This window comes from Micromonospora sp. NPDC023737, assembly GCF_040639715.1.
In the GTDB taxonomy this organism is placed as follows: domain Bacteria; phylum Actinomycetota; class Actinomycetes; order Mycobacteriales; family Micromonosporaceae; genus Micromonospora.
The window spans coordinates 1-54,951 of the sequence record NZ_JBFAAL010000026.1 but is presented as its reverse complement, the minus strand read 5'-3'; the positions used below and the strand labels follow the sequence as shown (position 1 = coordinate 54,951).

The following is a 54,951-nucleotide window of genomic DNA, read 5'->3' as shown; positions in this document are numbered from 1 at the left end:
CGATCGCGGGGGGTGGGGTCCTTGGGGTGTTGTGGGGGGGGCCCGCGGACGTGTTTTGGGGGGGGCCCCCCGCGCGGCCCCCCCCCCGACTTCACGAAGGGCGAGTTGCTTTCGAGGCGTCGTGCTGCGCCCGACCGCGCCGGGTTGGCACCGGAGCACGCCGCGTGTGCGCGGCACTTCCCGAGCGCCGGCGGTCAGGTGAGCCGGACACGCGCGATGCCCGGGCCGATCAAGCTGCCGAGCCAGAGCACGTCGCCGTGCTGGCGTACCCCCGTGATCATCCAGTAGTCACCGCGCGGACCGTGCAGCGTACGGCGGACGGCGCCCTCGCCGTCGACCAGCGCGACCAGGCCGTAGCGTCGTGGTTGGGGCTGCATGGCGTCGGGTAGCAGCGCGGCCAGCTGGCGCAGCCGGGGGTGCGGCAGCAGCCGCTCGGCCACCGCCACCCGGGGGCTGGGCAGCGCGATCCAGTACGTGCCGTCGCCCACGGCCGAGAGATTGTCCGGGTACGCGGGCAGGTCGGTCAGGACGCGGACCGCGCCGCCGGGAAGCTCGACCCGGAGCAGCCGGTGGGTGGTCGTCTCCACCAGCATCAGCGCCGACTCGTCCGGAGTCAGCGCGATGCCGTTCGGGAAGTAGAGACCCTCCACCACCACCTCGGCGCGTCGAGCCCCAGGCCGGTACGCGAGCACCCGGCCGTTCGGCCGGTGCTCCAGCAGGTCCCGCTTCCAGTGCGACACGGGGAACCGATCCGAGCTGTCGGTGAAGTAGATGGTGCCGTCCCGGGCCACGGCGGCGTTGTTGGCCAGGTGTACCGGTGGGGCCGTCCCGGTCAGCTCGTGCACCGACCCGTCCGGGGTGACCCGCAGCAGCCCCCGGTAGGCGTCGCAGACCACCAGCCCGCCGCTGCACGGGTCGAGTTCGATACCGAGCGGCCGGCCACCGGTCTCGGCCAGCAGCCGCGGGCGGGTTCCCGGTGCCGCGTCCGCCGGCCACCACCACAGCCGCCCGTCCTCGTCGCCACTGAGCACCCGGCCGGCCGGGTCCACGACCACGTCCTCGGGGCCGACCGCGCCGTCCGGCAGCGGCAACAGCTCGACCGCGTCGAGCCGCCGGTCGGTTGGGGCCCACGAACCGGTCAGCGCGGGCGGAACGGTGGCCGGCTCACGGACCGGTCGGATCAGCCGGGGCGGCCGGGGGCGCAGGACGAGCATCCATGCATTGTCACCCGCCGATTCCCTGATGTGCCGTCACCAGGCCGGTCGGCGTTGCGGCGCGTCGGCGCAACCCGTACGTTCCGGCTCGCGGGGGATCAGGGTCCGGTCGGGGTACGACCCTGGGCGTACCCCGAATCACTCTTCAGCAGGAACCGGACTGTCGGTGGTCGAGACTAGATTGGACAGCATGGGAGAGCAGCTCAGCGACCGTTTCCACGTGCAGGTGAGCGTGGGCGACGAGAGCGTGGACGTGCGCGCGATCGGCGAGATCGACGTCGCCACCGTGGGGGCGCTCCGCTCGGCGCTCTGGGCCGCGCCGTCGCGGCCGGTGCTGCGCGTGGACCTGGCCGGCGTCCGGCTGCTCTCCGCCGCCGGGGTGCGGGCGCTGGCCGCCGCGCACCTGCGCGTGCGCGCGCAGGGCGGCGAGCTCGTGCTGGTCGACCCGGATCCGGTGGTGGCCCGGGTGCTCCGGGTCACCGGGCTGCACCGGGTCGTCCCGGTCGTCCAGTCGTCCGGGCCGGCCGCGGGCCCGCCCGCGCAGCCCACCTCGCTACCGCGATCCGCGGCGCCGGTCCCACCGACCGCCGCCCCCGCTCCGTCGTCGGCCACACCTGTCGAATCGTCGGTGCCGGCGCCGCGTCCGGCACGGCCCGGGCCGCTGGCGCGGCAGCTGGTGCTGGTGGCCGCCTGAACTCGACGTCGGCCGGGAGCGGACACCGAGCGGCGAGCGGGGCCGCCGACGTCGGTCGACGGCCCCGGCGAGTGGTCAGCGGACGCCGAGCAGGTCCACCACGAAGATCAGGGTCTCGCCCGGTCGGATGACGCCGGCGGCGCCCCGGTCGCCGTAACCCAGGTGCGGCGGGATGACCAGCCGGCGGCGGCCGCCGACGCGCATGCCGACCACGCCCTGGTCCCACCCGGCGATGACCTGTCCGCCGCCCAACGGGAACTCGAACGGCTCGCCCCGGTTCCAGGACGAGTCGAACTCGCGCCCGCTCGCGTGTCCGACGCCGACGTAGTGCACGGTGGCCAACTGCCCCGGCTGGGCCTCCGGGCCGTCGCCGACGGTGAGGTCCTCGACCACGAGGTCGGCGGGGGGCGCGCCCTCGATCGGGGCGACGTCGGGCTTGCCCGAGCGGGCACCTGCTGGCTGGTTCATCCGGAAGTCTCCTGCCGTGTTGGGTCATGTGGCCCGGTCAGCTCCGATCCTGCCGGATAGCGCGGGGCCGATGTGCGGCAGCCCGCCACCGTGTCGCGGCGGACCAGCGCGTACGCGGACCGGACCGGACGGCGCGGACCGATCTCGTCCGAGCTGTCCCGCCGCCCGCGCCGTTGAAATAGGCTCGCGGTAGCCCCCCGCCTCAATCCGTCGTCGCCGCGCCGAGCGGCGGAGACGACCCCGGGGAAGCGGTCGATGCGGAGGGCGCCGGGTGGGCGACGCGACGTTCCCAGCGCCGCCCTGGGCCTGGGCGGCGGTCAGTGTGGTCATCGCGATCATGCTCGCGGTGGATGTGCTCTCGCATCGGGACAACCACGTCATCGAGCTGCGCGAGGCGCTGATCTGGAGCGCCGTCTGGATCGGCGCCGGCCTCCTCTTCGGCCTGGTCATCTGGTTCTGGCGCGGCGGCGAGCCGGCGGTCGCGTACTACTCGGGATACCTGTTGGAGAAGGCGCTGTCGGTGGACAACGTCTTCGTCTTCGCCCTGCTCTTCGGCTACTTCCGGGTCCCCGCCGGCTACCAGCACAAGGTGTTGTTCTGGGGTGTGCTCGGGGCGTTGGTGTTCCGGCTGGGCTTCATTCTCGCCGGCGCCGAGCTGCTGCGGCGGCTGGCCTGGGCCGGCGCGGTGCTCGGCGCTTTCCTGATCTGGACCGGCTGGCGGTTGGCCGTACGCGGCGAACCCGACGTGAACCCGGAACGCAACCGGGTGGTGCGGCTGTTCCGCCGGCTGGTCCCGACCGCACCCAGCTACCACGGTGACCGGTTCACGGTACGCATCGACGGCCGACGCCAGGCGACCCTGCTACTGGTGTCGCTCGTCGCGATCGAAGCCACCGACGTGGTCTTCGCGATCGACTCGGTGGCCGCGATCCTGTCCATCACCACCAACACGTTCCTGGTCTGGACGGCGAACGCCTTCGCCGTGCTGGGGCTGCGCAGCCTCTACTTCTGCCTCGCCGGGCTGCTGCGTCACTTCGGCTACCTGCGGTACGGCCTGGCGGTGCTGCTGGCCTTCGCCGGGCTGAAGCTGATCCTCGCCGAGACGCCCGTGGGAAAGCTGCCGCTCTGGATCACGTTCGCGGTGGTGGTGCTGACCCTGTCGGCGTCGATCGGGTGGAGCGCACTGTCGGTCCGGCGGGGACGGAGCCGGGCCCGCGGCCGTTCGGCGGACCGCCGGGCCGAGGGTGGGGAGCCCTGACGCCGGGATCCGTTGCGCGACGGCAGCGCGCGACCGATCACCACCTGGCCGGCGACCTGCCGTGCCGGCGGCGGCGGTCGAGCGGGTGATCGACCCGGCCAGCTCAGACCGGGGCGGTCACCGGCCGGGCCAGCTGCGCGGCGAGCACCGCGGGCGCCTCGGCCAACGACGGTCCGTACCAGGTCAGATGCCGGCCGGAGAGTAGGGCGCAGGGCTTACCGGGGAAGGCGTCGGGGCCGTCGTCGGCGGTGAAGCGGTACGGCTCGTCGGGGAGCACCACGAGTTCCGCGTCGACGTCGCGTAGCTCGGCGAGCTCCGGGCGGGGGTAACGCTCGGGGTGTCCCTCGTAGAGGTTCACCGTCCCCAACCGGCGCAGCACGTCCCCGGCGAACGTGTCGGATCCGAGGACCACCCAGGGGCGACGCCAGACCGGCACCACCGCCCGGCGGGCCGGCGACAACCGCGGCGGGTCGGCCCAGGCACGGCGGGCGGCGCCGAGCCAGGCCGGCTCCGCCGTCGCGCCGAGGTCGGCGAGCAGTTCGGTCAGCTCGGTGAGGGCCTCCGGCACGGTACGCGGGTAGGTGACCCGCACCGGCACCCCCGCCGCGACCAGCGCGTCGGCGTCCTCCCGGCGGTTCTCCTCGACGTTGAGCAGCACGAGGTCCGGGCGCAGCGCCAGCACCCGAGCCAGGTCGGGGTACTTGCTGCCGCCCACCCGCGGCACGTCCAGCCCCGCCGGGTGGGTGCACCAGTCGGTGGCGCCGACCAGCACGCCGGGCAGGGTGACCGCCACGGCCTCGGTGAGCGACGGTACGAGCGACACGACCCGCACGCTCCACCTCCAGGTCTCGGTGCTCCGGCGACCGAGCGGGAACCGGTGGGTCGATCATGCCTGGCCGGCGTCGACCAGCGCGGTCACGTCGAGGTGGGCGGGGCGGCAATCGGCGGTGTCGACGTAGCGGCGGACCGCGGTGCTCACATGCTCCCGCAGGCCGGCGGTGCGCGTGCCGGCCACGATCTCCACGCGGAGCCACAGGTCGGGCCGGTGCGGATCGCCGGTGAGCACCACCCGTGCCCGACGTATCCGCGGATCGCCGGTCAGGTCGCGTTCCAGCGCCCGGGCGAGCGCCGCGGCGGCCAGCCGGGTCCGCCCGCGCCGGCCCGGGTGGACGAGTGTGCCGCGCCGATCCTCGCCGCTTCCGCGCAGCTCCCGGAGCAGCAGCCACAGCCCGCTCACCGCGGCGAGCAGCCCGGCGACCGCCACGGCCAGTGCGCCCCAGGGCGCGGCGAGCCGCCAGGAGCGGCGTAGCCCCGCGCCGAGCAGCACCGCGCCGGAGTCCCCGCCGGGGATTCGACCGAGGTTCAGCGCCAGCGCGACGCCGCCGAGCGCGACCAGCAGCAATGCCACGACGGTCCAGAGCACCCGGTGCGCGGCGTTGGTCACGCCGCCCGCCGGGGGAGCAACCGCACCTCGATCCGGCTGGGTCGGGCAACGGCCAGCCGGTGCAGTTCCTGACGCACGGCGAACTCGACCTCGCCGCGGGTCGCCGGGTCACCGACGACCGCCACCCGCGGTCGCCACTCGGCGCCGTGCCGGCGTACCCGGACCCGGGCCCGCCGTACACCCGGAACCGAACCGGCGGCCACGGTAAGCCGCCGCTCCAGGCAACGGCGGTGCAGGTGCCAGCCGGCCCCGGCGTCCACCCGCAGGGGTGTCCACCGCCGCAGCTCGGCGGCGAGGAGGCAGAGCCCGAGCAGGAGGACGCCGATCGCCGCCGCGCGTACGGCCGGCTCGTCCCACCGGGTCCCGCCGAGGGCCGCGGCCCAGCCGGCGAGGTCGACGATGAGCGCCGGGCGGCCGGCCGCGGACAGCAGCGCCTCCACGGCCAGTAGTACGCCGCCGACGAGCAGGAGGACGGCGAGCAGCAGCGTGGCCAGCCGGTTGGCGGTACGCATCTCAACCTCCGGCGGTCCGGCCGGTCACGTCGGCACCGGTACGTCCACGCCCGGTACGACGACGTCCTGCACCGTGACGGTGACTTCCCGTACGGCCAGCCCGGTTGACGACTGCACCCGGTCGATCACCGCGTCCCGGATCGCGTCGGCCACGGTCAGCACGCTCTGGCCGTACCAGGTGACGACGTCCACGTCGACGCTCACCGTCCGGTCGTCGAGGCGGACCGCCACGCCGTACGGCCGGGCCGGCACGGTGACCAGCGTGTGCACGCCGGTGGCCCGGCCGGCCGCGTGGGCGCTGATCCGTGCGACGGCGTCCGGGGTGATCCGGGTGGGAGTCCGGTCGATCGGGTAGCTCATCGCTGCCTCCCTGTCGGTCCCCGCCGCCGTGCGGCCCGGTCGCCGAGGCCGGTCGCCGCGACGTCGCCGCCCAGCACCCGGCCGCCGAGCCACCCGACGACACCGGCCAGCAGGGTGATGCCGGCGATCCCCGCGCCGGCCAACACCCAGACGGCCACCAGCAGGAGACCGGCGAGCAAGCCGAATCGTCGCGACATGGCACCTCCCGACCGGCGCGCTACCGGCGTGGATGTGGATACACGCTCGCCGCGAGTCGGAACATGACCGATCTGTGATTCAGCTCACACCTATTGAGTTTCGCTGGTCGTGGCTCCGGCCGGGGCCGCACCGGCGACGCGCCCCTCATGATCCACCCCTAGACTCGGCCGGTCGACGAATCGGCGGATGGATCAGGCGGATGACGATCACCGGCAGTGACGAGGGCAGGCTTCTGCGGGCGCTGCCCCTGGCGGGCGGGCGCGCCCCGCTGCTCCACCGCGCCGGTCACCAGGTGTACCCCGCGCACCGGCTCGGCGAGCTCGTACCGGGACGTCCGCCGGGTGTCACCGGCAACCAGTGGAGTACGGCCAGCCGCGAGGGATACGACCTCGTCATCTGTTCCGGCGACACCGGTCGGATCCTCGCCGCGGTCGAGATCGGTCCCGCCGTGCCGGGAGGCTCGCCGGCGCAGCGGGCCGAGCGGATGAAGGCCACGGTCGCCGCGGCGGCCGGGCTGCCGGTGCTGCGAATCGAGTCGTCGACACTGCGACCCGCCGACCACGGTCGTCGCCTGGTGGAGTACGTCCTCGACGCGCGCGACTACGCCGCGGCGACCCCGCCCGACCCGGAGGGGCCCGCGCCGACCGGGTTCCGCGAGATCCTCGGCAGGCTCCCCGACGGGCGTACGGGGCACGTGAACGATCTGGGCGCGCTGGCCCGGGCGGCCGCCGTGGAGGCGTACGTCTCCCGCCGGCTGGTCGACCCCATCGTGCGCGGCCTGCACGTGCGGTGGTCCGGTGGACCGGCAGAGGGGTGGAGCTGGGTGGAGGTCCGCCCCGGACGCTGCCTGGTCGAGCGGGTGACGGTCCGGGGGCACGGCTTCTCCTGCGGCATCGACTCCGCGCAGCTGGCCGAGGACCTCGCCGCGGTCGCGATCGGCGAGCGGCTGCGTGACCTGGACGACGTGGAGCCGGAGCTCGTCGACAGGGACGCACTGCGGGCCGACATCCTCGCCCTACAGTCCCGGCGGGACGAACTGGTCGGCGGTTTCGCCTTCGACCATCTCTGCGCCGACTGAGTTCGTCGGCTCCGTCGGTGCCGCCCCTACGACCTGACCAGCGGCTATCAGTACCCGTCCGGGGCGGTCGGTGACCGCCCGGACAATTTTTCCGGTGACTCGTTGAACCCCTGACCGCGGACGTTCCGTACCTCAGCGGGAATGGACGGGATCTCTCCCGTCCGTGGCGCCGGAGGCGGGAGAAGGTACGGAAATGGCATCCTTGGCCATCGACGTGTGACGGTACGCCAGCGTTGTGGACTCGGCGTGCGCGCAATTCCGACGGCCGGCGCGGCACGGACCCCCCGGATCGCGAGGAGAGCAATTCGATGCGCAGGTCCACGGACGCACCAGTCGCCCGGTAACGCACGGAGCAGGCGCCTGCCGGCCGTGATCGGCACCCTCGCGGTCTTCGGCGGGATCGTCGCCGTGACCCGGATATCCGCGGCCGGGGAACGCGGTCCGGTAATCCTCGGCCGGTGGCGGGAACCTGTGCGCAACCGAGTCCCGGCGGGACGGCGCCGGATGGCCGCGACTCCACCAGCCGCACCTGGCAGGACGCTCGGTGGGTACGCAACCACTGGGGCGACGGAGAGCAGTGCCAACCGGGGACGGGCGGTGGCGGCGGCTCGGGAAGCTCCGCGATCGCCTGTTCGGATGTGGCCGGTCAGCTCCCCGAGGTGCCCCGTCGCGTCCGGGCCGAGGGCTGGCCCGGATCACCACCGCCGTCGACCGGTTCGGGCCGCGCCCGCAGAACCTCGCCCGTGTCGCCGAGTGCCAGGTCGCGCCGGTGGGCGGCGGTGGGACTGACGACGGCGGTGGCACCGGCGGGCCGGGCGCCGGCCTGGAGGTGCTCGCGAACAACTGCGACGACAGCCGGCTGAAGGCAACACGATGGCTTCCAGAACGGCGACCGCTGTGTCAGCACCGCCTTCGGCGAGGTCGGCGCCGCCGCCGGTTGCCGATGATGGAGCGGGCCAACCAGCCCCCGCCTTCGACGCGGTGCGCATCCAGGTCGGCTGAGCGCCGGATCGGGCACGGCCGGGCCGCCCGGGCCGATCCCGGGCGGCCCGGCTCTGCACCTGGGCCTGCCCGGCATCACGAATACGTCCGGCCGGCCCCTGCGGGCCGGCCGGGTGGATGCCCTGCTGGCGACGCTCCCCGCCGCGACGAAACGTCGCGCGCCGACGCGAGCAGGATCAGCGGTTCTTGTACGCCTCGGCGACCTCGACCGGGATCCGACCCCGTTCGGAGATCCGGTAACCGTTCTTGGCGGCCCATTCGCGGATGGCGCGGTTCTGCTCCCGATCCATTCCCGCGCCACCGATCCGGACCGCCCGCCGTCCACCGCGGGCGCTCTCCACATTGCCGCGCCCGATGCGCCGACCGGCGGTGATGTAAGGGTCGAGCGCCTTGCGCAGCACGCCGGCGTTCTCGTCCGAGACGTCGATGGTGTAGCCGACGCCGTCGAGGCTGAACTCGACGGTCCGGTCGGCCTTTCCACCATCGAGGTCGTCGGTCAGCACCGTGATTACTTTTCTGGCCATCGCCGATTACTCCCTGTCTGGGGCGGGGTGTGTTCCAAAGTTTGACGTACGATCCCGGTAAACCGCAAGAATACGGTCGATTCATTTCGGCGGGTCGTGTTTTCGCGCCACCAATAGTGTGCCTGACCGGGTAATCGGTCCCGCCACCAGATCGGTGGGCCGTGGAATCGGCCCGACCGTTCATTCGCCGAGCAGACCCACCTGGCCGGCGAGAGCGGCGGCCTCGGCCCGGCTGGAGACCCGCAGTTTCCGCAGCAGAGCGGCGATCATCCGCTTCACGGTCCGTTCCGACACGTGCAGGTCTTCGGCGATCTCGACGGTGCTGCGGCCGGTGGCTACGGCCCGCAGCAGACGACGCTCCTCGACGTCCAGGTCGATCGCGGCGGACCGGGTCGGTCGTAGCAGTGCACGCAGCAGTTCCGACGGGAGCACCGCCCAGCCGTCGAGGATCGCCAGCAGCGGCGGCAGCAACTCCTCGGGTTGGCTGCTCTTCGGCAGGTACCCCTCGGCGCCGGCTCGCAGCGCCTCCAGCGCCGGGGCCGGGTCGTCGCCGCCCGACATGGCCACGACACGTACCCGGGGCGTGGTCCGCCGGATGGCGGCCACGGCGCGCACGCCGCCCGGCGGCGGCATGTGCAGGTCGACCAGGGCCAGGTCCGGATGGCAGCGGCTCACCAGCGAGGCGGCCGCCGAGGCGTCACCGGTCGAGCCCACGACCTCCACCCGCTTGTCGGTCGTGGCGGGCAGCAGAAGTTCGAGCCCGCGTACGAAGAGCGGGTGGTCGTCGACGACGACGAGCCGAATGGTGGGCGCGTCGGGCATGTCTGGTCCCTTCCCGAGCGGGTACCGATCATGCGGGTACGCACCGGTACGGAGGGAGCGGGTCGGATGCGCGGACGGTACGGGTTGGCGGCGGTGCTGCGAGGTTTCCGGCGGGTCGAGCCGGCCGGTGAAGAAGTGGACCAGCTGACCCCTAGCGACCCGGAACTGCTGCTGCGCGTGCTCTGTCACGAGTTCCGTACCCCGGTCAGCTCGCTGACGTCGCTGACCGGGGCTCTCGCCGACGAGCGCCGGGAGCTGACCGCCGCCGACCGCCGGGCGATCATCCGACTCGCGCGGGACCAGGCAGCCCACCTGCAGGCGCTGCTCCGTGACGCGACCGCCGGCACCGGCGCGCTGACCCCGGCGGAGCCGGAGACGCTCGTGCCGCTCGGCGAGCTCCTGCGGGAGGCCGCCGCCCTGGTGCCCGTGCACCGGCGACGGGTCCGGGCCACCCGGCGGGCGGGAGGGTGCCCGGTGCCGGCAGGACGCCTTCGGCAGGTGCTGGTCAACCTGGTTGAGAACGCGCTGCGGCACGGGCCTCGCGACGGTCAGGTGGGGATCTACGCCACGCTGCGCCGCTCCGGGCTCAGCCTGCTGGTGACGAACGAGGGACGGGTGGCGGTGAGCCTGCTGGAGGCGCTGCGCCGGCCGCAGCCGGGCGCTGGCATGTCCGGGCTCGGCCTGTGGATCGTCCGCCGGCTCGTCGCGGCCGACGGCGGTTCGGTGCACGTGCACCGGCTCCGCCCACGCGGTGTGGCGATAGAGGTGCTGCTGCCGCAGGTCGCGCCCATCCGCGGTTGACCCGGCTGGGCCGCCGGTTGGCCCGGCCGGGCCAGCGATGCGGGAACCATACCGGTGCCACATCGTCGCGGTACCGAGGAGGATCCTTGTTCACTCACCTGAAGGACCTGCAGTTCGAGGCGAAGCCGGACGGTCCGGACGCCGCGTTCGCCCGTCGGCTACAGGAGATCCTGGGCGGCAAGTGGGGCGAGATGACCGTCGCCAACCAGTACCTCTACCAGGGCTGGAACTGCCGCCTGCCCGGCAAGTACAAGGACCTGTTCCTCGACGTCGGCACCGAGGAGATGGGTCACGTCGAGATGATCGCCACGATGATCACCCGGCTGCTCGAGAACGCGCCCCTGTCCCTGCAGGAAGCGGCCGAGCACAACCCGATGGTGGGGGCGATCTACGGCGGCTCCAACCCGGCGCACTTCATCCACGGCGGCGGCGGAGCGTTGCCGGTGGACAGCGTCGGGGTGCCCTGGAACGGCTCGTACATCACCGCCAGTGGCAACCTGCTGGCCGACTTCTACCTCAACGTCACGGCCGAGGCTCAGGGGCGGCTGCAGGTGGCCCGACTGTTCAACATGACCGACGACCCGGGGGTCAAGCAGATGCTGCGTTTCCTGCTGGCCCGGGACACCATGCACCAGAACATGTGGATGGCCGCGATCGAGCAGCTCAAGGAGGACGGCCTGGAGGAGATGCCGGTGCCGGACGCCTTCCCCGACTCGTCCGAGTTGACCGAGCAGTTCGGCTACACCTACCTGGACTTCTCACCCGGCACCGACGCCTCCCAGGGGCGCTGGGCGTCCGGGCCGGCGCCGGACGGCAAGGGCCAGTTCCAGTACGACAACAGCCCGCGGGCGCACGCGCCGGAACCGGTGCTGCCGCCCGGGGACCCGCGCCTGTACGGCACCAACCCGGGCATGGTCGGCAAGGTCGCCACCAAGGTCAAGAGCAAGCTCACCTGATGTCGCCGCGCCGGGCCGCCCACCTGGCGGGCGGCCCGGCGGCATCCGTCCTGGCGGAGGTGTGCCGTGACCGAACTCTTGCTTCGTCCGCTCGCGGACGCGTTCATGCAGGTGGGCGTCTACGTCGCCGTCATGGTGGCGCTCTTCGGCTGGCTGCGTTGGCGCTACGGCGACCGGGCCACCGACGGCCTCACCAAGCATCCCCGGCTCGGGCCGCTGGTCGGGGCGCTGCTCGGCGTGAGTCCCGGCTGCGGTGGGGCGATCATCCTGATGCCGCTGTACGCGCGTGGGAAGGTCTCCTTCGGCACCGTCATCGCCGCTCTCGCCGCGACCATGGGTGACTCCTCCTGGGTCGTGATCGCCTGGAACCCGCTCTTCGCGCTCAAGATCCATCTGCTGCTCTTCGCGGTGGGGCTGGTCACCGGGTACGTCGTGGACGCGCTCGGCATCGACCCGGCGCGCCGCGGTCGGCGCGCCGCAGCGGAGGCGGCCCGTATCGACGCGCCTGCCGCCCCGGCCGGTCTGGTGGCCGCCGGTGGGCCGGATCCCGGCGCGTCCCGGCGGGTGCTCGGCGGGCTGCTGCCCCGGGTGCCGGCCGCCAAGGCGTTCTGGGGACTGACCACGCCCGCCTTCGCGGTTTCGGTACCGGTGGTCTTCCAGATGGTGGATCCGGGCACCCTGACCCGTGCGTTCGGCGGTATCGACCCGTACCTGGCACTCGGGGTGCTCGGCACGTGCACGGCGGTGCTGATCTTCGCGGCCGGCCGGGGGCGGTTCGCCGACGACACCCTCGAGACGGCGCATCCGCAGTCGTTCCGAGCGACGCTGCGACACAGCGCGCACGAGGCGTCCTTCATCACCGTCTGGGTGGCCGTGGCGTACGTCGGCTGGCAGGTGTTCACCACGACCACCGGTTTCGACGGGTCCCAGCTCGCGCTGACCGGATTGCTGGGCGTGCTGGTCGGCGCCGGGATCGGGTTGATTCCCGGCTGTGCGGTGCAGATCGTCTTCACCGGTCTCTACGTCAGCGGCGGGCTGCCGCTGCCCACCCTGGTGGCCAACGCGCTCAGTCAGGACGGTGACGCGCTGATCCCGCTCGCCGCACTGCGCCGGCATTCCGCCCTGCTGGCCACCGTGATCACCACCATTCCGGCCGCGGCCGTCGGCGCCGCGCTGCTGGTCCTGCTCTGACGACCCGGAAAGAGGTGTCGAAGATGCCGTCGCATCCGTTGGTCCCGATCGCCCGCACGCGAGTGAAGCTGGCCGTCTCCGGCATGCTGACCGTCGGCGCCGTGACCGCCGGGCTGCCCGCCTGGACGGTGGCCGCACTCGCTCTGACCAGCATCGCGATCCCGGTCGCGGTGGTGCTCGCCGGGGGCGGCCCGCTGCTGCGGGAACTGCTGCTGCCGGTGCCTGGCAGCCGCACCGGAAGTGGCCTGGCTCACACGCCGGAAGAAAGTGAACGCCTCGTGACTTGAGTCAGACACGCTCAACTCAATGCGATGGCAGGTGTTCGATGGCAACTCTTCCGGTACTTCCTCTGACCGATGCCGTGCTGCTGCCCGGCATGGTCATCCCGGTGACCCTCGACCCGACCACTCAGGCCGCGGTCGACGCGGCCCGCGCCTCCGGCGACCGAACGCTGCTGGCCGTGCCCCGTATCGACGGAGAGTACGGCCCCGTCGGCGTCGTGGCCACCATCGAGAAGGTCGGCCGGCTGCCCAGCGGGGAGCCCGCCGCCGTGATCCGTGGTCTGTCGCGCGCCCGCATCGGCTCCGGCGTACCCGGACCGGGGGCCGCGCTCTGGGTCGAGGCCACCGAGATCTCCGAACCCACCCCCGCCGGCCGGGCCCGCGAACTCGCCCGCGAGTACCGCGCCCTGGTGTCTTCGCTGCTCCAGCAGCGTGGGGCCTGGCAGGTCATCGACGCGATCGAGCGGATGACCGATCTCTCCGAGCTCGCCGACTCCGCCGGCTACGCGCCCTGGCTGAGCCTGGAGCAGAAGAACGAACTGCTCGCCGCCCCGGACGTCACCACCCGGCTGGAGCTGCTTGTCGGCTGGGTGAAGGAGCACCTGGCCGAGCAGGAGGTCACCGAGCAGATCAACAACGACGTGCGGGAGGGGCTGGAGAAGTCGCAGCGGGAGTTCCTGCTGCGTCAGCAGCTCGCCGCGATCCGCAAGGAGCTCGGTGAGGACGAGCCGGACGGCTCGGCCGACTACCGGACCCGTGTCGAGGCCGCCGACCTGCCCGAGAAGGTGCGCGAGGCGGCACTGCGCGAGGTCGGCAAGCTCGAGCGGGCCAGCGACGCCTCCCCGGAGGCGGGTTGGATCCGCACCTGGCTGGACACGGTCCTCGAGATGCCGTGGAACACGCGTACCACCGACAACACGGACCTGGCCGCGGCGCGGGCGGTGCTCGACGCCGACCACTCCGGCCTGCCGGACGTGAAGGACCGCATCCTGGAGTACCTGGCGGTGCGTAACCGGCGTGCCGAGCGCAACCTCGGCGTGGTCGGCGGACGTGGCTCCGGCGCGGTGCTCGCTTTGGCCGGACCTCCCGGTGTCGGCAAGACCAGCCTCGGCGAGTCGGTCGCCCGGGCGCTCGGGCGCAACTTCGTCCGGGTGTCCCTCGGTGGCGTACGAGACGAGGCGGAGATCCGTGGCCACCGGCGCACCTACGTCGGCGCGCTGCCCGGCCGGATCGTCCGTGCCCTGCGCGAGGCGGGCTCGATGAACCCGGTCGTGCTCCTCGACGAGGTGGACAAGCTGGCCGCCGGATACGCCGGTGACCCGGCCGCCGCGCTGCTGGAGGTGCTGGACCCGGCGCAGAACCACACCTTCCGGGACCATTACCTGGAGGTCGACCTCGACCTGTCCGACGTGCTCTTCCTGGCCACCGCGAACGTGGTGGAGACCATCCCCGGCCCGCTGCTGGACCGGATGGAGCTGGTCACCCTGGACGGCTACACGGAGGACGAGAAGGTGGCCATCGCCCGCGACCACCTGCTGCCCCGGCAGCGGGAGCGGGCCGGGCTGACCGCCGACGAGGTGACCGTGGCCGACGAGGCGCTCGCCCAGATCGCGGGGGAGTACACCCGGGAGGCCGGTGTCCGGCAGCTCGAGCGTGCGCTCGCCAAGATCCTGCGCAAGGTGGCGGTGGCCCTGGCCACCGACCCGACGCCGGTCCAGGTGGACACCGGCAACCTGGCCCGCTACCTGGGCCGGCCGAAGTTCACCCCGGAGTCGGCGGAGCGCACCGCGGTACCCGGTGTGGCCACCGGCCTCGCCGTCACCGGTGCCGGTGGGGACGTGCTCTTCATCGAGGCGACCAGCATGGAGGGCGAGCCGGGGCTGACCCTGACCGGCCAGCTCGGCGACGTGATGAAGGAGTCGGCCCACATCGCGCTGTCCTACCTGCGGTCCAACGGGCGACGCCTCGGCATCGACCCGAACGCCCTGGCCGGGCGCCGGATCCACGTGCACTTCCCGGCGGGAGCGGTGCCCAAGGACGGCCCCAGCGCCGGCATCACGATGGTCACCGCACTGGCCTCGCTGGTGACCGGCCGGCCGGTCCGGCCCGAGTTCGGGATGACCGGTGAGGTGACCCTCTCCGGGCGGGTGCTGCCCATCGGCGGGGTGAAGCAGAAGCTGCTCGCCGCGCACCGGGCGGGCCTGACCGAAGTGATCATCCCGAAGCGCAACGAGCCGGACCTGGACGACCTGCCCACCGAGGTCCGTGAGGCGCTGACCATCCACACCCTCTCCGATGTCGCCGACGTGCTCGCCCTGGCGCTGCGCCCGGCCGAGATCGACACGGAGTCGCTGGACGGCCCGGCGCTCGCCGCGGCCTGACGCGTCACCGAAGGGCCCCCTGCCGAATCCCGAACGGGATGGCAGGGGGCCCTTCCTGGCATCAGGGGACCGCAGTGGTGGTCAGGGCCGGTCGTGCCGGTCGCCGTCGCGGTCCCGCCGCTCACGGCGGTCGCCCCCGTACGGCCGCTCCCGGCGGTCAGCGCCGTACGGCCGGTCGCGGCGATCCTCGGCGTACGCCCGCTCCCGGCGGTCCCGGTCGTCGCCGTCACGGTCACGGCGTACCGTCGCCTTGCGCCCCTTGATCGTGCTGGCGCGCAGCCCCGCGATCACCTCGTCGGCGACGGCGTGCGGCACCTCCACCAGCGAGAACCGGTCCGCGATCTCGATCGAGCCGATGTCCCGGCCGCTGATCCCGGTCTCGCCGGTGATCGCGCCGACCAGATCCTGGGGCCGTACCCCGGCACGCCGGCCGAGCCCGACGAAGACCTGCGTGGTGCCGCCCGCACGAGGCCGGCCGCCGGCGCCGCGCCGCTCGCCCCGCGCCCCCTCGCGTGGGCCGCGCAGCGACACCTGCGGAATCTCCTCCTCGTCGTCCGCGCCCGGCGACGTCGCCTCGTGCGCCAGCCGCACCGCGGCGAGGGCGACCTCCATCAGGTCGAACTCGTCGGTGAGCGACTCCACGATCACCCGGAACGGCTCCAGGTCGTCGTCGAGCAGGCTCTCCCGCAGCGCCGCCTGGGTCAGCTCCAGACGCCGGGTACGCAGATCCGCCACCGTCGGGATGGTGTCGATCGAGATCCGTTGGCCGGTGACCCGCTCGATGGTCTTGAGCATCCGGTGCTCCCGGGGCTCGGCCAGGGTGATCGCCACCCCCTCCCGACCGGCCCGCCCAACTCGTCCGATCCGGTGCACGTACGACTCGGGAGCCGACGGCACGTCGTAGTTGACCACGTGGGTGAGCTGCTCGACGTCCAGGCCGCGCGCGGCCACGTCGGTGGCGACCAGCAGATCGGCCGTCCCGGAGCGCAGCCGCCCCATCACCCGGTCGCGCTGCTCCTGGCTCATCCCGCCGTGCAGCGCCTCGGCCCGGTAGCCCCGGCCGTTCATCGTCTCGGTGAGCCGGTCCACCTCCTCCCGGCTGCGACAGAACACGATCGCGGCGGTCGGCGACTCCACGTCCAGCACCCGGCCCAGTGCCGCCGGCTTGTGCGCCCGGGCGACCAGGTACGCGCTCTGCCGCACCCGCGGCGCCTCCCCGGCGACGGGCTGCTCCCGCTGGATCAGGATCCGGACCGGGTCGGTGAGGTGCTGCCGGGCCATGCCGTCGATGCGCGACGGCATCGTGGCCGAGAAGAGCACCGTCTGCCGCTGCTCCGGCGCGTGCTCCAGGATCGCCTCGATGTCCTCGGCGAAGCCCATGTCGAGCATCTCGTCGGCCTCGTCCAGCACCACGGTGGCTATCCCGCCCAGCCGCAGCGTCTCCCGGGCGATGTGGTCCAGCGCGCGACCCGGGGTGGCCACCACCACGTCGACGCCCGCGTCCAGGGCACGCAACTGCCGGCCGATCGGCTGCCCGCCGTAGATCGGCAGCACGCGGGTGCCGAGTTCCCGGCCGTAGCGGTGGAAGGCCTCGGAGACCTGCACCGCCAGTTCCCGGGTCGGTACCAGCACCAGCGCCACCGGGTCGCCGCTGTCCCGGTGCGCCGGCATCCGCTGCAACAGGGGCAGCGCGAAGGCCGCGGTCTTGCCGGTGCCGGTGGCCGCCTGGCCGAGCAGGTCCCGGCCGGCCAGCAGCGGAGGAATCGCCTCCCGCTGGATCGGGGTGGGCTCCTCGTAGCCGAGGGCGGTGAGCGCGCCCAGCAACTCGGGGCGGAGCCCCAGGTCCGCGAAGCCGTTCGCCTCGGCGTCGCCCGGGTCGGTGGGGTGGATCTGTGCCGAACTCATGTGCCAAGCCTTTCATCACCGCCTCGCGCCCGACTCGCCGACCGGCACCTATCCGCCGTAGATGCCTCCGGACCGTCCAGATGATCAAGTAATGCGGGTCCGGAGCGGGCGCCGCCGTCCCCCTGATCAGGCGGCGGCCGGGGGTGGTGACATCGGGGTCAGCCGGTCAGCAGCGCCAGGATGATGGTGACGCCGACGACCGCGTCGAGCACCCCGCACCATTCGGCGTAGCCACGCGGCACGACCTCGTGGCGACGGTGGTGCACGACGTCCCAGACCGCGTGGCCGAGCCAGCCCAGGGCGACCAGCCACGCGGCGCTCCGTCCGCCGGCCAGCGCCGCGAACAGCGCCAGCGCCGACCAGACGGCCAGGCCGGCGAGCTGCCGGGCCAGCACGCCCGGCCCGCGCAGCCGGCGACGGTACGCGCCGATGATCAGATACCCGGCGGGCAGCACGAGCAGCGTCCACGGGCCGAGCACCGCGGGTGAGACCCAGAGGTCGACAGTCATCAGCAGGGCGAGTCCGGTCGGCCAGCGTCGCACCAGCGGGGCGACCAGCCGCGCCCGCCGAGGCGCGGCCGCAGGCCGGTGGTGCCGGTGTCGCAGCGCCACGAGCACCATGGCCGGCAGCATCAGCAGGTGGCCGCCGAGCAGCATCGCGCCGCCGTCTAGCAGGCCCGCCCAGTGGGGCGCCAGCAGCACCAGGAACGGGACGTACATGGCGGCCGCCATCTCGGCGCAGGCCGCCGCGGAGTGCCGCCGGTGCCGCATCCACACGATCATGCCGATGGTCATGTTCGTGGCCATCACCAGTGCGGTGACATCCGGGCGGTCGAGCGCGGTGGTGAGCCCCAGCGGATCGGCGACGAGCGTCCACACCGGGTCGAGCAGCAGCATTCCGGCGATCATCGCGAGAGCCATCTCGCCGAGGTGCCGCAGCAGGCGGGCGACGCCACCCGCCCGGCGCGGGCCCGTCGCGGCGGTCGGCTGGTGGATCAGGGTGTCCGTCATGTCGTCGACCCTGCCCGCGAAGGCGACCGGCCGGGCAGCCCCGGATGTCACGGATTTTCCGTGCGATGTGCACGGTCCAGTCGTGACATCTCACAGGGGCGGATGGTGCGGCGACGGCCCTACGATCGGGTCCGTGACACAGGAGACGGCGGGATCCCGGGCGGACCGGCGGCTGCGTCGCGCACGCACCGCCACACTCGTCTCGCTGGCGACCGGGGTCTGGGTCGGCCTGCTGCTGCCGCTGGTCGGTGTGGCCCGGGAGCCCGACGCCGTACGCGCCGCGCTCGGCGCGGTGGGTGTGCTCGGCTTCGCCGCCGGCCAGGCCGCAGTGCTGTACGCGGCGGTGACCCCCTGGCTGTCGCAGCGGTGGCGCCGTCGGTCCCAGGCAGGACTGGCTGCGGTGGCACTGCTGACCGTCCCGCTGGTCGGTCCGGTCGCCGCCGGCGCGTGGCCGACCTGGGCGTGGGTGGGCGCCTCGCTGCTCGGCATGGCACCTCTGCTCGTACGACCACCGGTCGTGGCCGCCGTGGCCGCGGCGACCCTCGCCGTGTCGGCCGGGGTGGGGCTCTGGAGCGGCGGACAGGTCTCCCGGTTCCTCTTGGTGACCGGCGGAGTCGGTGCGGGCACAGCCGCGGTCAACTGGCTTCAGGTGTGGTTCTGGGATCTGCTCGTCGAGGCGCGGGAAGGGCAGCTGGCGCAGGGCCGGCTGGCCGCCGCCGAGGAGCGGCTCCGTCTCGCCCGTGACGTGCACGACGTGCTGGGGCACAACCTCACGGTGATCGCGTTGAAGGCGGAGCTGGCCGCCCGCCTCGCCGAGGTGGATGCCGAGCGGACCGCCCGGGAGGCCACCGAGGTGCAGCGGCTGGCGACCTCGGCGCTGGCCGAGGTGCGCGCGACCGTGCACGGCTACCGGGCCGTCGACCTGGCCGACCAGCTCTCCGCGGTGGCGGGCGTGCTGCGCTCCTGCGGCGTACGGTGCACGACCGTGCCCCCACCCGCCGACCTGCCGGCGGCGGCGGCGAGCGACCTGGCGGCGGTGCTGCGGGAGGCGGGCACGAACGTGCTGCGGCACAGCGGAGCCAGCTGGTGCCGGATCGACATCGTCCGTGACGGCGACGTCGCCCGCTTGACGGTCGCCAACGACGGCGCCGCGAGTCGCGGGCCGGACGAGCACAGCAACGGCCTGCGCGGGCTGACCGACCGGCTCGCCGAGGCCGGCGGGCGGCTGCGCGTCCGGCGGGAGGAGAACGTGTTCAACCTCGAAGCCACCCTTCCGGTCGGGTCATGATCCGCGTCCTGCTCGCCGACGACGAGGACCTGATCCGGGCGGCGTTGGCCGCCCTGCTCGCGCTGGAGCCCGACGTCGAGGTGGTGGCGGAGGCGGCCGACGGGCCGGCGGCGGTGACGGCGGCGCTGGCGCACCGGCCGGACGTGGCGGTGGTCGACCTGGAGATGCCGGGGCTGACCGGCATCCAGGTCGCCGCCGAGCTGTCCCGGGCGCTGCCCGGGTGCGCGGTGGTCCTGCTCACCGGGCACGGCCGCCCCGCGCATCTGCGCCAGGCGCTGACCGTCGGCGCTCGCGGCTTCCTGGCCAAGGGCGCGCCCGGCGGGGCGCTCGCCGACGTGATCCGCCGGGTGCACGCGGGCGGACGGTACGTCGACCCGGCGTTGGCCGCGGACGCGCTGACCCTGCCCGAGTGTCCACTGACTCCTCGGGAACTGGAGACGCTACGGCTGGCCGAGATGGGCGCCCCGGTCGCGGTGGTCGCCCGGCGGGCGCACCTGTCCGCCGGCACCGTGCGGAACTACCTCGCGGCGGCGGTGCAGAAGCTCGGCGCGGCCGACCGGGCGGAGGCGATCCGGACGGCGCGGGAGAACGGCTGGCTCTGAACGGGTCTCCCGACCGGCTTCGTGGACGACTAGCGTGGGCGGGTGCGTACGGTCGAACTGCTCTGCTCGGCGGAGTTGGACGCCACGGTGCGGGCCGCGTGGCAGCGGCTGGCCGAGACCGGTCTGCCCAGCCTGGCCCGCAACCTCCACCCCACCAACCGTCCCCACCTGACCCTCGCCGCGGTGGACGAGCTCCCGCCCGGAGCCGAGGAACGCCTCGCCGATCTGTTCGACGCGGCACTGCCCGTCCGCGCGCGGGTCGACCGGGTGGCGGTGCTCGACGGCAGCGCCCCGCTGGTGTGGCTGATCCGGCCCACGCCGGAGCTGCTGGCCCTGCACGGGGCGGTCTGGGACGTGCTCGGCGGCGCCCCCGGACCACATCCGTGGCATCTGCCCGGGCGGTGGGTTCCACACCTGAGCCTGGCGCTGCGCTTCCGCGACGCCGACCGCCGCCGGGCCCGGGCGGTGATCGGCGGTGACCGCCCGACCGGGGAGTTCGTCGCGGCACGCAGCTACGACGGCGCCACCCGTACCGCCGGGCCGCTCGGTGCGGGGCGCTGACCGGGGCCGTCACCGGCGGCCCCGGTCAGCGCGCCGTCAGCGGTAGAAGCGCAGGTAGTCGAAGTCGGCGGTGACCGCCGGGGTGGCGCCGCCGTGCGCCACCAGCCCGATCCGGGGGCTGGTGTCGGCCGGGAAGGTCCACACCCCGCCCCACGTCCAGTGCTCGCCGTCGCCGCTGGAGGCGGCCCGGAACTCGTGCTCGCCGGTGGTCGGGTCGACGTGGTGCGCCAGTCGCAGCCAGGTGGTGGTGGCCGGGGTGCCGACGATGGTGCCGCCGTACACCGGCTGGCCGGCGAAGGGCAGCTCGTAGCCGTACTCCACCTGCCGGGTGTTCCAGATCGCCACCTGGGCCAGCCGGGCGAACCGGTCGTCGTCGACGTACGCCACCAGGCCGGCCTGCTGATAGTTGCGGACGCTCTCCTCGCCGAGGTCGAGGGTCACCTTCGTCTCGGCCACGTAGTCGCCGGCGGGCGCGTCGCGCAGGAGCACCCCGGCCGTGTTGGCGGTGCCGCTGAGGTCGGCGGACTGCACCGGCCAGCGCAGCGCTCCATCGGTGACGGTCGCCGTCGGATCCGGGCGCACCCAGCTCCACGCCGGGTCGAGGCCACCGGTGAAGTCGTCGGAGTACGACGGCAGGAGCCGCCCGGCCCGGGGCTCCGCGGCGGCCCGCGCCGGTCGGTACAACCCGACGGCGCTCACGTTGTCGAACTCGGCGGCGCCGCCGCTCGTCCGCAGGCCGACCCGGCCGGGAACCGGGCGGTCCAGCCGCAGCTCGACCACGGCGAGCTGGTCGCCGAGGCGGGCCGGGCTCAGCTCGGCGACGAGCCGGCGGCCGCGTACCTCGACGGACAGGTTGTGCCGATCGGTCGGGGTGAACCCGGCGGGCAGCGGGGCGTCGGCCGTACGGCTGCCGTCGCTGGCCACCAGCCGACCGGCGGTCGCGTCGACGCGTACCTCGACCCGGTCGGCGAGGGTGATCCCGGCGGAGGCCGCGCCGGTCAGCCGCAGGTCGGCCTCCGCGCGCAGGTCGCCGCCGACGGTGGTACGACTCGTCAACGCGCCGCTGCCGGTGAGCCGGCCGTCGTCGACCTGCCAGTCGCCGGCGACGCGCCGCCAGCGCGCCAACCCGGCGGTGTCGAAACGCTCGTCGAGCGGACCGGTCGTCACCGGGGCCGGGCGCTCGCCGTCGGACGGGCCGGCGCCGCCGTTCACGGTCGGCCAGCCGTCGATCCAGTCGAGCCGGTCAATGAGCATCGGCCGCTCGTTGACGCCGAACGGCTCGTCCAGGTAGGGGTCGGCCCGGTCGATGGCGTGGTAGACGATCCAGTCCTGCCCCGACAGGTCGGTGAGGAATCCGTTGTGTCCGGTGCCGATCCAGCGGTTGCCGTTCTGGGTGAGCACCGGAGTGCCACCCGTGCGGGACGCGGTCAGCGCGATGCCGTCCCGGTCCAGGAACGGCCCGCGCGGGCTGCGGGCGCGCCCGACCTGCACCGAGTAGCCGGTGGCCGGGCCGGCGCAGCAGTTCGCGGTGGAGGCGAAGAGGTAGTACCAGCCGTCGTGTCGCAGCACGTAGCTGCCCTCGAACTTGTTGTCGACGGCGACCAGGGTGGGTGAGCCGGTCGCGTGCAGCCCGTCGGGGGTGAGTTCGGTGACCGAGACGCCACCGTAGTAGCTGCCGTAGTAGAGGTAGTTGCTGCCGTCGACGTCGGTGAACTGGCTCGGGTCGATCGTCCACAGCCAGCCACCACCACCGCCGGGACGTGGTGCGACCACCGGCTCGTCGGCGAACGTCCACGGGCCGGTCGGGGTGGGGGCGGTGGCCGCGCCGATGGCGTAGTCGCTGCCCTCCGGCGAGACGGTGGTGTCGGTGACCGTCACGTACATGACGTAACGGTCGCCGATGCGGCGTACGTCCGGGGCCCAGAAGGCCGCGCCGGGCGCCGCGTAGGGCGGGCGCTGATCGGGCCCGAAGGCGTCGCCGGCGTACGTCCAGTCGACCAGGTCGGCGGAGCGGGCGGTGGGCACCCGGTGCGGCTGCTTCTCGCCCTCGCGCAGCGGGTCGGTGGTGCCGTAGGCGTACCAGTAGCCGTCGTCACCGCGGACGACGACCGGGTCGGCGAAGGTGTCGCCCACGCCGACGGAGATCGGGTTGCGGTAGTGGGGGGTCGTGCGGGCTTCGGCGGCGGCCGGCGCGGCGGCGGCGGCCGTCAGCACCAGACCGAGTACGGCGGCGAGTGTGCCACCGCGACGTGGTTGTCCCATCAGACCTGCCTTGCGTGCAGTGGTTTGTCGTGCGAGCCGCGTCCCTTCCTACCGCGCACATACAACGTTGTAAAGACCGGTCGGCGAAGACCGAACCGTCCCCGTGTCAGCATGGGCGGATGCACCCGACCATCTCCTGGGCCCCGGGGCTGGCACAGTTCGCCGCGCTGCTGGCCGACACCACCCGGGCGCGGATCTGCCTGGCGCTGCTCGACGGTCGGGCGTGGACGGCGGGGGAGCTGGCTCGGGCCGCCGGCGTCGCCCCGTCCACCGCGAGCGACCACCTCAGCCGCCTCGTCGAGGGCGGGCTGCTGGCGCAGGAACGGCAGGGACGGCACCGTTACCTGCGGCTCGCCGACGCGAGCGTGGCCCAGCTCGTCGAGGACCTGGCCGGCCGGATCTCCGCGCCGCCGGTCCCGGACCGGTCGCTGCGGGCCGCCCGGGCCGGTGCCGCGCTCGCGTACGCCCGGACCTGCTACGACCATCTCGCCGGGCGCCTCGGCGTGGTGGTGCACGACGCGCTGTTGCACCGGGGACTGCTGGACCGGTCGGCCGGACTGACCCTCACCCCGGCCGGGGAGCGCTGGTGCGCCGAGCTGGGGCTGCCCCTCGCCCCGCTGCGCGCCGCACGCCGGCCGTTGCTGCGCGACTGTCTGGACTGGACCGAGCGGCGGCCGCACCTGTCCGGCGCCCTCGGCGCGGCGCTCTGCGCCCGCCTGCTCGACCTGGGTTGGCTCACCCGGGGCGTCGGCCGGGCCGTCCGCCTCAGCCCGTCCGGCGCCCCGGCACTCGCTGCCACCCTCGGCCTGGAACCGACCGACCTCACCCCGCCGACGGAGGCCGTCACCGGCGGCGGACGCGCCTGACCTGGCGTGCTCAACCCTGGTCGGCAGCGGAGCCGGCCGACTGGGCGCACGCCGGCCGTCCGGCGGCTGATCCACTGGATCTCGGCATGACCAGGGCAGGGTGACACCGCGGCTGCCCCGACCGAGTCGATCATCATCTGGTTCGTGGCGGCGGCCGGGTTCCGGCCCCGGAGCGTGCGCCGACACTTCGGCGTCGGCCGCAACGTCCCGGCCCTAGCGTTCGTCGGGTGACCCCGACCCGCCCCCGCATCGCGCCGATCCCCGGCACCCCACCCTGCGCTCCGCCCACCGTGGATCCCCGGACCGGTTGCACGCTGACCCGGTACGCGGACGTGCGCGCCGCTCTCGCCGCCCCGACCTGTCACGTACCGGCCGCCGGCCCCGGCGCGGCCTACTCGCTCGACTGGCTCCGTGGCCTGGTGAGCCGGTTCAGTGCCCCGGCGGACCATCCCGCCCGGCGGGCCGCCGGTGTCACGGCGCTGGCCCCGCTCGACCCGGACGAGCTACGCGCCGAGGCGGCCCGGCGAACCGCCGACGCCCTGGACCGGGCCGGTTGCCGGCTGGACGTGGCCTCCGCGCTCGCCCGGCGCGTACCGGTGGGGGTGCTCGCCGGGCGACTCGGGCTGGCCGATCCGGCGACCGCCGTCGACGCGGTGGCCACGATCGCCGCCGCCTACCGACCCGGCGCGGACGCGGCCGCCGTCTGGCGGGCCGACGGGGCGGTCACGGTGCTGGTGGCGCTGGCCCCGCCCGCCCCGCCCGAGGTGCTCGCCAACCGGCTCGGCCTGCTGGTCCAGGCCTGCGATGCCACGGCCGGGCTGATCGGCGCCGGTGCCCGCCACCTCCTGCCTCCGGCCGCCGATCTGCCTCCGACCGTCGATCTGCCCCCGGCCGCCGGTGAGGAGACGGGATCCGGTCATCCGGCCGGCGACACCGAAGAGCTGCTCCACGAGGTGCTCCGGCTCGACCCGCCGGTACGCGGCACCCGGCGGACCACCACCGGGACCGTGCACATCGGCGGCGTCGACCTGCCGGCGGGCACCCCGCTGCTGCTGCGCTTCGACTCGGCGAATCGAGATCCGGAGGTCTTCCAAGAGCCCGACTCCTTCACTCCCGGTCGCCTCACGCCCGCGCTGACGTTCGGCGCCGGCCCCCGCGGCTGCCCCGGGCGGCGGCACGCGCTGGCGCTCGCCACCGGGGTGCTGGACGTGCTGCGCGAGCGGTGCCGGCTCGCGCCCGGCACGCCGGCGTACGAGCCCCACCCGCTGCTGCGGGTGCCGTCCCGACTCGAGGTGGTCCCGCGATGACGACACCATCCACCGCCACCGGCCGGTACGCCGACCGCTGCGCCGCCTTCCGCGCGCTGCATCGGCCCGGCCGCCCCCTGCTGCTGCCCAACGCCTGGGACCACGCCTCGGCGGCGATGTTCGTGACCCGGTCCTACCCGGCCGTCGGCACCACCAGCCTCGGCGTCGCCGCCGCGGCCGGCCTGCCGGACGGCGCCGCGGCGACCCGGGCCGAGACGCTGTTGCTGGCCCGGCGGCTGCGCCGGTTGCCGGTGCTGCTCACCGTCGACGTGGAGGCGGGCTTCAGCGACGACCCGGCGGACGTCGCCGCCCTCGCCGTCGAGCTGGCCGGGCTCGGCGTGGTCGGTGTCAACCTGGAGGACGGCCGCCCGGACGGTTCGCTCGCCGCACCGGCGGTGACCGCGAACAAGGTGGCGGCGGTCAAGGCCGCGGTGCCGGAGCTGTTCGTCAACGCCCGCACCGACGCGTGGTGGCTGGGCGCGCCCGATCCGCTGGACAACGCGGTGCAGCGGGTGCGGGCGTACCGGGCGGCGGGGGCCGACGGGATCTTCGCGCCGGGCGCCCCGGACGCGCACACGATCCGCGTACTCGTCGCCGAGGTCGACGCCCCGCTGAACGTGCTGTACCGCCCCGGTCTCCTGGAGGTCGACGAGCTGGCGAGGCTCGGGGTCGCCCGGGTGAGCACCGGCTCGCTGCCGTTCCGGGCCGCGCTCGGAGCCGCGTTGGCCAGCGTCGACGCCCTCACACCGGTGCGGGTGGGCGTCGACGCCGGTCGCGCCTCGGCCGCCCCGGTCACGTCGCCCGAACCGCCGTCGTACGCCGAGGTGCAGGCACTGACGGACGGGTGGACGCCGGAATCCTGATGCTCGTCCAGCCGCCGTGGCCCTGCACGCCTCGCGGCGGTTGACCGGTTCGTGCCTCGCTCGGCCGCCCTGCCAGCTTCTGGCGGCGCGTGCCGTGCTTTCCCGAACCGTCGCCGTTCGCGGGTGATAGGAGGAATGTTCGTCCTTCTCCCGATCCTGCTGGTTACCGTGTCTGTGCAGGGCGAGCGACCCAGGTGTCGTGACCGCAGAGAGGACCGATCATGCGAGTGCCCAGCCGAAGCCCCGGGGGGCGGTCCGGTCCGACCGCCGCCTCCACCGCTCCCACCCGCCGCCTTCCCAGCCCGCCCGGACCGGCGCCGGTCACCGGACCGGATCTCGCCGCCTACCGGCAGGCCGTCGCCGACCTGTTGGTGGAGGTCGGCGCGCTCGCCGACGCGTCGAGCGCCGCCGCCCGACAGGTGCTCATCGACGACCGGCTGCGCGAGCCGGCCCTCGCCGCGGTCCTCGACGCGACCCCGCAGGGGTTCCTCGGTGCCCGCGAGACGCTGCTGTTGGAGATGGCCCGCTACCAACCCAACACACGCAGCTCCGCACAGGACCTGACCGCGCTGGTGCGGATCTACCTGCTCTCCCGCATCGACGTCATGTGGTGGCGGGACACCGGCACCTTCCTCACCGACGACCAGGTTCAGGGCAGCACCGACCTGGTCGACCTGGAGTGGCTGCGCCGTCGTGATCTGCTCGGTTTCCGCTACCGGGAACAACCGGCGAGCGTGGTGGGCCGGGGGTGGCAGGCGGTTCGGCGGCGGTTGCGCCCCGACGCCAGCCCGCGTACCGCCGGTCTGCTCGCCCGGCGCGCCCGCCGCGAGGTCGTGGCGCTGCTCAACGACCTCGCCCGGGAGTTCGCGGCGGTCACCCCGCCCGGCACCCCACCACTCTGGGTCACCTCACTCACCCGCAGCGTCGAGCACCAGCATCGGCTGCGCCGCCTCGGGTATGCCGCCATGCTGCCCAGCGGGCACTGCGTCGGCTACGCCATGGACGTGGAGATGACCTGGTTCGCGCGCTACGGCGTACGCGACACCCTGGCCGCCCTGCTGCTCGAGCGCCAGCAGGCCGGCGAGATCAACGTGATCGACGAGGGACAGGCCTGGCACGTGTGCGTCGCGCCGGCGGCCAGGCGGCGGCTGCGCCGGGCGTACGAAGTCGAGATGGGTCTCTGAGTCGATGTGCGGCGGCCACCGGACGCACGTACAGCGTGATCGCAGGGGGACTTCGCGGTGGTCGACCTGCCGCGGGTACGCGCCGCCACTCCAGCTCGCCGTGCGCCGGGGCTGACCCGTCGTCGCCGGGCCTGGCGCTGCCGACGTCGGCGGTAGCGCGAGGTCCGATCGCCGCCAGCGTTCGCGCCGCGTCCGGTTCAGGCTGGGCGCATGACCAAACCGAACGGGTTCGTCGTCCGCCCGCTGCCGTCCGACCTGCTCCACGTGGTCCGCCGTACCCGCCGGGACGCCGCCGATCGGCCGGTCGAGGCCACCACGGCCGGTGGCGGGGAGCCACTGCGCTGCTGCCTGCGCGACGCCGCGCCGGGCGAGGCGCTGCTGCTCTTCGGGTACGCTCCGCCGACCGCCGAGGGTCCCTACCGGGAGATCGGGCCGGTCTTCACTCATGCCGCGGCCTGTCCCGGGCCGGGGCCGACCGACGCCTACCCGGCGGCCTGGCGCGGCCGGGAGCAGATCCTGCGGGCGTACGACCGGCAGGGCCGCATCCATGGCGGCCGGCGGCACGACGGCTTTGACCCGGAGCCGGTCATCGCCGAGCTGCTCGCCGACCCGGCCGTACGCCAGCTGCACAGCCGCAACGTGGTGTACGGCTGCTTCATGTTCGCCGTCGAGCGCGCCGACGAGTGACCGCCGGCAGGGTTTCGCACCTCGGCGGCGCTCGCAGGTGCCGCTCCCGGTCGCGCCGACCTGTCCGGTCCGCCTCCGACGAGGCGCGGGTGGCGGACACTGCGACGAGCTTGATACCTGAGAGGCATATTTATGACTCTCAGGTATCAAGCTTGTGCTGATAGTCGGCCCGGTGCCCGCGCAACGTCCCGGGCCGGCATGAGGTGCCGGGCCGGCGGGGGTGCGGGCCCGGGGTCAGATCAGTAGCAGCGTGCCGACGACGCGGCGGTGCCCGCCCGCCGCCAAGGGCATCCTGCCGATCAGCCGTCGCTGATTTGACTGGTGGGCCGGGGTGCCCGGCCGGTCCGGCCAATGGACAGGAGGCTGCCCGACGCATAGCGTCCTGTGGATATGTGGAGGACTCCATCGGCCGCCACTCTGGCCCTGCTGCTCGTGCTCACCGCCTGCTCGGCATCGTCGGAGACCCCGACGTCCGCGCCCACCCCCACCGGCACGCCCACCGCCTCGCGGCAGGACGCAGCCCAGGTGGAGCAGACCCTGGACAGCCTGCGCAGGGTCGACGACCTGCCGCTGTACGAGATGACCTACGTCGGGTCCTACGACGCCACCGTGGGTACGGACGCCGCGCCGGCGAGCCCGTTCGGCTGCTCGCTCTTCGTGGCGGCCGGCGACCGGAGCCGGCCGCTGTTCGCCCGCAACTTCGACTGGGACCCCAATCCGGCAATGGTGCTGCGCACCGACCCACCCCAGGGGTACGCGTCGATCTCGCTGGTGGACCTGTCGTACCTCGGGGTCGGCGCCGACCTGAGCGGTGACCGGCGGCTGCTGAACGCACCGCTGCTGCCCTTCGACGGGATGAACGAGCGTGGCCTGGCCGTGGGGCTGGCGGCCGACGACGCCGCGCGGGCCGAACCCGTGCCGGGCAAGCCGACCGTCGGCTCGGTGCGCATCCTGCGCCTGGTGCTCGACCGGGCGGCCACAATCGACGAGGCGGTCGCCGTCTTCACCACTCACAATCTCGACTTCTCCGACGGGCCGGCGCTGCACTACCTGCTGGCCGACGCCACCGGCGCGTCCGCGGTGGTCGAGTTCGTGGACGGCCGGATGCAGGTCGACCGGGGCCAGGGCAGCTGGCAGGCGTTGACCAACGTGCCGGTGGTCGGGGTGCCCGAGCAGGAGCGCCGTGCGGACCGCCGGTACGACCTGATCGCCCGGGCGATGACCGGCGCCGACGGTGTGGTGGACGCAGCGGCGGCGTTCCGGGTGCTGGCCGACGTCCGGCAGGCGCACACCCGTTGGTCGGTGACGTACGGCCTGCGCAGTGGCGAGGTTCGGCTGGTCACCGCCGGTGGTGCCGAGCGGCGCTACGAGCTACCGATGCGCTGAGCGGCGCCGCGCGGTCGCCGCCCGCCCCGTTCCGGGCGGACACCGGCGCCGGCGCGGGTGCCCGGACGCGCCCGGGCCCGGCCCCCGTCTCCGGGGGCCGGGCCCTTCTCGCTTGTGCGTCGGCGGGTACCGCCGAGTGCCTACCGCCCGCCCTGGACGCTGGGCTGGCTCGCACGGGAGTGGTGACTGTGGACACCTTACATTTGTGACGGGCATCGTGTGATGTGCATCACATCGATGTTGGTTCCTGACTGGATAGCATCGCGGTGACCTCGATCTCAGGGAGTGGCTCATGACCGGTCGGCGTGCCCGTGTCCTGGCGGCCGTCACATTGGCGGTCGCCCTGCCGCTGGCGGCCGTGGTCTTCGTCGTCGCCCGCGACGGCTCGGGGTCAGCGCCCGCGCGACCGGCCGCCGCGACGCCGGGCAGTCCCGAGCCGACCGACGTGACGGTCATCGTGCCCGGCCGGCCAGGAGAGCCGGCCGCCACCCGGCGCGCCGGAGAGGTCCGCGGCGCCGGCTCGACGCCGCACAACGAGATGGACGTCTGGTTCGTCCGGATGATGATTCCGCACCACATGCAGGCGCTGGAGATGTCCCGGCTCGCGCCCGACCGGGCCGCCGACCCGGCGGTGCGGGCCGTCGCCGACCGGATCCGGGCCAGCCAGGACCCGGAGATCGGGTTGATGCGCGCCTGGCTGCAGAATCGCGGCCTCTCTGCCGACGTCGCCGGCCACGACCACGGCAGCATGCGCGGCATGCAGACGCCGGAGGCGATGCGGCAGTTGGCCGCCGCCCGAGGCGCCGAGTTCGACAGGCTCTTCGTGAAGATGATGACCGAGCACCACGAGGGCGCCATCGAGATGGCCACCAACCTGCTCACCGTGGGAGCCGACCAGCAGCTGAACGAGTTCGCCAACTCCGTGGCCACCGAGCAGACCGTGGAGGTCGGCCGGATGCGCGAGGTTCTCGCCGGCTGACCGGCCGCGCCGGGGCGCCGGTGGGTGACCTGCGAACGGGCCGCCGGCGGCGACGACGGTGGCGGTTGACGAGCGTCCCGGCGCGTACGCTGGGTGACCGTGATCCGCAGAGTCATCCGCCGCCCGCTGCGCAGCGTCGCCTTCGACGTATTCGTCGTCGGGCTGGTGCTGTTCTTCGGTCTCGTGGCCGTGGCGTCGCAGCCTGGCTGGAAGGCCAGCCTGGTCGGCGTGGGGATGGCGGTCCCGCTGCTGTTCCGCCGCGCGTTCCCGGTGACCGTGGCCGGGGTCGTCGGGGCGCTCGGGCTGGTCCAGTTGATCGGCGAGTGGGGGCCGCTTCCGTACGACATCGCGGTACTCGTCGCGCTCTACAGCGTGGTGAAGTACGCCGATCGGCTCCGCGACGGGGTGCTCGCCGGGATCGGCGCCCTGGCCGGGGCGGTGCCCGCCGCGTTGCAGGTGGAGAACGGCGGGCGGTGGTGGGGAAGCGCGATCGTTCTCGGGCTGATCACCGGGGCGATCTGGCTGGTCGGGCTGAACGTGCGTACCCGCCGGCTCTACGTGCTCAGCCTCGAGGAACGGGCCGCGACGCTCGAACGGGAACGGGAGGCCGAGGCCCGTGCGGCGGTCGCCGGCGAGCGGACCCGGATCGCCCAGGAACTGCACGACGTGGTGGCGCACGGCATGGCTGTCATGATCGTTCAGGCCGACGGCGCACGGTTCATGATCGACCGGGATCCGGAGGCCGCCCGTCAGGCGGTCAAGGTGGTCGCCGACACCGGGCGGCAGGCGTTGGAGGAGATGCGGCGGCTGGTGGGTGTGCTGCGGGAACCGAGCGCCCCGGAGGCGACGATCCGGCCCGAACCGGACGACGCGCCGGTGGGTGGGGACCCGGAGCGGCGACGTCTCGTTCTCGCCGAACTGCCCGCCCTGCTCGACCGGTTCCGCGGCGCGGGCCTGCGGGTCCGGCAGACCGTCACCGGCGAGCCGGCGACGCTGCCGCCCGGGCTGGAGCTCACCGTCTACCGGGTCGCGCAGGAGGCGTTGACCAACGCGCTCAAGCACGCCGGCGTCGGGGCCGAGGTGGAGCTGACCCTCGAGTACGGCCCGGACGACGTGTTCGTCCGGGTGGTCGACGACGGACAGGGCCGGCCGGCGGTCAACCCGACGCCCTCCGGCGGGCACGGCCTGATCGGCATGCGGGAGCGGGTCGGGGTTTACGACGGCAGCCTCGCCGCCGGCGCCCGGCCGGCCGGGGGCTGGCAGCTCGAGGTGCGGCTGCCGCTACCGTCGCGTGCTGGGACGACGGAGGTGATCGCGGCATGACGACCCGGGTGGTGATCGTCGACGACCAGGCGCTGGTGCGCGCCGGGTTCCGGATGGTGCTCGACTCGCAGCCCGACCTGGAGGTGGTCGGTGAGGCCATCGACGGCGCGGACGCGCTTCGGGTGCTCGACCGGGTCGAGGCCGACGTCGTGGTGATGGACATCCGGATGCCGACCATGGACGGCGTCGAGGCGACCCGGCGGCTCTGTGCGGGACGCCCCCCGGGCCCGCCCCGAGTGCTCGTGCTGACCACCTTCGACACCGAGGCGGACGCCTTCGCCGCGCTCCGGGCCGGGGCGAGTGGCTTCCTGCTCAAGAACGTGCCACCGGAGGAACTGATCGCGGCGATCCGGGTGGTCGCCCAGGGCGACTCGGTGGTCGCGCCGTCGATCACCCGGCGACTGCTCGACCGGTTCGCCGACCAGCTCGGCGCCGGCCCCACCGGGGATCCGCGGCTGGCCCAGCTCACCGAGCGGGAACGGGAGATCCTGCTGCTGGTGGCGCAGGGACTGTCCAATGCGGAGATCGCCGCCCAGGCGCACGTCGCGGAGGCGACCGTGAAGACCCACGTCGGGCGGATCCTGGCCAAGCTCCAGCTCCGGGACCGGGTGCAGGCCGTGGTGTTCGCGTACGAGAGCGGGCTGGTCGTACCCGGGGTCTGACTCCGTACGACCTGAGACGTACGGGTGCTCCTGGTCAGGGGCGACCCTGGGCGTACCGAGGTCGAGCGCACAGGTGGAGCCGGTCCGGCCGCCCGGTCCATAGCGTCGGAGAGGTCAGATCGTCCTTCTCCATCGGGAGCAACACGTTGCGCGTCTCACCTCCCGCAACCGCCGCCGGCGACCAGCAGTCCGGCTCGGCCGGTGCCGCCGTCAGCGCCCGCGGCCTGAGCAAGCGGTACGGTGACGGACCGGCCGCGGTCGTCGCCCTCGACGGCGTCGACCTGGACTTCGCCGCCGGCCGGTTCACCGCCATCATGGGCCCGTCGGGTTCGGGAAAGTCCACGCTGCTGCACTGCCTGGCGGGGCTCGACCGGCCCAGCGCCGGCTCGGTACGCATCGGCGACGTCGACCTCGACAGCCTCAACGACCGGCGGCTCACCCTGCTGCGCCGCGACCGTGTCGGGTTCATCTTCCAGAAGTTCAACCTGCTGCCCGCGCTGACCGCCGAGCAGAACATCGTCCTGCCGCTGGCCATCGCCGGACGGCGCCCCGACCCGGCCTGGCTACGCCAGGTGGTGGCCGCGGTGGGGCTCACCGACCGCCTGCGGCACCGGCCCGCCGAGCTCTCCGGCGGCCAGCAGCAGCGGGTCGCGATCGCCCGTGCCCTGATCACCCGGCCGTGGGTGATCTTCGCGGACGAGCCGACCGGCAACCTCGACTCCCGCGCCGGCGCGGACGTGCTCGGCCTGCTCCGGGAGGCCGTCCACACCCTCGGCCAGAGCGTGATCATGGTGACGCACGACCCGGTGGCCGCCGCGCGTGCCGACCGGGTGGTCCTGCTCGCCGACGGCCGGCTGGTCCACGACCTCACGGCACCCGACGCCGACCAGGTGCTCGACGCGCTCGCCCGGCTCGATCCGGCCGGCGCTGTCCGCGCCCGCCCACTGGCGCGGTGATCCGATGCTGCGGCTGACCCTGCGTTCGCTGCGTGCCGAGGCGCTGCGGATGTTGCTCTCCACGCTGGCCGTCGTGCTCGGCGTCGCGTTCATCGCCGGCACGTTGATGCTCAACGACGCCCTGACCGACGGCGTGTACCAGCGGGCCGGCACCTTCGACCGGCACACCGACGCGGGCGTGTACGCGAAGAAGGCGCCCCTGCCGGCCGCGTTGGTCGACCAGATCCGCGCCGCCGACGGAGTGGCCGCCGCCGACGGCGAACTGATCGGCACCGGCGGGGTCGTCGGTACGGACGGCCGTCCCGTGCTCGGCTACGCCGTCCTCGCTGCCATACCCACCGACCCGGCGCTGCGCTCGTACGACGTGGTGGCCGGCCATCTGCCGGACCGCCCGGGCGAGGTGGTGCTGGACGCGAAGACGGTGGCCCGGGAGGGCTTCACCATCGGCGCGCCGGTACGCGTCGGCGGTGCTGGCGGCGCGGCCCGCCCGTACACCCTGGTCGGCACGGTCGACGTGGCCGGGACCAACCGCGACGTCGGCGGGCCGTTCATCGGTTTGGTCGGTCCGGACGCGCTCGCGGCTACCCAGCTGAAGGGGTATGAGCGGATCATGGTGGCCGCTCGTCCCGGAACCGTCGGCGAGACCCTGACCAGCCGGCTCGCCACGGTCGCCGGCCCGGGTGCGACGGTGAAGAGCCGCCAGCAGATCCTCGACGACACGGTCGCGGACGGGATCCGCTCCATCCAGCAGTTCACCATGGCGCTGTTCACCTTCGCCGCGGTCGCCGTCGTGGTGGCCGGCTTCGTCATCGCGAACACCTTCGCGATCGTGCTCGCCCAGCGCACCCGCCGAACGGCGCTGCTGCGGGTGGTCGGTGCCACCCGCCGGCAGGTCTTCCTCGCGGCCGTGCTGGAGTCGGCGGTGGTCGGGCTGGCTGCCTCCGTGGTCGGTGTGCTGCTGGGCGGGGGCCTGGCCGCCGGGCTGGCCGCGGTGCTGTCCCGCACGACCGCGCCGATCGGTGGGGGAGTCACCCTCGTACCGCGAACCGTGCTGGTCAGTGTGCTGCTGGGCGTCCTGCTGACCGTCGGCGCGTCGTTGCTGCCGGCCTGGCACGGCACCCGCGTCGCTCCGGTCGCCGCGCTCACCGACGCCGACATACAGTCCACCCGGCGGGCCGGCTGGTTCCGCCTCACCGCCGGCGCGCTGGCGATGATCGCGGGAATCGCCGCGCTGGCCGGCGCGGTCACCCTCGGCCAGGTGGTGCTGGTGGCGGCCGGTGGCCTCCTCGCCTTCTTCGGCATCGTCCTGTTCGGTCCGGTGCTCGTCCCGGCACTGGCGAGGATCGTCGGCTGGCCCTTGCGCCGGTTGATCGGGGCGACCGCCGAGCTCGCCGTGGCCAACGCGGTACGCAACCCGCGCCGGATCGCGGGGACCAGCACGGCCCTGGTGATCGGCATCGGCCTGGTGTCGGCGTTCGTCGTCGGCGCCCACAGCACCAAGGCGGGCATCGAGCGCACCGTGGACGCCCAGATCGGGGTGGACTACGTGGTCACCGGCGTCGGGGGAGACCTGCCCCGGGGGGTCGCCGCTGGGCTCGCGGCCCGGCCGGAACTCGGCGTCGTACATGAGGAACGGGCCGCCGTCACCGACGCCACCGAGGTGCGCGCCGCGCACCCCGCGCTGGTCGGCCGGACGCTGACCGCGACGGCCGGCGACCTGGGCCGGTTCGGTCCGGGCACCGTGCTGGTGCATCGCGAGCTGGCCGACGCGCGCGGCTGGACCGTGGGTACCGCGGTCACCGTCAGGAGCCGGACCTTGCGGGTCGTGGCCGTGGTGGACGGCGGCACCGGGCCCGCGCCGAGCGCCGGAGTGCCGACGGGTCATCGCCTATACCTGACCGACGCCGACTTCTCCGCGCTCTTCCCCGCCGAGCGGGGCTACCTGGCGGAGATCGATCCGGCTGACGGCGTGGCCGCCGGTAAGGCGCGGGCCGCGATCGAGTCGGTGCTCGCCCGCTATCCGACGGTGAACCTGATGGATCAGGCCGCGTACAAGAAGACGATGACCGGGACCATCGACATGATGCTCGCGATCGTCACCGCGCTGCTCGGGCTGGCCGTGGTGATCGCCCTGGTCGGCGTGGCGAACACGCTGAGCCTCTCGGTCCTGGAACGAACCCGGGAGAACGCCGTGCTCCGCGCGATCGGGCTGACCCGGGGGCGGATGCGGCTCATGCTCGCCGTCGAGTCGGTGCTCATGGCGGTGGTCGGCGCGCTGCTCGGCCTCGGGCTCGGCACCGGCGTGAGTGTCGCCGCGATGGCCCTGCTCACCCGCCTGGGTGGGGACTTCCACGTGGTCCTGCCGGTCGGCCAGCTCGCCCTGATCCTCGGGGTCGCGGTGGTGGCGGCGCTGCTCGCCTCGGTGCTGCCGGCGCGCCGGGCGCTGGCTCGACCGGTGGTGGAGGCGCTCGCCGACCTGTGACAGCGCCGGTGCGGTCCCGTCGGCGTTGACGGGACCGCACCGGCGGTGCTGCCGTCTAGAGCCGCTCGACCACGTCGCCGGAGCAGCGGTTGCGGGTGTCGAAGACGTAGCGGGCGTGCCGGGTGACCAGGTCGTAGTCGAACACGTCGTGGTCGGTCACCACGACCACCGCGTCCGCCTCCCGGACCTCCCGTTCGGTGAGGTTCACGACGGCCACCCCGCCGGGGATGTGGTGCGGCTCGGCGTACGGCTCCACGGCGCGTACGTCCGCGCCCAGCGCCCGCAAGCGCTGGGCCACGTCGACCGCGGGGGAGTCGCGCATGTCGCCGGTGTTCCGCTTGTACGCGAGCCCCAACAGCAGCAGCCGGGAACCGCTGATCGCCTGGCCCCGCCGGTTCAATCCGGCCATCACCCGCTGCGTCACGTGCTCGGGCATCTCGTGGTTGACGTCGTTGGCCAGCTCGATGAAGCGGAACTGCCGGCCCAACCGCCGTTTCACCTGCCAGGACAGGTAACACGGGTCGATCGGGAGGCAGTGCCCGCCCACCCCGGGACCGGGCCGGAACGGCATGAAACCGAAGGGTTTGGTCTCCGCCGCCTCGATCGCCTGCCACACGTCGATGTCCAGTTGATGCGAGAGCATGGTCAGCTCGTTGATCAGAGCGATGTTGACCTGGCGGAAGGTGTTCTCTATCAGCTTGGTCAGCTCCGCCACGCGGGTCGAGTCGACGGGCACCGTACGCTCGACGATCCGCCGGTAGAAGCCGTCGACCCGGGCGAGCGACTCGGCGTCCACACCGGAGACCACCTTCGCGGTGTTCTCCAGCCGCCAGACGGGGTTGCCGGGGTCGATCCGCTCCGGGCTGTAGCCCAGGTGGAAGTCTCCGGGGCTGCTCAGCCCGCTCGCCGACTCGAGCAGCGGCCGCAGCAGCTCCTCGGTGGTGCCGGGATAGGTGGTGGACTCCAGGACGACAGTGCAGCCCGGCCGGAGGTACGGTCCGATGCCGATCCCGGCCTGCTCGACGAAGCTCAGGTCCGGCGTGCCGTCGCGCAACGGGGTGGGCACGGTGATCACGCAGATGTCGAAGCCTTCGGCATCGGTGTACTCGGTGCTCGGCCGGTACCGACCGGTGCTCAACGCCCGGCCGAGCCGGTCGGCGGTGATGTCCTCCACGAACGACTCACCGGAGGCGAGCCGCTTGATCCGGTCGCCGTCGACGTCGAGCCCGACCACGTTCAGGCCGGCTTCCACGGCCCGCATGGCGAGTGGCAGTCCGACGTAACCCTGGCCGATCACGACCAACTTCTCTGCGTTCACCCAAGCTCCTGGGGCAGGTGGGGAAAAGGACCTGCTTGGAGCGTAGGGTGCCGTCTGGTGTCGTACGTCCGATTTGGGGATATCGGGACGGGTGAGGCCTGTCGGGCATCGGGCTGCCCGCCCCCGTCACCTGCGCGTCGGTCCCTTCCGGCCGGTCAGACGGTCCCGTCCTGCCCACCTTCCCCGCCGGTCGGGGCGCTCGTCGTGGTGCTCGGTTCCGTCGTGGGCGGCGACTGCGTCGGGTTCTCGGTGGGCGTCTCGGTCGGGGTCGGCTCGGTGGGGGTGGGGGTGGCGGTGGGGGTCGGCGACTCCGGGCTGGCGGACTGGCTCGGCTGCACGCTCGGACTCGGGCTGGTCGACGCCGACGCGCTCGTGCGGGGAGTCGTCGGCCGCTCCGGTCGCTCCCGCTCGGTAGGTGTGACCTTGTTGCCCACCGGAAGTTCGACGTTCTGGCTCGGCGTGACCGCCGGCGTGGTCGGGGTGAGCTCGACCGCCGGGGCCTCCCCGGCGTACTTTGCCGCGCCGAGCGCTGCGGCCAGTCCGACGACCGCGACCAGCGTGGCCGCGCCGGCACCCACCAGGGCCCGCCGCCCGCGCCGGCCACCCGCGGCGGCGACCACGGCGCCCGGGTCGAGTTCGGTCTGCGTGTCGGGTCCGGCGCCGCGCAGCGGAGCCACCGAGACCATGGCGGTCGGTCCGGCGTCACCGGTCACCGCGGTGCGCGCCGCCTCGGCCATCGCCGCACCGCTGCTGAACCGGTCGGCCGGGTCCTTGGCCAGGGCGCGCGAGACGAGGGCCCGGACGGCCTCGGGGATGTCGTGCGGCAGCTCGGGTGGTTCGTCATCCAGGTGCCGTACGGCCACCTGAAGCGGGTTGTCCCCGGTGAACGGCGGCGTGCCGGTGAGGCAGCAGTAGGTGACCGCGCCGAGCGCGTAGATGTCGGTGGCGCCGCTGACCGGTCGCCCGGCGGCCTGCTCGGGTGCCATGTAGAGCGCCGTGCCGGGCACCGCGTTCGTGCTCGTGATGCTCGTGATGTTGGTCGACCGGGCCACCCCGAAGTCGACCAGGACGACGGACCCGTCCTCCTGCACGAGCAGGTTGCTCGGCTTGACGTCGCGGTGCACGATGCCGCCGCGGTGCGCGGCGTTCAGCGCCTGCGCCGCCTGCGCGACGATCGACATCGTCTCGGAGACGCCGAGTTTCCCGGCGGCCTCGATCCGCTTGGACAGTGGCTCGCCGTCGACGAACTCCATGACCAGGTAGTCGGCCCGGCCGCCGTCGGGTAGGTCGTCCTCGCCACAGTCGAAGACCTGCACGATGCCCGGATGCCGCAGGGCGGCCATGATGCGCGCCTCGGCCCGGAACCGGGCGATGAAGTCGGGGTCGGACACCAGCGCCGGCAGCAGCACCTTGACCGCGACCTGCCGGCCGAGGACCTGGTCCGTGCCCCGCCAGACGTCGCCCATGCCGCCGGTGGCGACACGTTCGTCCAGGCGGTACCGACCGCTGAGTACGACCTCCGATGACAGCACGGGGTTACCGTACCCAGACCCGTTGCTGGGCACGCACGGCCCAGTCCCGCGCTCGGCGCTGGTTCCGCGCCGCCGAACCCGCCCTTCACCGCCGCTTCGTTACGCATCGACGATGGTCCGATTACGCTGCGCGTGCATCCCGCCCCGGGTTCTGCCCCAATCCCCCTGGCGGCGAAGACCGCGCAAGCCCGGCGTATGAGGGCCGGAAAACGTTACGCAGACACGCGGGAAAAGCCGGTTGATAATTGTCACTCTTCTGTGACGTGCCGTCTGCTTGTAGGCGCGGTGGTCCGATCCTAACGTTGGCCCGAACTCGGGCCGCTTGTGACGCCGTCGTGACGTCGCGTCGACGTCCGTCGCCGTGGCGGCCGGGACACCACCCACGGGGCGGCCGCGGGCACGAAGGTCAGCGGGGGGCTGGGATACGTGCGGGAACAAGCCCGTTCCAGGTACCGGAGAGGGCAGCGTTCCGGGGGGCGGCGCCGCCCGGTGGCTCTTGAGCAGGCGACGGCATGACCGTGGAACTGAGCGAGGCGGTCGAGAAGGCCCGCTCCGGCGACGAGGACGCCTTCCGCTTCCTCTACCGGAGCCTCCAGCCGGGACTGTTGCGATACCTGACCGCGCTGGTCGGTGCCGACGCGGAGGACGTCGCGTCGGAGACCTGGCTGCAGATCTCCCGGGATCTGCCCAGCTTCACCGGCGGCGAGTTCCGCGCCTGGGCCGTCACCATCGCCCGTAACCGGGCCATGGACCACCTGCGCCGGCAACGTCGCCGCCCGTCGCTTCCGGTGCCCCTGCAGGCGCTCACCGACCTGGCCGGGGACGCCGATACCGCCGAGCGGGCCGGGGAGAGCCTCGGCACCGAGGCCGCGCTCGCGCTGATCGCCACCCTGCCGCCCCGGGAGGCGGAGGCGGTCCTGCTGCGCGCGGTGATCGGCCTCGACGCGGAGGCCGCCGGTCGGGTGCTCGGTCGTCGGGCCGGCGCGGTGCGTACCGCCGCCCACCGTGGGCTGCGGAGACTCGCCGGGCTGCTGGAGCAACGACGTCGCGAAGCGGGCCAGGGCCCGGCCGTGGCGGACGGCGCGGTGCCGCCTCGTCCGCGCGGCGAGTTGCGCCCGTGTACGCCGGGTGCCGAACCGGCGGATGGTTGACGTGGGGGAGTTCAGAATGAGCGACGGTCGCCGGCCGGATAGGCTCGCCGATCGCGCCGAGGCCGACCGGCTCCTCGACGCGGCGCACGCGGGCACGCCGGCCGAGGCGGGCGGTCCGCCGGATCCGCTTGCGGAGCTGCTCGCCGCCGCGGCGGCTCCGGCACGTCCACCCGAACTGGCGGGGGAGGCGGCCGCGATGGCGGCGTTCCGGGCCGCCCGCGCGGCGCCGGTGGCGTCTCCTGCTCGACGGCGGCGCGGATTCACGGCGGGTGCACTGGCCTGGGTCGTCGGGGTGCTCGTGACCGCGACGGCAGGGGTCGCCGCCGCGGTCACCCTGGATAAGGCGCCGGTCCCGCCCGCCCCGGCCACCCCAACGCCCACCACCGCCGACCCTGCCGACGGCTCGTCCGCGCACGGCACGGCCACCGGCGGGCCCGACCGGTCCGCGACCGCAGGGCCGAGCACGAGCCCCGGCCGGCCGACCGTTGGCGCCGAGCAACGTGTCCGCGTCCTCGAGTTGTGCCAGACGTACGTGGCCACGAAGCCCGCCCAGCGGGAGAGGGCCCTCGCGAGCGCCGACTTCGAGACGCTGGTCGAGGCGGCCGGTGGGGCGGTGCGGGTCGAGGCGTTCTGCCGGGCAGTGACACCGGCGGGAACCGGTTCCCCGTCCAGCGACGCCCCCAATGCTGACAAGGACAAGGACAAGGACAAGGAGAAAGAAAAGGGCCAGGGCCGGGAGGAGGAGAAGAGCAAGGACGACGGCCTCGGCAACAGCAACCGCAACAGCCAGGACGACGGCATCGGCAGCAGCAGCCGCAACAGCAACAGCAACAGCAACAGCAACAGCAACAGCCAGGACGACGGCATCGGCAGCAGCAGCCGCAACAGCAACAGCAACAGCAACAGCCAGGACGACGGCATCGGCAGCAGCAGCCGCAACAGCAACAGCCAGGACGACGGAGACGATCGTGGCAACGGGAGCGGCCGGGGCCCGGCCGGGCGCCACTAGACCGGCAGCGGCAAGGAGAGTGGCAACGCCCAGAGGCCGAAGCGGACGGAACAGCGGCCAGAGCCGGTCGGCGCCCCGGAGTCCGCCGGCGCTCGGCTCGCACGGGTGGACCTGACGCTGCCGGAGACGCCGCTCACCTCTGCCCCGTCACCCACCGACTCCCGTACCGGCCGTGCCCGGGGGTGGCCGCCGCCGCGTTGCCCACCCGGCTGTTTGCGCCGGCCGTCGGGTAGCGGTCTGCTAGACAAAGGTGGACGGGCCCGCGCGTCGGCCCGCAGTGTCGGAGGGTGCCGTTACGGTGACACCCGGTCCGGATGCCGGTGCGGGAGGGGGCCGCGAATGGTGACGTCACCCGAGCTCGATCGCGGTGCGATTCTGCGTGAGGCCGGGGCTGCCGCCCGCCACCTCGCGCGCATCTGCTTCAAGACCGGTCCGCCGACGCGCACCGGCATGGAGCTGGAATGGACCGTGCACGACGCCGCCGACCCCACCCGCCGGGTCGACCGGGCGCGGCTGCGGGCGGCGTTGGGGCGACACAGCTCCGTACTCCTCGACGAGACGGGCCCGGCGCATCCGCTGCGCCAGGGCAGCGTGGTGAGTCTCGAACCGGGCGGGCAACTGGAGCTCTCCACCCCGCCGCACACCTCGATAGGCGCCCTCGTCCGCGCCACCGAGACAGACATCGCCCAGGTGAGCGGCCTGCTCAGAAGAGCCGGGCTGACCCTCGGCGGCAGCGGCATCGATCCGCACCGCAAGCCGCATCCCGTGCTCGATACTCCCCGCTATCGGGCCATGCGCCGTGTCTTCGACCGACACGGCCTAGCCGGCCGGACGATGATGTACTGCACCGCCGGCCTGCAGATCTGCCTGGACGCCGGTGAATCCGACCAGGTGCCGCTGCGCTGGGCCGTGGCGCACGCCGTCGGGCCGCCACTGCTCGCGGTGTTCGCCACATCCGACCGTCACGCCGGACGCCCCACCGGCTGGGCCTCGTCCCGCATGGCGGCCTGGCTGGCGATCGACCCGTCCCGCGCCGGCCCGGTCTGGTCGCCGGCACGGCCGGACGACGACCCGGTGGCCGCGTGGACCCGCTACGTGCTCGCCGCGCCACTGCTCTGCCTGCGCACCGCCGGGTCCGACTGGACGCCCCCGCCCGACGTCACCTTCGCCGACTGGCTCGCGGGCGCGCTCCCGCGACCGCCGACCACCGACGATCTCGACTACCACGTGAGCACGCTCTTCCCGCCCGTACGGCCGCGCGGCTACCTCGAGTTGCGTTACCTGGACGCCCAGCCGGGCCGGGACTGGGCGATTCCGCTCGCGGTGCTGGCCGCTCTCTTCGCCGATCCGGAGACGCTGCACGCCGCGTACCTGGTCAGCGCACCCGTCGGGCACCGGTGGCAGGACGCGGCCCGTGCCGGGCTCGCCGACCGGACGCTCGCCACCGTCGCGGCGCACCTGCTCGACCTGGCCCTGGCGGCGCTGCCCCGACTCGACCTGCCACCCGACCTGAACGAGGAGATCCACCGAGGCGTACGACGGCGACGGGCCGCCGCGGAGAGGGGAGACCGGTGACTGACACGAGCATCGACCGGCTCGCTACCGAGCAGCTGCGCGATCGGATCGCGGCCGAGCTGGAGCGCACGAGGGCACGTACCGCGCTGCTGACCGACGTGGTCGACGACGCCGACCTGATGCGGCAGCACTCGCCGCTGATGTCCCCGCTGGTCTGGGACCTCGCCCACGTCGGCAACCAGGAGGAACTGTGGCTCGTGCGCGACGTGGGTGGCCGTCCGCCGGTCCGGCAGGACATCGACGATCTCTACGACGCGTTCAAACAGCCGCGCAGGGACCGGCCGTCCCTGCCGCTGCTGCCACCGCGCGAGGCCCGGGCCTACGTCAGGACCGTCCGGGACAAGGTGTACGACCTGCTCGACCGGGTGCGGTTCACGGACGGCCGGCTGGTGGCCGACGGCTTCGCGTTCGGAATGATCGTGCAGCACGAGCAGCAGCACGACGAGACGATGCTCGCCACCCACCAGCTGCGCTCCGGGCCGGCCGTGCTGCCCGCCCCGCCGCCGCCCGAGCCACGCGCACCGGTCGGCGGGGAGGTGCTGATCCCCGCCGGTGCGTTCACGATGGGCACCGACACGGACCCGTGGGCGCTGGACAACGAGCGTCCCGCACACCGCGTCGACCTGCCCGCGTACGCCATCGACGCGACCCCGGTGACGAACGGCCAGTACCGGCGGTTCATCGCCGACGGCGGCTATGACGACCCGCGCTGGTGGAGCGCTGCCGGCTGGGCGCACCGGGTGAAGGCCGAACTGTCCGCGCCGCTGCACTGGCGCCGCGACGGCGACGGCTGGCTCTGCCGGCGGTTCGGCCGGTGGGCGCCGGTTCGCGACGACGAACCGGTGGTGCACGTCTGCTGGTACGAGGCGCAGGCGTACGCGTCCTGGGCCGGCAGGCGCCTGCCCACCGAGGCGGAGTGGGAGAAGGCCGCCCGCTGGGACCCGGCCACCGGTCGCTCCCGCCGATATCCGTGGGGCGACGACGATCCGGCCGCCGTGCACGCCAACCTCGGCCAGCGCCACCTGTGGCCGGCTCCGGTGGGCGCGTACCCGGACGGGGCGTCACCGCTTGGCGTGCACCAGCTGATCGGGGATGTCTGGGAGTGGACGTCCAGCACCTTCCAGGGGCACCCGGGGTTCACCGCGTTCCCCTACCGGGAGTACTCGGAGGTGTTCTTCGGCGACGACTACCGGGTGCTGCGGGGCGGGTCGTTCGGCACCGACCGGGCCGCGTGCCGGGGCACGTTCCGCAACTGGGACTTCCCGATCCGCCGGCAGATTTTCAGCGGTTTCCGCTGCGTCCGGGATGCCCGGCCGGAGGAGTCGCGGCCGTGACGGTGGCCGCCTGATGTGTCGACACCTCGTCTATCTGGGGCCGCCGGTCACCCTCGCGCGGTTGCTGTTCGACCCGCCCTTCTCCCTGGTACGGCAGTCGTGGGCACCGCGCGACATGCGCGGCGGGGGCACCATCAACGCCGACGGCTTCGGCATCGGCTGGTACCCGGGCGACGGCGACCCGGTGCGGTACCGGCGTGCCCAGCCGATCTGGAGCGACCCGACGATCGCCCAGCTGGCCGAGGTGACCTCGGCGGGCGCGGTGCTGGCCGCCGTCCGCTCCGCCACCGTCGGTATGGCGGTGCTCGACAACGCGGCCGCACCGTTCGCCGAGGGGCGCTGGTTGTTCAGCCACAACGGGGTGATCCGCGGCTGGCCCGACACGATGGTGCCGCTCGCCGCCGAGCTGCCCGTACGCGACCTGCTCACCCTGGACGCGAGCACCGACTCGGCGCTGCTCTGGGCGCTGGTGCGGCACCGGCTGCGCGCCGGCGCGGACGCGGCCGACGCCGTGGCCGCGACGGTCCAGGCGGTCGCCGCGGCGGCACCCGGGTCCCGACTCAACGTGCTGCTCACCGACGGGCGCGTCGCGGTGGCCAGCGTGCTCGGGCACGCGCTGTCGGTGCGCGCGAGCCCGGAGGCGGTGCTGCTCGCCTCCGAGCCGCACGACGACGAATCCGGCTGGCGTGAGGTGCCCGACGGCCAGCTGGTGACCGCCACCGCCGGGCGGGTGCGGCTGCGCCCGCTCACGTGAGTACGACCCCCGGTTCCGGTGCAAGGTCCATCGATCCATGTGAAGGGAGTGCCGTCGGATGAGCGCCGAGCCACTGGAGATCCATCTCGAAGAGCAGGACCTGGCCCGTGGGCTGCGCGAGGATGTCCGCGTCGGGCTCACCGCGGAGCCGAAGTGGCTGCCGCCGAAGTGGTTCTACGACGCGCGGGGCAGCGAGCTCTTCGAGGAGATCACCCGGCTGCCCGAGTACTACCCGACCCGCGCCGAACGCCTGGTGCTGGCTGCGCGGGCGCCGGCCATCGCGGAGCTGACCGCCGCGAAGACCCTCATCGAGCTGGGGTCCGGCTCGTCCGAGAAGACCCGGCTCCTGCTGGACGCCCTCACCGACCGGGGCGGGCTCGGCACCTTCGTACCGCTGGACGTCTCGGCCAGCGCGCTGCGCGGCTCCACCGCGCGGATCGCCAGCGACTACCCCGGCCTGCGGGTACGCGGCATCGTCGGGGACTTCACCCGGCACCTGGATCGACTGCCCGCGGGCGGGCGGCGGTTGGTGCTGTTCCTGGGTGGCACGATCGGCAACCTGCTCCCCGCCGAGCGGGCGGCGTTCCTCGCCGGGATGCGGGCCGCCCTGGAGTCCGGCGACTGGCTCCTCATCGGCACCGACCTGGTCAAGGACCCGTCGATCATCGTTCCCGCGTACGACGACGCTGCCGGGGTGACCGCCGAGTTCAACCGCAACGTGCTGCGGGTGATCAACCGTGAGTTCGGGGCGGACTTCGACCCTTCGGCCTTCACCCACGTGGTGCGGTGGGACGCGACGCACGAGTGGATCGAGATGCGGTTGCGCGCGGACCGGCCGATGCGGGTTCGGATCCCCGACCTGGATCTCGAGGTGGCGTTCGCCGCGGGCGAGGAGCTGCGTACCGAGGTCTCGGCGAAGTTCCGCCTGGAGGGGCTGGCCGCGGAGCTCTCGGCTGCGGGATTCGCGGGCCGGACGTTCTGGACCGACCCGGACGAGCTCTTCGGTGTCACGCTGGCCCGGGCCGTCTGACCCGTCCGGCGGGGCGACGTGGCCGGTCGGCTGGCCGATGGCCCGGTGAGAGAGCTGACATCCGTCGCCGCGCGCTCGGGCGGGAACCGGTCACCCGTGCCGCAGGTCCGCCGGCCGATCGGTTAAGCTCGGTCCCGCGAAGGGGAGTAGCCCCCAATGTCGTGGTCGACATACTGGTGCGTCGCGCATCCGGCCACGCGGCCCCGCTTCCGGCGGGGCGGGCGAGACCTTCGACTCAGGCTGTTGCAGCCGGGTCGAGGGCGCCCCTGTACCTCCTCCCGGCATGATCGGGAAGGGTGTCATGGAAGGATTCCTCGCCGCGCTGGTGCTCAGCTTCGGCGTCATCTTCGTGGCCGAGTTGGGCGACAAGAGCCAGCTGATGGCGCTGGCCTTCGCCACGCGGTTCAAACCGGTACCGGTGTTGATCGGCATCACGGTCGCCACCACGGTGGTGCACCTCGCGTCGGTCGCCATCGGCGCCGGCCTCGGCTCGGTGCTACCGACGGACTGGATCTCGCTGATCGCCGGCGTCGCGTTCCTCGGCTTCGCCGCCTGGACCCTGCGCGGGGACACCCTCACCGAAGCGGAGCGGCGCAAGGCGGAGAAGGCCACCAGGTCGGCGATCATCACGGTCGGGGTGGCGTTCTTCCTCGCGGAGCTGGGTGACAAGACGATGCTCGCCACCATCACCCTGGCGACCCAGCACGGCTGGGTCGGTACCTGGATCGGCTCGACCGTGGGCATGGTCGCCGCGGACGCGCTGGCGATCCTCGTCGGCCGGCTGCTCGGCCGCCGGTTGCCCGAGAAGGTCATCCAGTACGGCGCGGCCGCGCTCTTCGCGATCTCCGGCCTGTGGCTCATCCTCGAGGCCGTCGTCAAGCTGACCTGACCGTCGACTACCCCTGTCGCCGCCGGGTAACGGCCCGGGATGGAGGTGGAGGGGTTCCTGCGCCAGGCAGACCAGGTGCTGGTCGCCGTGGTGGAGGTGGCCGGCGCTCTGATCATTTTCGTCGGCGCCGTTCTCGCGGCGGTGCGGTTCGTGGTCGAGGGACTACGGCACCGCACCGCCGCCGTGTTCACCCCGATCCGGCTCAGCCTCGGTCGTTTTCTCACGCTCGGGCTGGAGTTCCAGCTCGCGGCGGACATTCTGCGTACGGCGGTGTCGCCGACGTTCGACCAGATCGGGCAGCTCGCCGCGATCGCCACCATTCGTACCGCCCTCAACTACTTCCTCGGCCGGGAGATCCGCACCGAGCAGCGGCAGGTGGGCGACGAGGAGCGGAACCTGTGACGTCGCTGCTGGTCGCCGTGGTCACCGGGCTCGCTCTGCTCTCCGGGGCCGCCGTGCTGGTCGGTAGCGGCCGGCCGTTGCCGGCCGTGCGGGTGCTGCTCGACCTGCTGACCGCCGCTGGGGTGCTGCGGCTCGCCAGCGGCCGCAGCTGGGACGCCCTGGCCGTCGCCGTTTTCATCATCCTGCTGCGCCAGCTGGTCTGGGCCTCGCTGAGCAATGCCAGCCCGTGGCCACGTCGACAATCGTCCGCCCCGCTGCGGGACAGACGATCACCACCTACCGTTGGCGGTAGAGGCGAAGCGGGAGAATCCGGGAGGGTGACCAGATGAGCAGGCACGACGAGCCCAACGAGTACGGCTTCGCCGGCGACCCCACCGCCCCTGAGCCGCCGCCGCGCGGGCGGACTGACGAGCAGGACCGCGTCGAGCAGGTGGCGGTCCCCGGCGACGATCTCACCGAGCCGGCTGCCGAGGCGCTCTACGAGGAGACCGACGACGAGCACGGGGTCGAGGAGCGGCGCTGAATCGTACGCCCGAGGCTGATCGGGACGCGCCGGTCCTCGATCCGGAGTTCATCGACGTCGGGGTGTCCCGGTTGCCTGAACACCCCGACTTCCGGTGAAGGCGAGTTGCTCTCGACGAGCGGCCGGGTCGAGGGGTGATTTGGACAGCCTTCCGGATCCCCGTCGTCGCAGCCCGCCGGCGGCCTGGTGGCCCTGTCCGGATAGTGGTAGAACCCCCCGCTTGAGCGCCGGTCGACCCACGGGTGAACCGTCATTCTGACGATCCGTCGCCGCGGCGCCGAGATCCAACGATCTGGGGCCGGTTCCGGCGTCTCGTCCTTTCCGCACGCTCTTTCGCCGCCGACATGCTGCGCGTGTCGGCGGCGTCCGCGTGCGCAGGATTTTCGCGCCAGGTAAGCGCGCCGGGTGGCCCGTCCACTTTTCCCGCCGGTCCGCCCGATGCCGAACCGGTCTTTCCCGGGTTGGTAATTCGGGCACACGGAGTTGCCAAAAACACGCAACTCCGGACATAAGCCGTATGAGCCGGTTTAATGGTTTCACGAGTTGAAGACGACCTTGGGGGTTTTCGTGAAGTTCTTTGGCGTTACCGGTCCGGTACGGAGGCGCACCTGATGGACCTGCTCCGCCAACTGCGCCACGTGCGTCGGCACTGGTGGGTCGCGCTGGTCACCGTGATGGTGGCCCTGGGTGTCAGTGCGTTCCTCACCGTCCGGGCCCAGCCCCGGTACGAAGCCTCGGTCACCTTCTTCGTCACCACCCCGAACCAGGGGGTCGCGGACGCCTACCAGGGTGGCCTCTTCCTTCAGCAGCGCGTCAAGTCGTACGCCGACCTGCTGACCAGCGACCGGCTCGCACAGAGCGTCGTCGCCGAGAATCCCGTCGGCCTCACCGCCGAGGAGGTGCAGCGGCGGGTCACCACCTCCACCGAGGCGGGCACGGTTCTGCTGCGGGCGTCGGTGACGGACACCGACCAGACCCGCGCGCTGCGGGTGACCGAGACGCTCTCGGCGAAGTTCGTCGAACTCGTGCAGAAGGTCGAGACCCCGCCGGAGGGCAAGGCCCCGCTCAAGATCGAGGTGGTGAGCGGCCCACGGGTCAGCTCCAGCCCGGTGTCGCCCCAGCCGGTGCGCAACATGACGCTCGGCGGGATCATCGGCCTGGTGCTCGGCATCGGCCTGGCCATCCTGCGCGGCGTGGCGGACGTGCGACTGCGCGACGCGGCCGGCCTCCAGCGGGCGACCGGCAGCCCACTGCTCGGCGAGATTCCGTACGAGGGCGGCGCCAAGTCCGCGCCGCTGATCGTCGGTGAGGCGGCGAACTCGTCCCGCGCCGAGGCGATCCGCAAGCTGCGTACGAACCTGCGCTTCGTCGACGTGCACGAGCCGGCCCGGGTCATCGCGGTCACGAGCGCGTTGCAGGGGGAGGGGAAGACCACCCTTTCCTGCAACCTGGCCATCGCGCTGGCCGAGGCGGGCTGGCGTGTGCTGCTCGTCGACGCCGACCTGCGCCGGCCGAAGGTGGACGAGTACCTGGGCATCGACGCCGGCGTCGGGCTCACCGATGTGCTGGTCGGAGACGTTCAGGTCGGCGACGTGGTCCAGCGTTGGGGCGACAAGTCGCTGCTGGTGCTGCCCAGCGGCTCCGCGCCGCCGAACCCGAGCGAACTGCTCGGCTCGAAGGCCATGGCGGACCTGCTGCTCGCCCTGCGGGAATCCGCGGACATCGTCATCATCGACACCGCGCCGCTGCTCGCCGTGACCGACGGCGTCGTCGTGGCGGTTCAGGCCGACGGTGCGCTGGTGGTCAGCCAGCAGGGTCGCACGTCGCGGACCCAGGTGGCCGCCGCGGCCCGGGCGCTGCACGCGGTATCGGTGCGGTTGCTGGGTTGCGTGCTCAACATGGCCAAGATGCCCAAGGCCGAGGCGTACCAGTACGAGGCCTACCGGGTGGTCGCCGCGACGGAGACTTCCGAGGTGCCCGCGGACCGGGTCGCCACTGCCCAGCACGGCGAGGACGGCGGGGCGAACGGTGTCAGCGACCGCACACAGGAACTCACCCGGTTGCCACGATGAGCGCGGCGAGGGGTCGTATCGACCGTTCGATCTCCTCGGCGCAGCGGCGGAAGTCCGCGGCGGTGCCGCCGATCGGGTCCCGAAGGTCGTCAGTGCCGGGGGCGGCGGGTTGCAGCCGCCCCCGGGCCAGGGCGGCAGCCTCGACGGCGGCCCGCAGAGGGTCGCCGGCCGGGTCCTCGGGCGGCTCCGCGGCGGCGGCCAGCCGGCCGAACTGGCGCAGCGTGAACGTCCGGTGCAGCACCGACGGCGCCAGCGCCGTGCAGACCGAGCGCTGGCGCCGGGTAGCCGTGAGCACGAGCGTGGCGCCCGCCAGGTGCTCGGCACGGAGCCGATGGCTGCGGAAGTCCGTCGGGTCGGCGCCGGTCTCCGCGGCGATGTCCGCGGCGTACGGGTGCATCGGCAAGCCCTCCACCGCGTCGGTGCCGGCGCTCTGCACCGTCACCGGCCGCCCGGCCAGTGCCCTGCGGGCCAGGTACTCGGCCATCGGGGACCGGCACAGGTTGGCGTGGCAGACGAACAGCACCCGGTCGGTCATCAGAACCCCTCTCGTCGGTACCGTCGCGGGCGGTACCGCCACGACGGGGGAGCGCCGGCGGTCGCGGCCGGACGCTGAGGGGTTGCCCGAATCGTACGCGCGTCCCTTGGCCACCGGCCGCGCTGCCGCGCCGACGGCGGCGAACCGGACGGCGGTGACGACCCGATGAAGGTCGGGATCCTGTCGTACCACTTCCCGCCGGAGCCGGCCTTCATCCCCGGCAGCCTCGCGGAGGAGTTGGCGGCGCGGGGGCACGAGGTCCGCGTCCTGACCGGCTTCCCGGACTACCCGGGTGGGCAGGTGTACCCGGGCTGGCGGCAGCGGTGGCGGCACGAGACCCACAACGAACGGCTGTCGGTACGCCGCGTCCCTCGGTACGTCGCCGACGGCGAGGCCTCCACCCGCGCCCGGCTGGCGAGCTACCTCTCCTTCGCCGGCAGCGCCGCCATGGTGGCCCGACGCTTCCTCGCCGGCATCGACGTGCTCTACGTGTTCCAACTCCCCGCCACCAGCTTCGCGGCCGCCAGCGTGCCGCGGCTGATCGGGCGGGTGCCCACCGTGCTGCACGTGCAGGACGTCCTGCCCGAGGACGCCCCACCCGGCGACGGAAGGTGGACGGCCCGGATCCTCTCGGCGATGGCCCGGGCCTTCCGCACCGCGGACCGGATCGCCGTCGCCGCGCCGTCGATGCGGGATCTCGTGGTGGCGGCGGGCGCCGACCCGGAGCGGGTATCGGTGCTGCTCAACTGGACCGACGAGCGGATCTTCCACCCGGCACGGCCGAGCGCGGAGGCCAGGCAACTGGTGCGCCGCGACGGGCGGTGCGTCGTGATGCACGCCGGGACCATCGGCGCCCGGCAGGGCCTGGAGACGGCCGTACGAGCGGCGGCGGCGTTGGACAGCACCACCGACCTGGTTCTGGTCGGCTCCGGCGCAGACGAGCGGCGGGTGCGGGGGCTCGCCGCCGAGTTGCGCGCCGAGAACGTCCGGTTCGTCGAGCGGCGTTCACCGCTGGACATGTCGGATCTCTACGCCGCCGCGGACTACCAGCTGGTGATGCTGCGCGATCTGCCCGAGCTGCGGGGCAGCGTGCCCGGCAAGCTGCAGGCCGCGCTCTCCTGCGCGGCGCCCGTGCTCGTCTCCGCGGGCGGCGACACCGTGGACCTGGTGGAGCGGGCGCGAGCCGGGCTCTCCTGCCCGCCCGAGGACTGGGCCAGCCTCGCCGACCGCTTCTGGCTGGCCGCGACCATTCCGCCGTCCGCGCGCTCCGACATGGGCCGGCGGGGGCGAGAGGCGTACCTGCGGGAGATGTCGTTGCCGGCCGGCGTGGACCGGATGGAGCGGCTGCTGCGTGAGGTGGCCCGAACCCGCCTGCCGGCCTGAATCACCCGAAGGAACCTCGCATAGCGGAGGACATCTGCCATAACGTCACGTTCCACGCGTGGCGGATGTTAAGAAGAGCGAAGTAACTGCCCTTCTGTCCGGTTCCAGCGAGGAGTGTGGTGTGACGGAGAGCGAACGGCCGCGGCGACGTCGCAGTCGGTCCCGACGGCGCAGGCGGGCTCGCCTGCGCCGGGCACTGCTCGCCGGGCTGGTGGTCGGCTCGCTGCTGCTGCTGGCCGGCGGCTGGGTCGGCTTCCGGGGCTGGCAGGCGCGCGCCCACCTGCTCAACGCGGCCGGGCTGGCCCGGGAGCTCAGCGCTCAGGTCGTGGCTGGTGACACCGACCGGGCCCGGCGCACGCTGGCCGCTCTCCAGGAACAGTCCGGAGCTGCCCGGTCCGCCACCGACGACCCGGGATGGGCACTCGGCCGGCGTACGCCGCTCGCCGGGGACAATCTCGGCGCGGTGCGGCAGATCTCGGTGACCGTCGACGATCTGGCCCGGCGTGCCTTCCCGACCCTGCTCCGCGTCGACCTGTCCAACCTGGTACCGGACGAGGGACGGCTCGACGTCGGTCGACTGCGTACCGTCTCCGCCGAGCTCGCGGAGGTCAACCGGACCATCCAGCAGTCCCGCCGGGATCTGGCCGCGGTTTCGAATGACGGCCTGGTCAGTCAGGTCCGCCAGGCACTCACCGACCTGCGTGGGGAGATCGATCGCCTGGCCGCGATGACCGCGGCGGCCGACCAGGGCGCCCGCCTGCTGCCGACGCTGCTCGGAGCCGACGGTCAGCGACGCTACCTGCTGGTCTCGCAGAACCCCGCCGAGCTGCGCGCGACCGGCGGCATGTTCGGCGCGTACGCCCTGATCGAGGCGAAGAACGGTCGGGTCCAGATGGGACGGCAGGGCAGCAGCGCTTCGCTGGGCCTCTTCAACCCGCCGCTGCCCGTGCCGAAGGAGATCCGCGCGCTCTGGGCCGACCTGCCGGGCATGTATCCGGCCGACGTGAACCTCACACCACACTTCCCGACCGCCGCCGCGCTGTACCGCGACATGTTCGAGCGCAAGGCCGGCACGAAGGTGGACGGTGTACTCGCCGTGGACCCGGTGGTGCTGTCTTATCTGCTCAAGGCGACCGGGCCGGTGATGGTGCCGGGTGGTCTGCCGCTCGCGTCCGACACGGTGGTACGGACGCTGCTCAACGAGACGTACCAGCGCCTCGAACCCGAGGAGCAGGACGCCTTCTTCTCCGCTGCTGCGGCGGCGGTCTTCGACGCCTTCTTTACGAAGAATGTCGACCCAAGGGTGTTGTTGTCCGCATTTGACCGTGCTGTCCGGGAACGCCGGATATTGTTCTGGAGTGCCCGACCGGAGGAGCAACGACAGTTCGGCGACAGCCGGCTGGCCGGGACCCTTCCGGAACAGGACACCGTGCCGACCGTCGGCGTGTTCCTCAACGACGGCAGCGGCGCGAAGCTCGGCTACTACCTGCGGCCGGCGGCAACCCTGACGGTCGGCGAATGCCGGCCCGACGGGCGCCGCGCGCTTCGGCTACGGGTGACCCTCCAGTCGACGGCACCGAAGACCGGACTCAGCGAGTCGGTTCTCGGCCTCGGCATGGCGGGTGACCCGTACACCGCTCGCACGCTGGTCTCGGTCTTCACGCCGACGAGTGGGGCGGTGCTCGACGCCCGGCTCGACGGAACCGAGACGCCGGTCGGAGTCGGCACCGAACGCGGCCGCCAGGTCGCGACGGCGAGCGTGGACGTCCGGCCCGGCGCCAGCCGGACCTTGGAGCTCACCGTCCTGACCGGAAAGAAAACCGGCGCAGGCGAGGCCGAGCTGTGGTTAACGCCCACGGCCACCCCATGGACCACCCAAGTAGATACCGCACCAAGCTGTGACCAGTAGGAGGGAACCAACCATGCGGCTATCCCGCATCATCATGGCGCTCACGGTCGGTCTGGCCGTGGTGGCCGTGCCGACGGCAGCGGGGGCGGCACAGCCGCAGCCGCCGGCGCCAGGCGTCACCACCGACCCACCGCAGCCACCGCCGTACACGCCCCAGCCCGCGCTCACCGTCAACGATCCGGAGATCTTCCTCGGTCAGACGGTGGTGCTCACCGGCCGCGGTTTCGGCGGTGCGCGCCAGGGCGAATCGCGCGAGTGGGTGGACTTCACCGTCACCTCGACTCCGATCGCGGCACCCGCCGCGAACCAGGCGCCGGCCCGGCGCAGCGACGGCAGCACAGTCGCCATGGCGCCGGTGGCCTTCGCGCCGAACACGCCGGCTGACGTCTACACCAACAGCAGGGGCGAGTTCACCCGGAAGTTCAAGCCCTCGGTGACGGGTCTGCTGACCATCACCGCCACCGGCCGGGAGACCGGCCGCACCGCCTCCACGCAGCTGCGGGTGGTGGACCACCGCCAGCCGCCGCCGCTCCCTGTCACGGGCGACAGCCTGGGCACCCCGATGAAGGTCGGTGGTGGCCTGGTCGGCGCGGGCGCCGCGCTGCTGCTCCTGACCTTCGCGTGGCGCCGCCGTCAGCGCTTCATGGGGTCGCACTGAAGTGACGGTCCGGGCAACGCCCGGGCATGACTGAGGCTGGCGCCCGTCGGATCCTCTCCGGCGGGCGCCAGCGCGTGCATGGCCAACGGCGGCATCCCGGGGCGGCCGGGCCGTGCGGGTGGCCCTGAGCCCGGTTGGCCGCCTCAGGTCGAGGCCTGGTCGCACCCCTGGCGGTTGATCGAGTCAAGCCGAGTCGGTCGGGTCGGGCCTCCGGCGGTTGATCGAGTCGGAGTGGGCCGGGTGGGTGGCCTCTGGGTGGTTGATCGAGTCGGGTTGGGACCGTGGGTGGTCGCTGGGTGGGTTGACTGTCTCGGGTTGGGGCCGTGGGTGGTCGCTGGGTGGTTGATCGACTCGGGTTCCTTGATGTCGGGGTGTCCGGGACGCGTGGATGCCCCGACTTCATGGAAGTCGAGTTGACCATGGGTCGGGTGGGGGCGGGTGTCGTGTCCGGCTCGTGGGGCTGGCGGCCACTGGCTGCGGTTGGGTGTCGGGGCGGTTGGGTGGTCGGGCGTTTGCGTGGTGGTTAGTTCTGGGATCGGCGCCGGTCTCCGGGCTGGCTGGTTGGTTGGCCCGGGTGGTTCCGGAGGGTCGTGTCGGGCCTTCGGAGGGTTGATCGTCCCGGGTCGGAGCGGTGTCGGTAGCCGCGGGCGGTTGATCGACTCGGGTTCTTTGATGTCGGGGTGTCCGGGACGCGTGGATGCCCCGACTTCATGGATGTCGAGTTGACCATGGGCGGGGCGTGGGGGTGGCTGGGCGTGGTGTCCGGTTTGCGCCGGAGGGAGTTGGGCTGCGGGTGGGGTGGTTGGGTGGTTTGGTGGGGTTCTGTGGTGTGACCGGTGGCATCCCGGGGTCGGAATCGTGGCCGGGCCGGGGGCGTTGAACACCCCTGACGGTCGGGGTAGCAGCCCCCGCCACGACCTGTGGCCAGCCCGCAAGGGCCTCCGGAAACCGGGGAACGATGACGGCCTGCCCGTCGTTGAACCCGGTCCCGGCCACGGCCTGTCGCCAGTGCGCAGGGGCCCCCGGCAACCGGGGAACGATGACGGCCCGCCGGTCGTTGAACCCGGTCCCGGCCACGGCCTGTCGCCAGTGCGCAGGTGCCCCCGGCAACCGGGGAACGATGCCGGCCTGCCCGTCGTTGAACCCGGTCCCGGCCACGGCCTGTCGCCAGTGCGCAGGTGCCCCCGGCAACCGGGGAACGATGCCGGCCCGGAAGGGCCCCGGGAAACCCGGGAATGATGACGGCCGGCCGGTCGTTGAACACCGTCCCGGCGCGTGAAGCCCCCCGGCTTCGCCCGACCGCCTGGACTTCCCCCGGCCCCCCGTGAAACCGAATCCCCCTGTGGTTGGCGGGTTTGCCGGTCTCAGAC

At 73.2% G+C, this 54,951-nt stretch carries 49 protein-coding genes and 2 pseudogenes; 36 read left to right on the top strand and 15 right to left on the bottom strand.

Going from position 1 to position 54,951, the window contains the following annotated elements:
• Positions 1-194: 194 nt before the first annotated feature.
• Positions 195-1,214 carry an SMP-30/gluconolactonase/LRE family protein gene (locus AB0F98_RS30470; RefSeq protein WP_357742596.1) on the bottom strand — a complete coding sequence of 340 codons (1,020 nt, stop codon included), beginning with the start codon at positions 1,212-1,214 and terminating at the stop codon, positions 195-197.
• 190 nt (positions 1,215-1,404) lie between these two features.
• Between AB0F98_RS30470 and AB0F98_RS30465 the strand changes: the two are divergent.
• Positions 1,405-1,722 (top strand): annotated as a pseudogene (locus AB0F98_RS30465) (STAS domain-containing protein); the annotation flags it as partial.
• A 261-nt stretch (positions 1,723-1,983) separates the two neighbouring features.
• On the opposite strand, the gene AB0F98_RS30460 reads toward AB0F98_RS30465, so the two are convergent.
• Complete coding sequence (locus AB0F98_RS30460) at positions 1,984-2,376, bottom strand: FKBP-type peptidyl-prolyl cis-trans isomerase (RefSeq protein WP_355150517.1); 393 nt, start codon at positions 2,374-2,376, stop codon at positions 1,984-1,986.
• A 271-nt stretch (positions 2,377-2,647) separates the two neighbouring features.
• Here AB0F98_RS30460 and AB0F98_RS30455 point away from each other — a divergent pair, with 271 nt between their 5' ends.
• The gene (locus tag AB0F98_RS30455) at positions 2,648-3,634 is read left to right on the top strand and encodes a TerC family protein (RefSeq protein ID WP_357742592.1); all 987 of its coding nucleotides are present in this window, start codon (positions 2,648-2,650) and stop codon (positions 3,632-3,634) included.
• Between the two features lie 103 nt (positions 3,635-3,737).
• On the opposite strand, the gene AB0F98_RS30450 is transcribed toward AB0F98_RS30455, so the two are convergent.
• From AB0F98_RS30450 to AB0F98_RS30430, 5 genes are read right to left on the bottom strand one after another with little or no spacing between them, the layout of a single operon-like run.
• Complete coding sequence (locus AB0F98_RS30450) at positions 3,738-4,466, bottom strand: helical backbone metal receptor (protein WP_357742589.1); 729 nt, start codon at positions 4,464-4,466, stop codon at positions 3,738-3,740.
• Between the two features lie 54 nt (positions 4,467-4,520).
• A complete protein-coding gene (locus tag AB0F98_RS30445; protein WP_357742586.1) occupies positions 4,521-5,078 on the bottom strand; it encodes a hypothetical protein in 558 nt (185 codons plus the stop codon).
• A complete protein-coding gene (locus AB0F98_RS30440) occupies positions 5,075-5,590 on the bottom strand; it encodes a DUF6286 domain-containing protein (protein WP_357742583.1) in 516 nt (171 codons plus the stop codon). The genes AB0F98_RS30445 and AB0F98_RS30440 overlap by 4 nt, the downstream gene beginning before the upstream one ends.
• Positions 5,591-5,614: 24 nt before the next feature.
• Positions 5,615-5,950, bottom strand: a complete 336-nt coding sequence (locus tag AB0F98_RS30435; RefSeq protein ID WP_357742581.1) for an Asp23/Gls24 family envelope stress response protein — start codon at positions 5,948-5,950, stop codon at positions 5,615-5,617.
• Positions 5,947-6,147 carry a hypothetical protein gene (locus AB0F98_RS30430; RefSeq protein WP_357742578.1) on the bottom strand — a complete coding sequence of 67 codons (201 nt, stop codon included), beginning with the start codon at positions 6,145-6,147 and terminating at the stop codon, positions 5,947-5,949. Before AB0F98_RS30430 ends, AB0F98_RS30435 begins: the two co-directional genes overlap by 4 nt.
• Positions 6,148-6,347: 200 nt before the next feature.
• Between AB0F98_RS30430 and AB0F98_RS30425 the strand changes: the two genes are divergently transcribed.
• Positions 6,348-7,226 (top strand): hypothetical protein, encoded by an 879-nt coding sequence (locus AB0F98_RS30425; RefSeq protein WP_357742576.1) that lies wholly within the window; start codon positions 6,348-6,350, stop codon positions 7,224-7,226.
• Positions 7,227-8,404: 1,178 nt separating this feature from the next.
• On the opposite strand, the gene AB0F98_RS30420 is transcribed toward AB0F98_RS30425, so the two are convergent.
• Together AB0F98_RS30420 and AB0F98_RS30415 are read right to left on the bottom strand one after the other, a co-directional pair.
• On the bottom strand, positions 8,405-8,752 hold the full coding sequence (locus tag AB0F98_RS30420) for an Lsr2 family protein (protein WP_357742573.1): 348 nt from the start codon (positions 8,750-8,752) through the stop codon (positions 8,405-8,407).
• Between the two features lie 180 nt (positions 8,753-8,932).
• Entirely contained in the window at positions 8,933-9,574 is a 642-nt protein-coding gene (locus AB0F98_RS30415; RefSeq protein ID WP_357742570.1) for a response regulator transcription factor, read from the bottom strand.
• 66 nt (positions 9,575-9,640) lie between these two features.
• Here AB0F98_RS30415 and AB0F98_RS30410 point away from each other — a divergent pair, with 66 nt between their 5' ends.
• From AB0F98_RS30410 to lon, 5 genes are all read left to right on the top strand, one after another.
• On the top strand, positions 9,641-10,375 hold the full coding sequence (locus tag AB0F98_RS30410) for a HAMP domain-containing sensor histidine kinase (protein WP_357742567.1): 735 nt from the start codon (positions 9,641-9,643) through the stop codon (positions 10,373-10,375).
• A gap of 86 nt (positions 10,376-10,461) precedes the next feature.
• The gene (locus AB0F98_RS30405; RefSeq protein ID WP_357742565.1) at positions 10,462-11,331 is read left to right on the top strand and encodes a manganese catalase family protein; all 870 of its coding nucleotides are present in this window, start codon (positions 10,462-10,464) and stop codon (positions 11,329-11,331) included.
• Positions 11,332-11,397: 66 nt separating this feature from the next.
• Positions 11,398-12,522: a putative manganese transporter gene (locus AB0F98_RS30400; RefSeq protein ID WP_357742562.1), complete on the top strand. Its 1,125-nt coding sequence runs from the start codon at positions 11,398-11,400 to the stop codon at positions 12,520-12,522.
• Positions 12,523-12,545: 23 nt separating this feature from the next.
• On the top strand, positions 12,546-12,809 hold the full coding sequence (locus AB0F98_RS30395; protein ID WP_357742559.1) for a hypothetical protein: 264 nt from the start codon (positions 12,546-12,548) through the stop codon (positions 12,807-12,809).
• Between the two features lie 38 nt (positions 12,810-12,847).
• A complete protein-coding gene (gene lon, locus AB0F98_RS30390; protein WP_357742553.1) occupies positions 12,848-15,184 on the top strand; it encodes an endopeptidase La in 2,337 nt (778 codons plus the stop codon).
• 198 nt (positions 15,185-15,382) lie between these two features.
• Here lon and AB0F98_RS30385 read toward each other — a convergent pair.
• Positions 15,383-17,089 (bottom strand): annotated as a pseudogene (locus tag AB0F98_RS30385) (DEAD/DEAH box helicase); the annotation flags it as partial.
• Positions 17,090-17,247: 158 nt separating this feature from the next.
• Entirely contained in the window at positions 17,248-18,099 is an 852-nt protein-coding gene (locus AB0F98_RS30380) for a hypothetical protein (RefSeq protein ID WP_357742550.1), read from the bottom strand.
• A 133-nt stretch (positions 18,100-18,232) separates the two neighbouring features.
• Between AB0F98_RS30380 and AB0F98_RS30375 the strand changes: the two genes are divergently transcribed.
• From AB0F98_RS30375 to AB0F98_RS30365, 3 genes are read left to right on the top strand one after another with little or no spacing between them, the layout of a single operon-like run.
• Positions 18,233-19,387, top strand: a complete 1,155-nt coding sequence (locus AB0F98_RS30375) for a histidine kinase (RefSeq protein WP_357742547.1) — start codon at positions 18,233-18,235, stop codon at positions 19,385-19,387.
• A complete protein-coding gene (locus tag AB0F98_RS30370) occupies positions 19,384-19,989 on the top strand; it encodes a response regulator transcription factor (RefSeq protein WP_357742545.1) in 606 nt (201 codons plus the stop codon). The genes AB0F98_RS30375 and AB0F98_RS30370 overlap by 4 nt, the downstream gene beginning before the upstream one ends.
• Before the next feature lie 42 nt (positions 19,990-20,031).
• Positions 20,032-20,550, top strand: coding sequence for a 2'-5' RNA ligase family protein (locus AB0F98_RS30365; RefSeq protein ID WP_357742542.1), 519 nt, complete (start codon positions 20,032-20,034; stop codon positions 20,548-20,550).
• Between the two features lie 36 nt (positions 20,551-20,586).
• On the opposite strand, the gene AB0F98_RS30360 is transcribed toward AB0F98_RS30365, so the two are convergent.
• Positions 20,587-22,812: a family 43 glycosylhydrolase gene (locus tag AB0F98_RS30360; protein ID WP_357742539.1), complete on the bottom strand. Its 2,226-nt coding sequence runs from the start codon at positions 22,810-22,812 to the stop codon at positions 20,587-20,589.
• Positions 22,813-22,931: 119 nt separating this feature from the next.
• On the opposite strand from AB0F98_RS30360, the gene AB0F98_RS30355 reads away from it, so the two are divergent.
• From AB0F98_RS30355 to AB0F98_RS30305, 11 genes are all read left to right on the top strand, one after another.
• Positions 22,932-23,678, top strand: a complete 747-nt coding sequence (locus tag AB0F98_RS30355; RefSeq protein WP_357742536.1) for a winged helix-turn-helix domain-containing protein — start codon at positions 22,932-22,934, stop codon at positions 23,676-23,678.
• A 227-nt stretch (positions 23,679-23,905) separates the two neighbouring features.
• A complete protein-coding gene (locus AB0F98_RS30350; RefSeq protein WP_357742533.1) occupies positions 23,906-24,985 on the top strand; it encodes a cytochrome P450 in 1,080 nt (359 codons plus the stop codon).
• On the top strand, positions 24,982-25,848 hold the full coding sequence (locus AB0F98_RS30345) for an isocitrate lyase/phosphoenolpyruvate mutase family protein (protein ID WP_357742530.1): 867 nt from the start codon (positions 24,982-24,984) through the stop codon (positions 25,846-25,848). Before AB0F98_RS30350 ends, AB0F98_RS30345 begins: the two co-directional genes overlap by 4 nt.
• A gap of 221 nt (positions 25,849-26,069) precedes the next feature.
• Positions 26,070-27,032 (top strand): DUF5715 family protein, encoded by a 963-nt coding sequence (locus tag AB0F98_RS30340; protein WP_357742527.1) that lies wholly within the window; start codon positions 26,070-26,072, stop codon positions 27,030-27,032.
• Between the two features lie 210 nt (positions 27,033-27,242).
• Positions 27,243-27,719 (top strand): DUF1203 domain-containing protein, encoded by a 477-nt coding sequence (locus AB0F98_RS30335; protein ID WP_357742524.1) that lies wholly within the window; start codon positions 27,243-27,245, stop codon positions 27,717-27,719.
• A gap of 390 nt (positions 27,720-28,109) precedes the next feature.
• Positions 28,110-29,105: a carcinine hydrolase/isopenicillin-N N-acyltransferase family protein gene (locus tag AB0F98_RS30330; RefSeq protein WP_357742522.1), complete on the top strand. Its 996-nt coding sequence runs from the start codon at positions 28,110-28,112 to the stop codon at positions 29,103-29,105.
• A 292-nt stretch (positions 29,106-29,397) separates the two neighbouring features.
• Positions 29,398-30,084 carry a DUF305 domain-containing protein gene (locus tag AB0F98_RS30325; RefSeq protein ID WP_357742519.1) on the top strand — a complete coding sequence of 229 codons (687 nt, stop codon included), beginning with the start codon at positions 29,398-29,400 and terminating at the stop codon, positions 30,082-30,084.
• A gap of 93 nt (positions 30,085-30,177) precedes the next feature.
• Complete coding sequence (locus AB0F98_RS30320) at positions 30,178-31,407, top strand: histidine kinase (RefSeq protein WP_357742516.1); 1,230 nt, start codon at positions 30,178-30,180, stop codon at positions 31,405-31,407.
• Complete coding sequence (locus AB0F98_RS30315) at positions 31,404-32,069, top strand: response regulator transcription factor (protein ID WP_357742514.1); 666 nt, start codon at positions 31,404-31,406, stop codon at positions 32,067-32,069. The genes AB0F98_RS30320 and AB0F98_RS30315 overlap by 4 nt, the downstream gene beginning before the upstream one ends.
• Before the next feature lie 224 nt (positions 32,070-32,293).
• Positions 32,294-33,025 (top strand): ABC transporter ATP-binding protein, encoded by a 732-nt coding sequence (locus tag AB0F98_RS30310; RefSeq protein WP_357742599.1) that lies wholly within the window; start codon positions 32,294-32,296, stop codon positions 33,023-33,025.
• A gap of 4 nt (positions 33,026-33,029) precedes the next feature.
• Positions 33,030-35,507 (top strand): ABC transporter permease, encoded by a 2,478-nt coding sequence (locus AB0F98_RS30305; protein ID WP_357742511.1) that lies wholly within the window; start codon positions 33,030-33,032, stop codon positions 35,505-35,507.
• Between the two features lie 55 nt (positions 35,508-35,562).
• Here AB0F98_RS30305 and AB0F98_RS30300 read toward each other — a convergent pair whose 3' ends face one another.
• Together AB0F98_RS30300 and AB0F98_RS30295 are read right to left on the bottom strand one after the other, a co-directional pair.
• Positions 35,563-36,825, bottom strand: coding sequence for a nucleotide sugar dehydrogenase (locus AB0F98_RS30300; RefSeq protein WP_357742508.1), 1,263 nt, complete (start codon positions 36,823-36,825; stop codon positions 35,563-35,565).
• Between the two features lie 155 nt (positions 36,826-36,980).
• On the bottom strand, positions 36,981-38,357 hold the full coding sequence (locus tag AB0F98_RS30295) for a serine/threonine-protein kinase (RefSeq protein WP_357742505.1): 1,377 nt from the start codon (positions 38,355-38,357) through the stop codon (positions 36,981-36,983).
• 512 nt (positions 38,358-38,869) lie between these two features.
• Between AB0F98_RS30295 and AB0F98_RS30290 the strand changes: the two genes are divergently transcribed.
• From AB0F98_RS30290 to AB0F98_RS30240, 11 genes are all read left to right on the top strand, one after another.
• Positions 38,870-39,508 (top strand): RNA polymerase sigma factor, encoded by a 639-nt coding sequence (locus AB0F98_RS30290; RefSeq protein ID WP_357742503.1) that lies wholly within the window; start codon positions 38,870-38,872, stop codon positions 39,506-39,508.
• A gap of 16 nt (positions 39,509-39,524) precedes the next feature.
• Entirely contained in the window at positions 39,525-40,517 is a 993-nt protein-coding gene (locus AB0F98_RS30285) for a hypothetical protein (RefSeq protein ID WP_357742500.1), read from the top strand.
• 339 nt (positions 40,518-40,856) lie between these two features.
• Positions 40,857-42,092: an ergothioneine biosynthesis glutamate--cysteine ligase EgtA gene (egtA, locus tag AB0F98_RS30280; RefSeq protein WP_357742497.1), complete on the top strand. Its 1,236-nt coding sequence runs from the start codon at positions 40,857-40,859 to the stop codon at positions 42,090-42,092.
• Positions 42,089-43,426, top strand: coding sequence for an ergothioneine biosynthesis protein EgtB (gene egtB, locus AB0F98_RS30275; protein ID WP_357742494.1), 1,338 nt, complete (start codon positions 42,089-42,091; stop codon positions 43,424-43,426). Before egtA ends, egtB begins: the two co-directional genes overlap by 4 nt.
• Before the next feature lie 13 nt (positions 43,427-43,439).
• Complete coding sequence (gene egtC, locus AB0F98_RS30270; protein ID WP_357742490.1) at positions 43,440-44,180, top strand: ergothioneine biosynthesis protein EgtC; 741 nt, start codon at positions 43,440-43,442, stop codon at positions 44,178-44,180.
• A 58-nt stretch (positions 44,181-44,238) separates the two neighbouring features.
• Complete coding sequence (gene egtD / locus AB0F98_RS30265; RefSeq protein ID WP_357742487.1) at positions 44,239-45,210, top strand: L-histidine N(alpha)-methyltransferase; 972 nt, start codon at positions 44,239-44,241, stop codon at positions 45,208-45,210.
• A 301-nt stretch (positions 45,211-45,511) separates the two neighbouring features.
• Complete coding sequence (locus tag AB0F98_RS30260; RefSeq protein WP_076472715.1) at positions 45,512-46,099, top strand: TMEM165/GDT1 family protein; 588 nt, start codon at positions 45,512-45,514, stop codon at positions 46,097-46,099.
• Between the two features lie 39 nt (positions 46,100-46,138).
• Complete coding sequence (locus AB0F98_RS30255; protein ID WP_357742484.1) at positions 46,139-46,501, top strand: DUF1622 domain-containing protein; 363 nt, start codon at positions 46,139-46,141, stop codon at positions 46,499-46,501.
• A complete protein-coding gene (locus tag AB0F98_RS30250; RefSeq protein WP_076472618.1) occupies positions 46,498-46,830 on the top strand; it encodes a hypothetical protein in 333 nt (110 codons plus the stop codon). Before AB0F98_RS30255 ends, AB0F98_RS30250 begins: the two co-directional genes overlap by 4 nt.
• On the top strand, positions 46,827-47,024 hold the full coding sequence (locus tag AB0F98_RS30245) for a hypothetical protein (protein WP_357742481.1): 198 nt from the start codon (positions 46,827-46,829) through the stop codon (positions 47,022-47,024). The genes AB0F98_RS30250 and AB0F98_RS30245 overlap by 4 nt, the downstream gene beginning before the upstream one ends.
• A 611-nt stretch (positions 47,025-47,635) precedes the next feature.
• Positions 47,636-49,096 (top strand): polysaccharide biosynthesis tyrosine autokinase, encoded by a 1,461-nt coding sequence (locus tag AB0F98_RS30240; protein ID WP_357742478.1) that lies wholly within the window; start codon positions 47,636-47,638, stop codon positions 49,094-49,096.
• Here the strand turns inward: AB0F98_RS30240 and AB0F98_RS30235 are convergent.
• On the bottom strand, positions 49,077-49,631 hold the full coding sequence (locus AB0F98_RS30235; RefSeq protein ID WP_357742475.1) for a low molecular weight phosphatase family protein: 555 nt from the start codon (positions 49,629-49,631) through the stop codon (positions 49,077-49,079). The genes AB0F98_RS30240 and AB0F98_RS30235 overlap by 20 nt on opposite strands.
• Before the next feature lie 165 nt (positions 49,632-49,796).
• Between AB0F98_RS30235 and AB0F98_RS30230 the strand changes: the two genes are divergently transcribed.
• From AB0F98_RS30230 to AB0F98_RS30220, 3 genes are all read left to right on the top strand, one after another.
• Positions 49,797-51,014, top strand: a complete 1,218-nt coding sequence (locus AB0F98_RS30230; protein WP_357742473.1) for a glycosyltransferase family 4 protein — start codon at positions 49,797-49,799, stop codon at positions 51,012-51,014.
• A gap of 121 nt (positions 51,015-51,135) precedes the next feature.
• On the top strand, positions 51,136-52,923 hold the full coding sequence (locus tag AB0F98_RS30225) for a DUF4012 domain-containing protein (RefSeq protein ID WP_357742470.1): 1,788 nt from the start codon (positions 51,136-51,138) through the stop codon (positions 52,921-52,923).
• A gap of 13 nt (positions 52,924-52,936) precedes the next feature.
• Complete coding sequence (locus AB0F98_RS30220) at positions 52,937-53,581, top strand: hypothetical protein (RefSeq protein ID WP_357742467.1); 645 nt, start codon at positions 52,937-52,939, stop codon at positions 53,579-53,581.
• The last annotated feature ends 1,370 nt before the right edge of the window (positions 53,582-54,951 follow it).

Coding starts and splice junctions, on each gene's coding strand:
- AB0F98_RS30285 (WP_357742500.1), top strand. CDS start 39,525: ATGAGCGACGGTCGCCGGCCGGATAGGCTCGCCGATCGCGCCGAGGCC.
- egtA (WP_357742497.1), top strand. CDS start 40,857: ATGGTGACGTCACCCGAGCTCGATCGCGGTGCGATTCTGCGTGAGGCC.
- AB0F98_RS30440 (WP_357742583.1), bottom strand. CDS start 5,590: ATGCGTACCGCCAACCGGCTGGCCACGCTGCTGCTCGCCGTCCTCCTG.
- AB0F98_RS30345 (WP_357742530.1), top strand. CDS start 24,982: ATGACGACACCATCCACCGCCACCGGCCGGTACGCCGACCGCTGCGCC.
- AB0F98_RS30340 (WP_357742527.1), top strand. CDS start 26,070: ATGCGAGTGCCCAGCCGAAGCCCCGGGGGGCGGTCCGGTCCGACCGCC.
- AB0F98_RS30260 (WP_076472715.1), top strand. CDS start 45,512: ATGGAAGGATTCCTCGCCGCGCTGGTGCTCAGCTTCGGCGTCATCTTC.
- egtD (WP_357742487.1), top strand. CDS start 44,239: ATGAGCGCCGAGCCACTGGAGATCCATCTCGAAGAGCAGGACCTGGCC.
- AB0F98_RS30410 (WP_357742567.1), top strand. CDS start 9,641: ATGCGCGGACGGTACGGGTTGGCGGCGGTGCTGCGAGGTTTCCGGCGG.
- AB0F98_RS30470 (WP_357742596.1), bottom strand. CDS start 1,214: ATGCTCGTCCTGCGCCCCCGGCCGCCCCGGCTGATCCGACCGGTCCGT.
- AB0F98_RS30325 (WP_357742519.1), top strand. CDS start 29,398: ATGACCGGTCGGCGTGCCCGTGTCCTGGCGGCCGTCACATTGGCGGTC.
- AB0F98_RS30230 (WP_357742473.1), top strand. CDS start 49,797: ATGAAGGTCGGGATCCTGTCGTACCACTTCCCGCCGGAGCCGGCCTTC.
- AB0F98_RS30305 (WP_357742511.1), top strand. CDS start 33,030: ATGCTGCGGCTGACCCTGCGTTCGCTGCGTGCCGAGGCGCTGCGGATG.
- AB0F98_RS30360 (WP_357742539.1), bottom strand. CDS start 22,812: ATGGGACAACCACGTCGCGGTGGCACACTCGCCGCCGTACTCGGTCTG.
- AB0F98_RS30415 (WP_357742570.1), bottom strand. CDS start 9,574: ATGCCCGACGCGCCCACCATTCGGCTCGTCGTCGTCGACGACCACCCG.
- AB0F98_RS30255 (WP_357742484.1), top strand. CDS start 46,139: ATGGAGGTGGAGGGGTTCCTGCGCCAGGCAGACCAGGTGCTGGTCGCC.
- AB0F98_RS30245 (WP_357742481.1), top strand. CDS start 46,827: ATGAGCAGGCACGACGAGCCCAACGAGTACGGCTTCGCCGGCGACCCC.
- AB0F98_RS30220 (WP_357742467.1), top strand. CDS start 52,937: ATGCGGCTATCCCGCATCATCATGGCGCTCACGGTCGGTCTGGCCGTG.
- AB0F98_RS30315 (WP_357742514.1), top strand. CDS start 31,404: ATGACGACCCGGGTGGTGATCGTCGACGACCAGGCGCTGGTGCGCGCC.
- AB0F98_RS30240 (WP_357742478.1), top strand. CDS start 47,636: ATGGACCTGCTCCGCCAACTGCGCCACGTGCGTCGGCACTGGTGGGTC.
- AB0F98_RS30430 (WP_357742578.1), bottom strand. CDS start 6,147: ATGTCGCGACGATTCGGCTTGCTCGCCGGTCTCCTGCTGGTGGCCGTC.
- AB0F98_RS30425 (WP_357742576.1), top strand. CDS start 6,348: ATGACGATCACCGGCAGTGACGAGGGCAGGCTTCTGCGGGCGCTGCCC.
- AB0F98_RS30290 (WP_357742503.1), top strand. CDS start 38,870: ATGACCGTGGAACTGAGCGAGGCGGTCGAGAAGGCCCGCTCCGGCGAC.
- AB0F98_RS30330 (WP_357742522.1), top strand. CDS start 28,110: ATGTGGAGGACTCCATCGGCCGCCACTCTGGCCCTGCTGCTCGTGCTC.
- AB0F98_RS30460 (WP_355150517.1), bottom strand. CDS start 2,376: ATGAACCAGCCAGCAGGTGCCCGCTCGGGCAAGCCCGACGTCGCCCCG.
- AB0F98_RS30355 (WP_357742536.1), top strand. CDS start 22,932: ATGCACCCGACCATCTCCTGGGCCCCGGGGCTGGCACAGTTCGCCGCG.
- egtC (WP_357742490.1), top strand. CDS start 43,440: ATGTGTCGACACCTCGTCTATCTGGGGCCGCCGGTCACCCTCGCGCGG.
- lon (WP_357742553.1), top strand. CDS start 12,848: ATGGCAACTCTTCCGGTACTTCCTCTGACCGATGCCGTGCTGCTGCCC.
- AB0F98_RS30235 (WP_357742475.1), bottom strand. CDS start 49,631: ATGACCGACCGGGTGCTGTTCGTCTGCCACGCCAACCTGTGCCGGTCC.
- AB0F98_RS30420 (WP_357742573.1), bottom strand. CDS start 8,752: ATGGCCAGAAAAGTAATCACGGTGCTGACCGACGACCTCGATGGTGGA.
- AB0F98_RS30380 (WP_357742550.1), bottom strand. CDS start 18,099: ATGACGGACACCCTGATCCACCAGCCGACCGCCGCGACGGGCCCGCGC.
- AB0F98_RS30435 (WP_357742581.1), bottom strand. CDS start 5,950: ATGAGCTACCCGATCGACCGGACTCCCACCCGGATCACCCCGGACGCC.
- AB0F98_RS30370 (WP_357742545.1), top strand. CDS start 19,384: ATGATCCGCGTCCTGCTCGCCGACGACGAGGACCTGATCCGGGCGGCG.
- AB0F98_RS30395 (WP_357742559.1), top strand. CDS start 12,546: ATGCCGTCGCATCCGTTGGTCCCGATCGCCCGCACGCGAGTGAAGCTG.
- AB0F98_RS30335 (WP_357742524.1), top strand. CDS start 27,243: ATGACCAAACCGAACGGGTTCGTCGTCCGCCCGCTGCCGTCCGACCTG.